Annotated in this window: 54 protein-coding genes, 2 tRNA genes, 3 other RNA genes and 1 pseudogene (2 of these 60 running past the window's edge); 44 read left to right on the top strand and 16 right to left on the bottom strand. The window is 58.5% G+C overall.

Going from position 1 to position 57,316, the window contains the following annotated elements; translation table 11 throughout:
- The 6 genes from pxpB to pcp form a co-directional block, all read left to right on the top strand.
- A protein-coding gene (gene pxpB / locus ACL2XN_RS10440) for a 5-oxoprolinase subunit PxpB (protein WP_413730754.1) crosses the window boundary here: on the top strand, positions 1–499 show its 3' portion. Its footprint begins 158 nt before the window's first position; 499 of the gene's 657 nt are visible here — the last part of the coding sequence; its start codon lies beyond the left edge, outside the window; its stop codon occupies positions 497–499.
- Positions 493–1,476 (top strand): 5-oxoprolinase subunit PxpC, encoded by a 984-nt coding sequence (pxpC, locus tag ACL2XN_RS10435; RefSeq protein ID WP_413730753.1) that lies wholly within the window; start codon positions 493–495, stop codon positions 1,474–1,476. The genes pxpB and pxpC overlap by 7 nt, the downstream gene beginning before the upstream one ends.
- A complete protein-coding gene (pxpA, locus tag ACL2XN_RS10430; RefSeq protein WP_413722308.1) occupies positions 1,476–2,207 on the top strand; it encodes a 5-oxoprolinase subunit PxpA in 732 nt (243 codons plus the stop codon). Before pxpC ends, pxpA begins: the two co-directional genes overlap by 1 nt.
- 174 nt (positions 2,208–2,381) lie before the next feature.
- Positions 2,382–3,113: a DUF969 domain-containing protein gene (locus tag ACL2XN_RS10425; protein ID WP_413730752.1), complete on the top strand. Its 732-nt coding sequence runs from the start codon at positions 2,382–2,384 to the stop codon at positions 3,111–3,113.
- Complete coding sequence (locus ACL2XN_RS10420; RefSeq protein WP_413730751.1) at positions 3,110–4,123, top strand: DUF979 domain-containing protein; 1,014 nt, start codon at positions 3,110–3,112, stop codon at positions 4,121–4,123. Before ACL2XN_RS10425 ends, ACL2XN_RS10420 begins: the two co-directional genes overlap by 4 nt.
- 108 nt (positions 4,124–4,231) lie before the next feature.
- Positions 4,232–4,879 carry a pyroglutamyl-peptidase I gene (pcp, locus tag ACL2XN_RS10415; protein ID WP_413722311.1) on the top strand — a complete coding sequence of 216 codons (648 nt, stop codon included), beginning with the start codon at positions 4,232–4,234 and terminating at the stop codon, positions 4,877–4,879.
- Positions 4,880–5,668: 789 nt separating this feature from the next.
- Here the strand turns inward: pcp and ACL2XN_RS10410 are convergent.
- Complete coding sequence (locus ACL2XN_RS10410) at positions 5,669–6,949, bottom strand: citrate synthase (protein ID WP_413730750.1); 1,281 nt, start codon at positions 6,947–6,949, stop codon at positions 5,669–5,671.
- Positions 6,950–7,585: 636 nt separating this feature from the next.
- Here ACL2XN_RS10410 and sdhC point away from each other — a divergent pair.
- From sdhC to nadA, 26 genes and pseudogenes are all read left to right on the top strand, one after another.
- Entirely contained in the window at positions 7,586–7,975 is a 390-nt protein-coding gene (sdhC, locus tag ACL2XN_RS10405) for a succinate dehydrogenase cytochrome b556 subunit (protein ID WP_413722312.1), read from the top strand.
- Positions 7,969–8,316 (top strand): succinate dehydrogenase membrane anchor subunit, encoded by a 348-nt coding sequence (gene sdhD / locus ACL2XN_RS10400; RefSeq protein ID WP_410016048.1) that lies wholly within the window; start codon positions 7,969–7,971, stop codon positions 8,314–8,316. Before sdhC ends, sdhD begins: the two co-directional genes overlap by 7 nt.
- A complete protein-coding gene (gene sdhA, locus ACL2XN_RS10395; protein WP_410016047.1) occupies positions 8,317–10,083 on the top strand; it encodes a succinate dehydrogenase flavoprotein subunit in 1,767 nt (588 codons plus the stop codon).
- Positions 10,084–10,101: 18 nt separating this feature from the next.
- A complete protein-coding gene (locus ACL2XN_RS10390; RefSeq protein WP_410016046.1) occupies positions 10,102–10,818 on the top strand; it encodes a succinate dehydrogenase iron-sulfur subunit in 717 nt (238 codons plus the stop codon).
- A 68-nt stretch (positions 10,819–10,886) separates the two neighbouring features.
- A complete protein-coding gene (gene sucA / locus ACL2XN_RS10385; RefSeq protein ID WP_410016045.1) occupies positions 10,887–13,694 on the top strand; it encodes a 2-oxoglutarate dehydrogenase E1 component in 2,808 nt (935 codons plus the stop codon).
- Positions 13,695–13,709: 15 nt separating this feature from the next.
- Entirely contained in the window at positions 13,710–14,945 is a 1,236-nt protein-coding gene (gene odhB, locus ACL2XN_RS10380) for a 2-oxoglutarate dehydrogenase complex dihydrolipoyllysine-residue succinyltransferase (protein ID WP_410016044.1), read from the top strand.
- Positions 14,946–15,094: 149 nt separating this feature from the next.
- On the top strand, positions 15,095–16,261 hold the full coding sequence (gene sucC / locus ACL2XN_RS10375; RefSeq protein ID WP_410016043.1) for an ADP-forming succinate--CoA ligase subunit beta: 1,167 nt from the start codon (positions 15,095–15,097) through the stop codon (positions 16,259–16,261).
- Positions 16,261–17,130, top strand: a complete 870-nt coding sequence (gene sucD / locus ACL2XN_RS10370; RefSeq protein WP_410016042.1) for a succinate--CoA ligase subunit alpha — start codon at positions 16,261–16,263, stop codon at positions 17,128–17,130. The genes sucC and sucD overlap by 1 nt, the downstream gene beginning before the upstream one ends.
- Before the next feature lie 1,483 nt (positions 17,131–18,613).
- Complete coding sequence (locus ACL2XN_RS10365) at positions 18,614–19,183, top strand: TetR/AcrR family transcriptional regulator (protein WP_413727045.1); 570 nt, start codon at positions 18,614–18,616, stop codon at positions 19,181–19,183.
- Positions 19,184–19,928: 745 nt separating this feature from the next.
- Positions 19,929–21,497, top strand: a complete 1,569-nt coding sequence (cydA, locus tag ACL2XN_RS10360; RefSeq protein WP_413722317.1) for a cytochrome ubiquinol oxidase subunit I — start codon at positions 19,929–19,931, stop codon at positions 21,495–21,497.
- A 14-nt stretch (positions 21,498–21,511) separates the two neighbouring features.
- Positions 21,512–22,651, top strand: coding sequence for a cytochrome d ubiquinol oxidase subunit II (gene cydB, locus ACL2XN_RS10355; protein ID WP_410016039.1), 1,140 nt, complete (start codon positions 21,512–21,514; stop codon positions 22,649–22,651).
- Between the two features lie 15 nt (positions 22,652–22,666).
- A pseudogene (gene cydX, locus ACL2XN_RS10350) lies at positions 22,667–22,765 on the top strand (cytochrome bd-I oxidase subunit CydX); the annotation flags it as partial.
- 44 nt (positions 22,766–22,809) lie between these two features.
- Positions 22,810–23,103 (top strand): cyd operon protein YbgE, encoded by a 294-nt coding sequence (gene ybgE / locus ACL2XN_RS10345; RefSeq protein ID WP_410016598.1) that lies wholly within the window; start codon positions 22,810–22,812, stop codon positions 23,101–23,103.
- Positions 23,104–23,411: 308 nt separating this feature from the next.
- Positions 23,412–23,816, top strand: a complete 405-nt coding sequence (ybgC, locus tag ACL2XN_RS10340; RefSeq protein ID WP_410016038.1) for a tol-pal system-associated acyl-CoA thioesterase — start codon at positions 23,412–23,414, stop codon at positions 23,814–23,816.
- Entirely contained in the window at positions 23,813–24,502 is a 690-nt protein-coding gene (gene tolQ, locus ACL2XN_RS10335) for a Tol-Pal system protein TolQ (RefSeq protein WP_331121173.1), read from the top strand. Before ybgC ends, tolQ begins: the two co-directional genes overlap by 4 nt.
- Before the next feature lie 14 nt (positions 24,503–24,516).
- Entirely contained in the window at positions 24,517–24,939 is a 423-nt protein-coding gene (gene tolR / locus ACL2XN_RS10330) for a colicin uptake protein TolR (protein ID WP_410016037.1), read from the top strand.
- Positions 24,940–24,993: 54 nt separating this feature from the next.
- The gene (tolA, locus tag ACL2XN_RS10325; RefSeq protein WP_410016036.1) at positions 24,994–26,340 is read left to right on the top strand and encodes a cell envelope integrity protein TolA; all 1,347 of its coding nucleotides are present in this window, start codon (positions 24,994–24,996) and stop codon (positions 26,338–26,340) included.
- A 141-nt stretch (positions 26,341–26,481) separates the two neighbouring features.
- Entirely contained in the window at positions 26,482–27,774 is a 1,293-nt protein-coding gene (gene tolB / locus ACL2XN_RS10320; protein ID WP_410016035.1) for a Tol-Pal system beta propeller repeat protein TolB, read from the top strand.
- Between the two features lie 43 nt (positions 27,775–27,817).
- Positions 27,818–28,333, top strand: coding sequence for a peptidoglycan-associated lipoprotein Pal (pal, locus tag ACL2XN_RS10315; RefSeq protein ID WP_410016034.1), 516 nt, complete (start codon positions 27,818–27,820; stop codon positions 28,331–28,333).
- 9 nt (positions 28,334–28,342) lie between these two features.
- Entirely contained in the window at positions 28,343–29,155 is an 813-nt protein-coding gene (cpoB, locus tag ACL2XN_RS10310) for a cell division protein CpoB (RefSeq protein WP_413722320.1), read from the top strand.
- Positions 29,156–29,332: 177 nt separating this feature from the next.
- Positions 29,333–29,408: transfer RNA gene (locus tag ACL2XN_RS10305), tRNA-Lys, on the top strand.
- Between the two features lie 23 nt (positions 29,409–29,431).
- Positions 29,432–29,563, top strand: a non-coding RNA gene (locus ACL2XN_RS10300) — RtT sRNA.
- A 33-nt stretch (positions 29,564–29,596) separates the two neighbouring features.
- Positions 29,597–29,672: transfer RNA gene (locus ACL2XN_RS10295), tRNA-Lys, on the top strand.
- Positions 29,673–29,716: 44 nt separating this feature from the next.
- Positions 29,717–29,843: non-coding RNA, RtT sRNA (locus tag ACL2XN_RS10290), on the top strand.
- Between the two features lie 44 nt (positions 29,844–29,887).
- Positions 29,888–30,014: non-coding RNA, RtT sRNA (locus tag ACL2XN_RS10285), on the top strand.
- Positions 30,015–30,393: 379 nt separating this feature from the next.
- Positions 30,394–31,455, top strand: a complete 1,062-nt coding sequence (nadA, locus tag ACL2XN_RS10280; RefSeq protein WP_413727042.1) for a quinolinate synthase NadA — start codon at positions 30,394–30,396, stop codon at positions 31,453–31,455.
- Here the strand turns inward: nadA and zitB are convergent.
- Positions 31,452–32,411 (bottom strand): CDF family zinc transporter ZitB, encoded by a 960-nt coding sequence (gene zitB / locus ACL2XN_RS10275; RefSeq protein WP_413722322.1) that lies wholly within the window; start codon positions 32,409–32,411, stop codon positions 31,452–31,454. The two genes, nadA and zitB, sit on opposite strands and share 4 nt — an antisense overlap.
- 286 nt (positions 32,412–32,697) lie before the next feature.
- Positions 32,698–33,075: a protein YbgS gene (locus ACL2XN_RS10270; protein ID WP_410016030.1), complete on the bottom strand. Its 378-nt coding sequence runs from the start codon at positions 33,073–33,075 to the stop codon at positions 32,698–32,700.
- 324 nt (positions 33,076–33,399) lie between these two features.
- Here ACL2XN_RS10270 and aroG point away from each other — a divergent pair, with 324 nt between their 5' ends.
- Positions 33,400–34,482 carry a 3-deoxy-7-phosphoheptulonate synthase AroG gene (aroG, locus tag ACL2XN_RS10265; RefSeq protein WP_413722323.1) on the top strand — a complete coding sequence of 361 codons (1,083 nt, stop codon included), beginning with the start codon at positions 33,400–33,402 and terminating at the stop codon, positions 34,480–34,482.
- 90 nt (positions 34,483–34,572) lie between these two features.
- On the opposite strand, the gene gpmA is transcribed toward aroG, so the two are convergent.
- The 7 genes from gpmA to modE form a co-directional block, all read right to left on the bottom strand.
- Positions 34,573–35,325 (bottom strand): 2,3-diphosphoglycerate-dependent phosphoglycerate mutase, encoded by a 753-nt coding sequence (gene gpmA, locus ACL2XN_RS10260; RefSeq protein ID WP_410016028.1) that lies wholly within the window; start codon positions 35,323–35,325, stop codon positions 34,573–34,575.
- Between the two features lie 121 nt (positions 35,326–35,446).
- Positions 35,447–36,493: a galactose-1-epimerase gene (gene galM / locus ACL2XN_RS10255; RefSeq protein ID WP_410016027.1), complete on the bottom strand. Its 1,047-nt coding sequence runs from the start codon at positions 36,491–36,493 to the stop codon at positions 35,447–35,449.
- Complete coding sequence (gene galK / locus ACL2XN_RS10250; RefSeq protein WP_413730748.1) at positions 36,487–37,635, bottom strand: galactokinase; 1,149 nt, start codon at positions 37,633–37,635, stop codon at positions 36,487–36,489. Before galK ends, galM begins: the two co-directional genes overlap by 7 nt.
- Entirely contained in the window at positions 37,632–38,684 is a 1,053-nt protein-coding gene (gene galT / locus ACL2XN_RS10245; protein WP_410016025.1) for a galactose-1-phosphate uridylyltransferase, read from the bottom strand. Before galT ends, galK begins: the two co-directional genes overlap by 4 nt.
- Before the next feature lie 15 nt (positions 38,685–38,699).
- A complete protein-coding gene (gene galE / locus ACL2XN_RS10240; RefSeq protein ID WP_413730746.1) occupies positions 38,700–39,716 on the bottom strand; it encodes a UDP-glucose 4-epimerase GalE in 1,017 nt (338 codons plus the stop codon).
- A gap of 266 nt (positions 39,717–39,982) precedes the next feature.
- Positions 39,983–41,455 carry a molybdate ABC transporter ATP-binding protein ModF gene (modF, locus tag ACL2XN_RS10235; protein WP_413730744.1) on the bottom strand — a complete coding sequence of 491 codons (1,473 nt, stop codon included), beginning with the start codon at positions 41,453–41,455 and terminating at the stop codon, positions 39,983–39,985.
- Positions 41,456–41,531: 76 nt separating this feature from the next.
- The gene (modE, locus tag ACL2XN_RS10230; protein WP_410016022.1) at positions 41,532–42,323 is read right to left on the bottom strand and encodes a molybdenum-dependent transcriptional regulator; all 792 of its coding nucleotides are present in this window, start codon (positions 42,321–42,323) and stop codon (positions 41,532–41,534) included.
- Between the two features lie 221 nt (positions 42,324–42,544).
- Here modE and ACL2XN_RS10225 point away from each other — a divergent pair, with 221 nt between their 5' ends.
- A complete protein-coding gene (locus tag ACL2XN_RS10225) occupies positions 42,545–42,724 on the top strand; it encodes an AcrZ family multidrug efflux pump-associated protein (protein ID WP_410016021.1) in 180 nt (59 codons plus the stop codon).
- A gap of 31 nt (positions 42,725–42,755) precedes the next feature.
- On the opposite strand, the gene ACL2XN_RS10220 is transcribed toward ACL2XN_RS10225, so the two are convergent.
- Positions 42,756–43,106 (bottom strand): hypothetical protein, encoded by a 351-nt coding sequence (locus tag ACL2XN_RS10220; RefSeq protein WP_413727039.1) that lies wholly within the window; start codon positions 43,104–43,106, stop codon positions 42,756–42,758.
- A gap of 361 nt (positions 43,107–43,467) precedes the next feature.
- Here ACL2XN_RS10220 and ACL2XN_RS10215 point away from each other — a divergent pair, with 361 nt between their 5' ends.
- The 5 genes from ACL2XN_RS10215 (at position 43,468) to modC (ending at position 47,790) form a co-directional block, all read left to right on the top strand.
- Positions 43,468–43,749, top strand: a complete 282-nt coding sequence (locus ACL2XN_RS10215; protein WP_413730743.1) for a hypothetical protein — start codon at positions 43,468–43,470, stop codon at positions 43,747–43,749.
- A 241-nt stretch (positions 43,750–43,990) separates the two neighbouring features.
- Positions 43,991–45,100 (top strand): D-alanine--D-alanine ligase, encoded by a 1,110-nt coding sequence (gene ddlA / locus ACL2XN_RS10210; protein WP_413730742.1) that lies wholly within the window; start codon positions 43,991–43,993, stop codon positions 45,098–45,100.
- A gap of 148 nt (positions 45,101–45,248) precedes the next feature.
- Complete coding sequence (modA, locus tag ACL2XN_RS10205; protein WP_410016017.1) at positions 45,249–46,043, top strand: molybdate ABC transporter substrate-binding protein; 795 nt, start codon at positions 45,249–45,251, stop codon at positions 46,041–46,043.
- On the top strand, positions 46,043–46,732 hold the full coding sequence (modB, locus tag ACL2XN_RS10200) for a molybdate ABC transporter permease subunit (protein WP_413722329.1): 690 nt from the start codon (positions 46,043–46,045) through the stop codon (positions 46,730–46,732). The genes modA and modB overlap by 1 nt, the downstream gene beginning before the upstream one ends.
- Complete coding sequence (gene modC / locus ACL2XN_RS10195; protein ID WP_410016015.1) at positions 46,732–47,790, top strand: molybdenum ABC transporter ATP-binding protein ModC; 1,059 nt, start codon at positions 46,732–46,734, stop codon at positions 47,788–47,790. The genes modB and modC overlap by 1 nt, the downstream gene beginning before the upstream one ends.
- A 96-nt stretch (positions 47,791–47,886) precedes the next feature.
- On the opposite strand, the gene ACL2XN_RS10190 is transcribed toward modC, so the two are convergent.
- Complete coding sequence (locus ACL2XN_RS10190) at positions 47,887–48,708, bottom strand: pyridoxal phosphatase (RefSeq protein ID WP_413722330.1); 822 nt, start codon at positions 48,706–48,708, stop codon at positions 47,887–47,889.
- A 177-nt stretch (positions 48,709–48,885) separates the two neighbouring features.
- On the opposite strand from ACL2XN_RS10190, the gene pgl reads away from it, so the two are divergent.
- Entirely contained in the window at positions 48,886–49,881 is a 996-nt protein-coding gene (gene pgl, locus ACL2XN_RS10185) for a 6-phosphogluconolactonase (RefSeq protein ID WP_413730741.1), read from the top strand.
- Positions 49,882–50,491: 610 nt separating this feature from the next.
- Here pgl and ACL2XN_RS10180 read toward each other — a convergent pair.
- The 4 genes from ACL2XN_RS10180 to bioA form a co-directional block, all read right to left on the bottom strand.
- Complete coding sequence (locus ACL2XN_RS10180) at positions 50,492–50,974, bottom strand: kinase inhibitor (protein WP_410016012.1); 483 nt, start codon at positions 50,972–50,974, stop codon at positions 50,492–50,494.
- A 12-nt stretch (positions 50,975–50,986) separates the two neighbouring features.
- Positions 50,987–51,667 carry a type 1 glutamine amidotransferase domain-containing protein gene (locus tag ACL2XN_RS10175; RefSeq protein ID WP_410016011.1) on the bottom strand — a complete coding sequence of 227 codons (681 nt, stop codon included), beginning with the start codon at positions 51,665–51,667 and terminating at the stop codon, positions 50,987–50,989.
- A 55-nt stretch (positions 51,668–51,722) separates the two neighbouring features.
- Entirely contained in the window at positions 51,723–52,766 is a 1,044-nt protein-coding gene (locus tag ACL2XN_RS10170; RefSeq protein ID WP_413730740.1) for an NADP-dependent oxidoreductase, read from the bottom strand.
- 102 nt (positions 52,767–52,868) lie between these two features.
- Positions 52,869–54,155 (bottom strand): adenosylmethionine--8-amino-7-oxononanoate transaminase, encoded by a 1,287-nt coding sequence (bioA, locus tag ACL2XN_RS10165; protein ID WP_413730739.1) that lies wholly within the window; start codon positions 54,153–54,155, stop codon positions 52,869–52,871.
- 103 nt (positions 54,156–54,258) lie between these two features.
- Between bioA and bioB the strand changes: the two genes are divergently transcribed.
- The 4 genes in view from bioB to bioD are tightly spaced (at most 5 nt apart) and all read left to right on the top strand, a layout consistent with a single transcriptional unit that may run on beyond the window.
- Positions 54,259–55,296 (top strand): biotin synthase BioB, encoded by a 1,038-nt coding sequence (gene bioB / locus ACL2XN_RS10160; protein WP_413722332.1) that lies wholly within the window; start codon positions 54,259–54,261, stop codon positions 55,294–55,296.
- The gene (gene bioF, locus ACL2XN_RS10155; protein ID WP_413722333.1) at positions 55,296–56,453 is read left to right on the top strand and encodes an 8-amino-7-oxononanoate synthase; all 1,158 of its coding nucleotides are present in this window, start codon (positions 55,296–55,298) and stop codon (positions 56,451–56,453) included. The genes bioB and bioF overlap by 1 nt, the downstream gene beginning before the upstream one ends.
- On the top strand, positions 56,434–57,192 hold the full coding sequence (bioC, locus tag ACL2XN_RS10150) for a malonyl-ACP O-methyltransferase BioC (RefSeq protein WP_410016006.1): 759 nt from the start codon (positions 56,434–56,436) through the stop codon (positions 57,190–57,192). Before bioF ends, bioC begins: the two co-directional genes overlap by 20 nt.
- A gap of 5 nt (positions 57,193–57,197) precedes the next feature.
- A protein-coding gene (gene bioD / locus ACL2XN_RS10145; RefSeq protein WP_413730738.1) for a dethiobiotin synthase crosses the window boundary here: on the top strand, positions 57,198–57,316 show its 5' portion. The gene runs 619 nt beyond the window's last position; 119 of the gene's 738 nt are visible here — the first part of the coding sequence; its start codon is at positions 57,198–57,200; its stop codon lies beyond the right edge, outside the window.

Here is a 57,316-nt window from a genome sequence, read left to right as displayed (position 1 = left end):
CACCGTGCTGCTGACCCATCCCCAGCAGTCGGCGCTGGATGCCATCGAGCGTTTGCAAATGTGGTGGGAAGAGAGCGATGCCATCACCCCCGAGGCGCGCGAGGTGGAGATTCCGGTGGTTTACGGTGGCGAAAGCGGCCCGGATTTAGCCTGGGTGGCGGAGCAAACCGGCCTGTCGCCGCGGCAGGTGGTGGCGCGCCATGCGGGCGCGGCGTATATCGTCTATTTTCTGGGTTTCCAGCCGGGATTTCCCTATCTGGGCGAATTGCCGGAGATCCTGGCCGTCCCTCGCCGCGCCGAGCCGCGCCTGTCCGTACCGGCGGGGTCGGTCGGCATCGGTGGTAAACAGACCGGGGTTTATCCGCTGGCCACGCCCGGCGGCTGGCAAATTATCGGCCGCACGCCGCTTAAGCTGTTTGACCCGCTGAACACATCGCCGACGCTGCTGCTGCCCGGTGATAATGTGCGCTTCGTGCCGCAAAAGGAGGGCGTATGTTGAAGGTTATACACGCCGGCATGATGACCGCCGTCCAGGACGGGGGGCGCACCGGCTACCGTAACCTTGGCATCAGCCAGGGCGGGGTGCTTGATCTGCCGGCCATGCAAATGGCCAATCTGCTGGTGGGCAATGACGCGCAGGCCGCCGTGCTGGAAATTACCCTTGGCCAATTCAGCGCCGATATTACCGCCGCGGGCTGGGTGGCCCTGACCGGCGCGGATTGCCATGCGCAATTGGATGGCCAACCGGTCTGGACCGGCTGGCGCTTCAAGGTCCAACCTGGCCAGACATTGAAGCTGGGAACGCCGAAACACGGCATGCGCAGCTATCTGGCGGTGTCCGGCGGCTTCGACGTGCCGGTGGTGCTTAACTCACGCAGCACCGATCTGAAAGCGGGATTTGGCGGCCACCAGGGCCGGATGATTGGCGACGGCGATGTACTGCGCGCCGGCCAGCCGCGATATCAGCCGACCCGGCAAATGGGTATCAGGCAACTGCTGTTCGGCAACCGGGTGCGCGCGTTGCCCGGCCCTGAATACCGTGAATTCAGCGCTGATTCCCAGGATGCCTTCTGGCGTTCCAGCTGGCAGCTCAGCCCCCAAAGCAATCGCATGGGGTATCGCCTGCAGGGCCCGACGCTTATCCGCAATACCGATCGCGAGCTGTTTTCGCATGGTTTGCTGCCGGGAGTAGTGCAGGTACCGCACGGCGGCCAGCCTATCGTGCTGATGGCTGACGCCCAGACGACCGGCGGCTACCCCCGTATTGCCTGCGTTATTGCCGCCGATCTGTTCCATCTGGCGCAGATCCGCCTGGGCGAGCCGATCCATTTTATCCAGTGTACGCTGGAAGAGGCCCAGGGGGCCTGGCTCGATCAGCAGCGTTACCTGGAGCAGATCGCCTGGCAGCTTGAACTTACCCGGCAGCAGGAGGTACCGTCTACGCCGCCGGCCGGAACACGCGCAAAGGTGAACTAATGGATCTCAACGCCGATTTGGGTGAAGGCGGCGCGCACGATGAAGCGTTGCTGCAGCTGATAAGCTCGGCCAATATTGCCTGTGGATTTCATGCCGGCGATGCGGACACCATGCGCCAGTCGGTAACCTGGGCGCTGCGCTATGGCGTCGCCATCGGCGCCCACCCAAGCTTTGCGGATCGCGAAAACTTCGGCCGCAGCGCGATGGCGCTGCCGGCGGAAACCGTTTATGCCCAGGTGGTGTATCAACTGGGCGCGCTTGCGGCTATCACCCGTGCGCAGGGAGGGCGTATGGTCCATGTCAAACCGCATGGCATGCTCTATAACCAGGCCGCGCGCGATCCGGCCCTGGCGCAGGCCATCGCCCGCGCGGTCAAAGACGTCGACCCGTCCCTGCGCCTGGTGGGCCTGGCGGGGAGCGAACTGATCAAGGCCGGCGAGCGCCTGGGGCTTACCGTCAGGCACGAGGTCTTCGCCGATCGCCATTACCGCCGGGATGGCAGCCTGGTGCCCCGCGGCGAGCCGGACGCGCTGATTACCGACGCGGACCAGGCCCTGGCGCGTACGCTGGAGATGGTACGCCAGAACCGGGTCCGCACGCCTGCGGGCGAGTGGATCAGGCTGCGGGCGGATACCGTCTGCCTGCATGGCGACGGCCCCCACGCGCTGGCGTTTGCCCGGCGCATACACGCCTGTTTTCTCGACCAGGGCATCCCCATCGCCGCGTCATGACCGCGCGCTTGCCCCGCTGACCAGGCATGGCCGCCGGATCAGCGGCGTCGCGTTATTACCCTCTTGTCTTCTATAGGTATTCCCTATCTCCCGCGCCGCTGATTTATTGGTAATCTGACGCCCATGGGCCCGTTGTGCCACTCATTCTTTTTATTCGTCTTCGAGGATCTCATCATGCAACAGGCGGTAAACCTTTGGCCTTTATTGGGCATCCTGGCGATTATCATAGGATTTTTGCTGCGCGTGAACGCTGTGCTGGTGGTCATTATCGCCGGCGTCATCACCGGCCTTGCGGCGCATATGCCCATCACCCTCATCCTGGAAAAACTCGGTTCGGGATTTTTAGCCACCCGTAACCTGGCGTTTATTTTATTGATCCCCCTGGCGGTAATCGGTTTGCTGGAGCGCCATGGCTTAAAGGAGCATGCGCAGCACTGGATCGCCAAAATCAAGCGCGCCACCGCCGGGCGGCTGCTGATCGTGTATTTACTGGCGCGCGAACTGACGGCGGCCATGGGCCTGACCAGCCTGGGCGGTCATCCGCAAATGGTGCGCCCGCTGCTGGCGCCGATGGCCGAAGGCGCCTGCGAAAACCGCTATGGCGATTTGCCGCAGGACGTACGCTACCGCCTGCGCGCCATGGCGGCCGCCACCGATAACGTCGGGTTATTTTTTGGCGAGGATATTTTTGTCGCCTTCGGCGCCATTATTTTCATGCACAATTTTATGCTGGAATCGGCCGGCATCCAGACCGAACCCTTGTATATCGCCCTGTATGGCATTCCCACCGCCATCTTCGCCTTCCTGATCCACGCGTTTCGCCTCAGGCGCATGGACCAGCGCCTGGCGGCACAGCTCACGGCGCTCAACCAGGCCGCATTACAGTCGGCGGGGAGCGAAAAATGACGTTTCAACAAAACTATCTCTATTGGCTGGCGGGCGTAGTGCTGCTGATTGTCGCGGTGATGTCGCTGCGCGACAAAGCCAACCCCCGGCGCTGGCTGACGGGCGTTTTCTGGGGGCTTTACGGGCTAGTGTTCCTGGTTGGCGACTGGAGCTATGCGCTGACGGCGCGGTTTCTTGGGCCGGGAGCCGATGCGCAGCGCGCGCTGCATATCGGCGTCGGCGTGCTGGTGATCCTGATGGCGCTGATTGCCGGTTTCGGCGGGGTACGGCTGGGCGGCTATCATCGGCGCAGCGCGCAAGAGCGTGAAGAAAGCGCCCGCCGCCTGGGCAATCGCCTGTTTATTCCGGCGCTGGCCATCCCGGTGGTGACGGTGGCTGGCGTACTGTTGTTCAATAACCTTCCCGCGCTACAGCACGGGCTGTTCGGCACCGGCAATAACGCCACCCTGGTGACGCTGTTTTCCATGACCTGCGGCTGTATCATCGGCCTGCTTCTTGCCCTGAGGTATACCCACGACCGGCCGCTCCAGTCGGTACAGGAGGCCAGGCGTCTGCTTGATTCCATCGGCTGGGCCTTTATCCTGCCGCAGATCCTCGCCACCCTCGGGCTGCTGTTCACCAGCGCCGGCGTCGGCAGCGCGATTGCGCACCTCACCGAAACCTATCTGGCGGTAAATAACCGTTTTATCGCGGTGGCGGTATTTGCGGTGGGCATGGCGGCGCTGACCATGATCATGGGCAATGCCTTCGCGGCGTTTCCCATCGTGGCCGCCGGCATCGGTATCCCGATCCTGGTGCTTGAGCACGGCGGCAACCCGGCGGTGATGGCGGCGGTCGGCATGTTTTCCGGCTACTGCGGGTCGCTGATGACGCCTATGGCGGCCAATTTCAACCTGGTGCCGGCGGCGCTGCTGGAATTACCCGACCGCTATGCGGTGATCAGAGCGCAAATACCCACCGGCTTAACCCTACTGGCGGTCAATATTTTCCTGCTCTATTTTATGATGTAACGGGCTAAGCGCCGGCCCTGAAAAAATGACAAGATAAACAGCGATAAAAAAATACTCTGTTGAAAAATAGCGGTGCTGATAGTCGTCGACAATACGAGGGAGTGGAGTATGAAAACCGTCCTGCTGACCGGTTTTGAGCCTTTTGGGGGCGAACAGATCAATCCCTCGTGGGAAGTGGTAAAACAATTCCATCAACGTCGCCTTGGCGACGCCACCGTCATCGCCTGTCAACTGCCCTGTGTCTATGGCCGCTCGGTGCAAATGCTTAACGACCTGATTGATCGCCACCGGCCCGCGCTTATCCTGGCGGTGGGGCAGGCGGGCGGCAGGGCGCGCCTGTCGGTGGAGCGTGTGGCGATTAATATCGATGATGCGCGCATTGCCGATAACCTCGGACAGCAGCCCATCGACGAGCCGATCATTAACGGCGGACCGGCGGCCTATTTCGCCACCGTACCCATCAAAGCCATGGTCCAGGCCATGCGTGATGCGGGCGTCCCGGCCGAGGTATCGCAAAGCGCCGGCACCTATGTTTGCAACCATGTGATGTACGGCCTGCTGCATCGCCTGGCCCAACTGGACTATGGCGCCAGGGGAGGATTTATCCATACGCCCTACCTGCCGCAGCAGGCGGCGGCGCTGGCCGATGCGCCCAGCATGGCGGCGGATATCATAACGATGGGATTGGACATTGCCATCCGCACCGCGCTGCAAACCGACCATGATGTAAAGATTAGCGGCGGCGCGCTCAGCTAAACCATAAAAAAACGCCGCGTAAGCGGCGTCTGACATGCCAGGTCCGCTAACGCTGGACTCAATGCAGACGTGTTCAAGGGAGACCGTGCCAATGGGGTCGAATCGGGCGTGGTGTTCCCGCCAAACCGAACGCCCCATGGCGCGGTATGCCCGCCAACACCGAGCTCAAAGCAGACGTGTTCAAGGGAGAGCGTGCCAATGGGGTCGAATCGGGCGTGGTTTTCCCGCCCGACCGAGCGCCCCATGGCGCGGTAGGCCCGCCAACACCGGGCTCAAAGCAGACGTGTTCAAGGGAGACCGTGCCAATGGGGTCGAATCGGGCGTGGTTTTCCCGCCCGACCGATCGCCCCATGGCGCGGTAGGCCCGCCAACACCGGGCTCAAAGCAGACGTGTTCAAGGGAGACCGTGCCAATGGGGTCGAATCGGGCGTGGTGCTTCCGCCAAACCGAGCGCCCCATGGCATGGTAGGCCCGCCAACACCGGGCTCAAAGCAGACGTGTTCAAGGGAGAGCGTGCCAGTGGGGCCGAATCGGGCGTGGTGTTCCCGCACGACCGAGCGCCCCATGGCGCGGTAGGCCCGCCAACACCGGGCTTAAAGCAGACGTGTTCAGGGGAGACCGTGCCAGTGGGACCGAACCGGGCGTGGTGTTCCCGCCAAACCGAGCCCCATGGCGCGGTAGGCCCGCCAACACCGGGCTTAAAGCAGACGTGTTCAGGGGAGACCGTGCCAGTGGGACCGAACCGGGCGTAGTGTTCCCGCCCGATCCAGCGCCCATGGCTCGCCAGACTTATTTGATCTGCGATGTAAATTCGCGTTTATCATACCCGGTATACAGCTGACGCGGACGCGCAATCTTAACGCCGTCGTCATGCATTTCCTTCCAATGGGCAATCCAGCCCACGGTACGCGCCATGGCGAAAATCACGGTAAACATGGTCGACGGAATGCCCATAGCCTTCAGGATAATACCCGAATAGAAGTCCACGTTCGGATACAGCTTCTTCTCGATAAAGTACGGATCATGCAGGGCAATATGCTCCAGCTCCATGGCCACCGCCAGCAAATCGTCAGACAGCTTCAGTTCCTTAAGCACTTCATGACAGGTCTCGCGCATCACGGTGGCGCGCGGATCGTAGTTCTTGTAAACCCGGTGACCGAAGCCCATCAGACGGAAAGAGTCGTTTTTATCCTTGGCGCGTTCAATAAACGCCGGAATATGCTCGACGCTTGAAATCTCTTCCAGCATCCGCAGCGTCGCCTCGTTGGCGCCGCCATGAGCCGGGCCCCATAACGACGCGATACCCGCGGCGATACAGGCGAACGGATTGGCGCCCGACGAACCGGCGGTACGCACGGTGGAGGTGGAGGCGTTTTGCTCGTGATCCGCGTGCAGGATCAAAATACGGTCCATCGCGCGTTCCAGGACGGGATTAACCACATACTCCTCGCACGGCGTGGAGAACATCATATGCAGGAAATTACCGGCATAGGAAAGATCATTGCGCGGATACACAAACGGCTGGCCGATGGAATATTTGTAACACATCGCGGCAACCGTGGGCATCTTGGACAATAAACGGAACGCCGCTATTTCGCGGTGGCGCTCGACATTAACGTCCAGCGAATCATGATAAAAAGCCGCCAGCGCGCCGGTCACGCCGCATAATACCGCCATCGGATGCGAGTCGCGGCGAAAGCCGTTGAACAGACGGGTAATCTGCTCATGCACCATGGTGTGGCGGGTGACGATATCGCGGAATTCGTCATACTGCTCCCGGGTCGGCGCTTCGCCGTTCAGCAGGATGTAGCAGACTTCAAGAAAATTGGAGTGTAGTGCCAGTTGATCAATAGGATAGCCACGATGCAATAAAACGCCTTCGTCACCGTCAATATAGGTAATTTTAGATTCACAGGATGCGGTGGAGGTAAAGCCGGGATCAAAGGTAAAATAACCTTTGCCGCCCAGGCTGCGGATATCGATTTCTTTGGCACCCAGGGTTCCGGTCAATACGTCCAGTTCGATTGGCGCTTCACCGGGTAGGTTCAGCGTCGCTTTATTGTCTGCCATTACAATCTCCTTAGCGCTTTTATGATAAATCTCCCACCGTGGAATACCGGCATGCCCGCGGGGCCTTGCGCTTTTATTGTCAGTCCGTCGCTCCGACTTAATGCAATGCAGGGCACAGAGCGTGAGGATGATGCAAGTTATTCCCGTTCAGGATGAAAGAACGGCGGTTCCCGGTTGTTGAAGATTTACTGATATTAATTTTAGCTAGTTTAACGGAAGTCTTAACCGCGAAGTTTAAGACTCGCTTCACACTGTTGCATAATCTTTGTCGCGGCGAAAGCGTCTCGGCCATTACTTGCATCGGTTATAGCATATCCGCCGCGCCATTTGTAATTGAATTGTTGCTTTTTTGTCAATACAGTTATATAGATTTAAGGTAATTGTAAAATTCGTGACCCAGGTCACTAAACAGCCTAAATGTTACCAAACAAATTGTAGGGTAATTGTAATCATTATGTGAAAGCCATATACTTCACAAAGGTCTCCGGAAGTCCCTGTTGTAGGAGCACCCAGCGTTATTTAACGCGTCATTTAAGCACAAGGGATTTGTTTATTGAGCACATGACGTGTCATGGTTAGCCTTAACGCTGTCTGAATCCACCCAGGACCGGAGGAAGGAAAAATAATAATAGCTGTGTGGGCAAAACCGTGAAAAAACAAAGGCCTGTCAACCTGGATCTGCAAACGATCCAGTTTCCTGTTACTGCGATAGCTTCTATTCTCCACCGTGCCAGTGGCGTCATCACGTTTGTGGCCGTCGGCATTCTGCTCTGGATCCTCGGATTGTCGCTTTCCTCCGCCGAAGGTTTCGCCCAGGCCGCCGCCATCATGGATAGCTTCTTCGTCAAATTCATTATTTGGGGCATTTTAACCGCGCTGGCGTATCACGTCATCGGCGGAATTCGCCACATGCTGATGGATTTCGGCTATCTGGACGAAACATTTGCCATGGGTAAATTAACGGCAAATGTTACATTTGTGATCACAATTGTGCTGTCAATACTGGCGGGAGTACTCGTATGGTAAGCAATGCTTCGGCACTGGGACGTAACGGAGTTCATGAGTGGTTATTGGTTCGCGCTTCCGCCATCGTAATTTGCCTGTACATCATCTACCTGCTTGGGTTCGTCGTTTTCGCCGACAGCCTGACCTACGATGTCTGGCGCGGTTTTTTCGCCTTACCCATGACGAAAGTCTTTACCCTGCTGACCCTGTTCTCCGTCCTGGTGCATACCTGGATCGGCATGTGGCAGGTATTAACGGATTACATCAAAGTATTGGCGCTGCGCCTGTTGCTGCAACTGGCGATTGTGATCGTATTGTTGGTGTATTTACTTTATGGAACCGTCGTGGTGTGGGGTGCGTAAATGAGTTTGCCAGTAAGAGAATTTGACGCTGTAGTCGTCGGGGCCGGCGGAGCCGGCATGCGCGCCGCGCTGCAGATTTCCCAAATGGGCCTCTCCTGCGCCCTGGTTTCCAAAGTGTTTCCCACCCGTTCCCATACGGTGTCGGCCCAGGGCGGCATTACCGTCGCCCTCGGCAATACCCATGAGGACGACTGGCAATGGCATATGTATGATACCGTCAAGGGCTCCGACTATATCGGCGACCAGGATGCCATAGAATATATGTGCAAGACCGGCCCGGAAGCGGTGCTGGAACTGGAGCATATGGGGCTGCCGTTTTCCCGTCTGGACGACGGCCGCATCTACCAGCGCCCCTTCGGCGGCCAGTCGCTCAACTATGGCGGCGGGCAAGCGGCGCGTACCGCCGCCGCCGCCGATCGCACCGGCCACGCGCTGCTGCACACCTTGTACCAGCAGAACCTGAAAAACCATACCACCATTTTTTCCGAATGGTATGCGCTCGATCTGGTGAAAAACCAGGACGGCGCCTTCGTCGGCTGCACCGCGCTGTGCATTGAAACCGGCGAAGTGGTCTACTTCAAGGCCAAGGCCACCATTCTGGCCACCGGCGGCGCCGGACGCATCTATCAATCCACCACCAACGCCCATATCAATACCGGCGACGGTATCGGCATGGCGCTTCGCGCCGGCGTGCCGGTGCAGGATATGGAAATGTGGCAGTTCCATCCCACCGGCATCGCCGGCGCCGGGGTACTGGTCACCGAAGGCTGCCGGGGCGAGGGCGGTTACCTGCTCAACAAGGACGGCGAACGCTTTATGGAACGTTATGCGCCGAACGCCAAGGATTTGGCCGGCCGCGACGTGGTCGCCCGTTCCATTATGATCGAGATCCGCGAGGGACGCGGCTGTGACGGCCCGCTGGGGCCGCACGTCAAGCTCAAGCTCGATCATCTGGGCAAGGACGTCCTGGAGTCGCGCCTGCCGGGTATTCTGGAGTTATCCCGTACCTTTGCCCACGTCGATCCTATCAAAGAACCGATCCCGGTTATCCCCACCTGCCACTATATGATGGGCGGCATTCCCACCAAAGTCACCGGACAGGCGGTAACGGTGGACGCCCAGGGCAACGACGTGGTGATCCCCGGCCTGTTCGCGGTGGGTGAAATTGCCTGCGTATCGGTACACGGCGCCAATCGCCTGGGCGGCAATTCCCTGCTGGATCTGGTGGTGTTCGGCCGTTCGGCGGGCATGCATCTGCAGGAATCCCTGGCGGAGCAGGGGGCGTTTCGCGATGCCAGCGACGACGATATCGACGCGTCTCTTGCGCGCTACAACCGCTGGAACAACAATCGCACCGGCGAGAACCCGGTGGATATCCGCAAGGCGCTGCAGGCCTGCATGCAGAATAATTTCTCGGTGTTCCGCGAAGGCGATGCCATGGCCAAGGGCCTGGCCGAGCTGAAAACCATCCGCGAGCGGCTTAATGACGCGCGCCTGGACGATACCTCGACCGAATTCAATACCCAACGCGTGGAATGCCTTGAGCTGGACAACCTGATGGAAACCGCGTATTCCACGGCGGTGGCCGCCAATTACCGCACGGAAAGTCGTGGCGCCCACAGCCGCTTCGATTTCCCGGATCGGGATGACGAGCATTGGCTGTGCCACAGCCTGTATTTGCCGGAAAGCGACACCATGACCCGCCGCGAGGTGAATATGCAGCCGACATTACGCCCGGCGTTCCCGCCGAAAGTGCGTACCTACTAAAGGCAGAGGGCTTACGTAATGAAAGTTGAAATTTCGGTTTATCGCTATAATCCTGATGTCGACGACAAGCCGCGCATGCAGGACTACCAGCTGGATGTGGACGAAGGCCACGACATGATGGTGCTGGATGCGCTCATCCAGCTGAAGGAACAGGATCCGACCCTGGCGTTTCGCCGTTCCTGCCGCGAAGGCGTCTGCGGCTCCGACGGCGTGAACATGAACGGCAAGAACGGCCTGGCCTGCATCACCCCGCTGTCCGCCCTGCGCAAAGGCGATAAAAAAGTGATCATCCGTCCGCTGCCCGGGTTGCCGGTGGTGCGTGATTTGGTGGTGGACATGGGCCAGTTCTATGCCCAGTATGAGAAGATTAAACCTTACCTGTTGAATAACGGCAGGAATCCACCGGCCCGGGAGCATTTACAAACGCCGCAGGAGCGCGAAAAACTGGACGGATTATACGAATGTATTCTTTGTGCCTGTTGCTCGACCTCTTGTCCCTCCTACTGGTGGAACCCGGATAAATTTATCGGTCCGGCCGGCCTGCTGGCGTCCTACCGTTTCCTGATTGACAGTCGCGACACCGAAAGGGCGGCGCGGCTGGATGAATTGAACGATGCTTTCAGCGTATTCCGCTGCCACAGCATCATGAATTGTGTCAGCGTATGTCCCAAAGGACTGAACCCGACCAAAGCCATCGGGCATATCAAGAGCTTGCTGGTACAGCATAGCGCCTGATAGTAAAGGCAAATACGTTACATGTTAACCACGGCGAAAACTGAAGCTAACAAGCTTAAGGGATCATAATGCAGAACGGCGCAATGAAGGCCTGGCTGGATTCCTCCTACCTGGCGGGGGCGAACCAGTCCTACATAGAGCAGCTCTATGAAGATTTTTTAACGGATCCTGACTCCGTGGACGACAGCTGGAGTTCGATTTTTAAACAGCTGCCCACCGCCGGCGTCAGCCCCGATCAGCTTCACTCCAAAACCCGGGATTATTTCCGGCGCCTGGCTAAGGACGCAACCCGTTATGCGTCTTCGGTCAACGACCCGGACAATGACTCCAAACAGGTTAAAGTCCTGCAGCTTATCAATGCGTTCCGTTTCCGCGGCCACCAGCATGCCAACCTTGATCCGCTGGGATTATGGAAGCAGGAAACTGTGCCTGATTTAAATCCGGCTTTCCATAATCTGACGGAAGCCGATTTCCAGGAAACCTTCAACGTCGGTTCCTTTGCCATCGGCAAGGAAACCATGAAGCTGGCCGACCTGTATGACGCGCTGAAACGCACCTATTGCGGTTCCATCGGCGCCGAATATATGCATATTACCAATACCGAGGAGAAACGCTGGATCCAACAGCATATCGAATCGGTGGTGGGGCAGCCGAGTTTCGATCGCGACGAAAAGAAACGGTTCCTGAGCGAGCTGACGGCGGCCGAAGGCATCGAGCGCTATCTGGGCGCCAAATTCCCCGGCGCCAAACGTTTTTCCCTTGAGGGCGGCGACGCGCTGATCCCGATGCTGAAGGAAATGATCCGTTATGCCGGCAAGAACGGCACCCGGGAAGTGGTGCTGGGCATGGCCCATCGCGGCCGGCTGAATGTGCTGATCAACGTGCTCGGCAAAAAGCCGCAGGACCTGTTCGACGAATTCGCCGGCAAGCATAAAGAGCATTTGGGCACCGGCGACGTTAAATATCACCAGGGTTTTTCTTCCGACATGGAGACCGAGGGCGGCATCGTCCATCTGGCCCTGGCATTCAACCCGTCGCATCTGGAAATCGTCAGCCCGGTGGTGGGCGGTTCGGTGCGCGCGCGTATCGACCGGCTCGGCGAGCAAAGCAGCAAGATGGTGCTGCCGATAACCCTGCACGGGGATGCGGCCATCAGCGGGCAGGGCGTGGTGCAGGAAACCCTGAACATGTCCAAGGCGCGTGGCTATGACGTTGGCGGCACGGTGCGTATCGTGGTCAACAACCAGGTCGGCTTCACGACGTCCAATCCCCATGATGCCCGTTCCACCCAGTATTGCACCGATATCGCCAAGATGGTCCAGGCGCCGATTTTCCACGTCAACGCCGACGATCCCGAAGCGGTGGCGTTTGTGACCCGCGTGGCGCTGGATTTCCGCAATACCTTTCAGCGCGACGTGATGATTGATCTGGTGTGCTATCGCCGCCACGGCCATAACGAGGCGGACGAGCCCAGCGCCACGCAGCCGCTGATGTACCATAAGATCAAGAAACACCCGACGCCGCGCAAGATTTATGCCGATCGCCTGGAACGCGATCATGTCGCCACGCTGGAAGATGCGACCGAGATGGTGAATCTCTATCGCGACGCGCTCGACCGCGGCGAGTGCGTGGTAAAAGAGTGGCGGCCGATGAATATGCACTCCTTTACCTGGCAGCGCTTCCTCAATCACGACTGGGACGAAGCCTATCCCAGCGAAGTCGAGCCCAAACGCCTGCAGGAGCTGGCCCGCCGAATCAGTGAAGTGCCGGAAGGCGTGGAAATGCAGCCGCGGGTGGCCAAAATCTATAGCGATCGAGCCCTGATGGCCGCCGGCAGCAAGCCTTTCGACTGGGGCGGCGCCGAAACCCTGGCTTACGCCACTTTGGTCGATGAGGGCGTGCCGATCCGCCTGTCCGGCGAGGATACCGCGCGTGGCACCTTCTTCCATCGCCACGCGGTGGTGCATAACCAGAAAAACGGCTCCACCTATACGCCTTTGGCGCATGTGCACAATGGCCAGGGCACCTTCCGGGTATGGGACTCCGTGCTGTCGGAGGAAGCGGTGCTGGCGTTTGAGTACGGTTATGCCACCGCCGAGCCGCGCACCCTGGTGATCTGGGAAGCGCAGTTCGGCGATTTCGCCAACGGCGCCCAGGTGGTGATCGATCAATTCATCAGCTCCGGCGAGCAGAAATGGGGACGGATGTGCGGGCTGGTGATGCTGCTGCCCCATGGCTATGAAGGGCAGGGGCCGGAGCACTCCTCGGCCCGCCTGGAGCGCTATCTGCAGCTGTGCGCCGAACAGAATATGCAGGTCTGCGTCCCCTCCACGCCGGCGCAGATTTATCATATGCTACGGCGCCAGGCCCTGCGTAATATGCGTCGGCCGCTGATTGTGATGTCGCCGAAGTCGCTGCTGCGTCATCCTCTGGCCATCTCCTCGCTGGAGGATATGGCGTACGGCAGCTTCCTGCCCGCCATCGGCGAAATCGACGACCTGGATCCCCAGGGCGTCAAGCGCGTCGTGCTCTGTTCTGGTAAAGTTTATTATGATTTATTGGAGCAACGGCGCAAGAACGGGCAGCAGGATGTGGCCATCGTGCGTATCGAGCAGCTATACCCGTTCCCGCACCAGGCGGTGCGGGATGCGCTGCAACCTTTTGCCCATGTCCAGGACTTTATTTGGTGCCAGGAAGAGCCGCTTAATCAGGGCGCCTGGTATTGCAGCCACCATCATTTCCTTGAGGTGATTACTCCGGGTGCATCGCTACGTTACGCGGGACGCCCGGCTTCCGCCTCGCCGGCGGTTGGGTATTTGTCCGTGCACCAGACACAACAAAAAAATCTGGTCAATGACGCGCTGAACGTTAATTAAATATAAGGATAGATAATGAGTAGCGTAGATATTCTGGTTCCCGATCTTCCTGAATCGGTTGCCGATGCAACCGTCGCCACCTGGCATAAAAAGCCCGGCGATAGCGTCCAGCGTGACGAAGTGCTGGTGGAAATCGAAACCGACAAAGTGGTGCTGGAAGTTCCCGCGCCCGAGGCGGGCGTGCTGGATGCCCTGCTCGAGGATGAAGGCGCTACCGTCACCTCCCGCCAGGTGCTCGGACGCCTGCGTCCCGGCGACAGTTCCGGCCAGGAAACTTCGGAAAAAGCGCAGAGCAAGGAATCCACCCCGGCGCAGCGCTACACCGCCGGCCTGGAGGAAGAAAATAACGAAGCGCTGAGTCCGGCCATTCGCCGCCTGATCGCCGAACATGATTTGAAAGCCGATGAGATTAAAGGCAGCGGCGTCGGCGGGCGCATCACCCGCGAGGATGTGGACAAACACCTGGTCGCCAAAAAAGCCGAACCGGCTCCCGCCGCGGCGCCGGTTGCCAAGGCGCCGGCACCGGAGCCTGCTGTTGCCGGATTGGGCAACCGCAGCGAAAAACGCGTGCCGATGACCCGTTTGCGCAAACGGGTCGCCGAGCGGCTGCTGGAAGCCAAAAACAGCACCGCCATGTTGACTACCTTTAATGAGGTCAACATGAAGCCGATTATGGATCTGCGCAAGCAGTACGGCGATGGCTTTGAAAAACGCCACGGCATCCGCCTCGGGTTTATGTCCTTCTATATTAAAGCGGTGGTGGAAGCCCTGAAGCGCTTCCCGGAAGTTAACGCGTCCATCGACGGCGAAGACGTGGTCTACCATAACTACTTTGACGTCAGCATCGCGGTATCCACTCCGCGCGGGCTGGTCACGCCGGTATTGCGCGACGTGGACGCGCTGGGCATGGGCGATATTGAAAAAGCCATAAAGGAACTGGCGGTTAAGGGGCGCGACGGCAAGCTGAAAGTGGAAGAGCTGACCGGCGGCAACTTTACCATTACCAACGGCGGCGTATTCGGTTCGCTGATGTCCACGCCCATTATCAACCCGCCGCAAAGCGCCATCCTCGGCATGCATGCCATCAAGGATCGGCCGATGGCGGTGGGCGGCCAGGTGGTTATCCTGCCGATGATGTACCTGGCGCTGTCCTACGATCACCGTCTGATCGACGGCAAGGAATCGGTAAGTTTCCTGGTCACGGTCAAAGAGATGCTGGAAGACCCGACGCGCTTATTGCTTGATGTATAGCAATCGTCGGCCGCGGGCCGGGAAACCCCGGGCCGCGGCCGGCAGGTTGCCTGCGGGACGTAGCGCCAAGGCGCCTACGGAAAGCACCACTCGAGGGCGGCTGAAGTGCGCCGCCGCCGACACTCCCAGACGAAGATGGAAACAACATCATGAACTTACATGAATATCAGGCAAAACAGCTGTTTGCTCGGTATGGTCTGCCTGCCCCCACGGGTTTTGCGTGCACCACGCCACGGGAAGCGGAAGAATCCGCCTCCAAGATCGGCGCCGGTCCCTGGGTGGTAAAATGCCAGGTTCACGCCGGCGGCCGCGGCAAGTCCGGCGGCGTCAAGGTCGTTAACAGCAAGGAAGAAATCCGCGCTTTTGCCGAACACTGGCTGGGCAAACGCCTGGTGACCTATCAAACGGACGCCCTGGGCCAGCCGGTCCACCAAATCCTGGTGGAAGCGGCAACCGATATCGATAAGGAACTTTACCTGGGCGCGGTGGTTGATCGCGGTTCCCGGCGCGTGGTCTTTATGGCCTCCACCGAAGGCGGCGTGGAAATTGAAAAAGTCGCGGAAGAGACGCCGCACCTGATTCATAAGGTTTCCCTCGATCCCCTGACCGGCCCCCAGCCGTTCCAAGGCCGCGAGCTGGCGTTTAAGCTGGGCTTGTCGGGCAAGCAGGTCGGGCAGTTCACCAAAATCTTCATGGGCCTGGCCGCGCTGTTCCTGGAGCGGGACCTGGCGCTGGTGGAAATTAATCCGCTGGTTATCACCAAGGAAGGCAATCTGGTCTGCCTGGACGGCAAGCTGAGCGCCGACGGCAATGCCCTGTTCCGCCAGCCGGAGCTGCGGGAAATGCGCGATAAGAGCCAGGAAGACGCCCGCGAGGCCCAGGCGGCGCAGTGGGAACTGAACTACGTGGCGCTCGACGGCAATATCGGCTGTATGGTGAACGGGGCCGGCCTGGCCATGGGCACCATGGATATTGTTAAACTGCACGGCGGTTCGCCGGCCAACTTCCTGGATGTGGGCGGCGGCGCCACCAAGGAACGCGTTACCGAGGCTTTTAAGATCATTTTGTCGGATGAAAACGTCAAAGCGGTGCTGGTGAATATTTTCGGCGGCATCGTGCGCTGCGATCTGATTGCCGAAGGCATTATCGGCGCGGTGGCGGATGTGGGCGTCAACGTGCCGGTGGTGGTGCGTCTGGAAGGCAACAACGCCGAGCTGGGTGCTAAAATCCTGGCCGAGAGCGGCCTGAATATCATTGCCGCCACCAGTCTGACCGACGCGGCACAACAAGCGGTTGCCGCGGTGGAGGGAAAATAATGTCCATTTTAATCGATAAAAATACCAAGGTTATCTGCCAGGGATTTACCGGCAGCCAGGGCACGTTTCACTCCGAGCAGGCGCTGGCCTACGGCACCAAGATGGTTGGCGGCGTCACGCCGGGCAAGGGCGGCACGGAGCATTTGGGCCTGCCGGTGTTCAATACCGTGCGTGAGGCCGTGGAAAAAACCGGCGCTACCGCCTCGGTTATCTATGTGCCCGCGCCGTTTTGTAAAGATTCCATTCTCGAGGCGGTGGACGCCGGCATTGAGCTGATTATCTGCATTACCGAGGGTATTCCGACCCTGGATATGCTGGTGGTGAAAGCCAAGCTGGAACAGAGCGGCTCACGGATGATTGGGCCGAACTGCCCGGGCGTTATCACCCCCGGCGCATGCAAGATTGGTATTATGCCCGGCCATATCCATAAACCGGGCCGGGTCGGTATTGTGTCGCGTTCCGGCACCCTGACGTATGAAGCGGTGAAACAGACCACCGATACCGGGCTGGGGCAGTCCAGCTGCGTGGGTATCGGCGGCGATCCGATCCCCGGCTCGAGCTTTATCGATATCCTGAAATTGTTCGAACAGGATCCGCAGACCGAGGCGATTGTGATGATCGGGGAAATCGGCGGCAGCGCGGAAGAAGAAGCCGCCGCCTATATCAAGGATCATGTCACTAAACCGGTGGTGGGGTATATTGCGGGCGTTACCGCGCCCAAAGGCAAGCGTATGGGGCATGCCGGGGCGATTATCGCCGGCGGCAAGGGCACGGCGGACGAGAAATTCGCCGCGCTGGAAGCGGCCGGGGTAAAAACCGTGCGCAGCCTGGCGGAGATTGGTACCGCGCTGAAAACCCTGCTGTCATAAGTGCGCCGCGCCCGTTGACACTTTTGTTTGGGATCGGTGTTGGCGGGCCTGGCATGCCATGGGGCGCCCGGTCGGGCGGGAAAAGCACGCCCGATTCGACCCCATTGGCACGTTCTCCCTTTAACACGCCGCGTTGAGATCGATGTTGGCGGGCATACCGTGCCATGGGGTGCTCGGTCGGGCGGAAACACCACGCCCGATTCGACCCCATTGTCACGCTCTCCCTTTAACACGCCGCGTTGAGATCGATGTTGGCGGGCATACCGTGCCATGGGGTGCTCGGTCGGGCGGAAACACCACGCCCGATTCGACCCCATTGGCACGCTCTCCCTTTAACACGCCGCGTTGAGATCGATGTTGGCGGGCATACCGTGCCATGGGGCGCTCGGTCGGGCGGAAACACCACGCCCGATTCGACCCCATTGGCACGCTCTCCCTTTAACACGCCGCGTTGAGATCGATGTTGGCGGGCATACCGTGCCATGGGGCACTCGGTCGGGCGGGAAAAGCACGCCCGATTCGACCCCATTGGCACGCTCTCCCTTTAACACGCCGCGTTGAGATCGATGTTGGCGGGCATACCCTGCCATGGGGCGCTCGGTCGGGCGGAAACACCACGCCCGATTCGACCCCATTGGCACGCTCTCCCTTTAACACGCCGCGTTGAGATCGATGTTGGCGGGCATACCGTGCCATGGGGTGCTCGGTCGGGCGGAAACACCACGCCCGATTCGACCCCATTGGCACGCTCTCCCTTTAACACGCCGCGTTGAGATCGATGTTGGCGGGCATACCGTGCCATGGGGCGCTCGGTCGGGCGGAAACACCACGCCCGATTCGACCCCATTGGCACGCTCTCCCTTTAACACGCCGCGTTGAGATCGATGTTGGCGGGCATACCGTGCCATGGGGCACTCGGTCGGGCGGGAAAAGCACGCCCGATTCGACCCCATTGGCACGCTCTCCCTTTAACACGCCGCGTTGAGATCGATGTTGGCGGGCATACCCTGCCATGGGGCGCTCGGTCGGGCGGAAACACTACGCCCGATTCGACCCCATTGGCACGCTCTCCCTTTAACACGCCGCGTTGAGATCGATGTTGGCGGGCATACCGTGCCATGGGGCGCTCGGTCGGGCGGGAAAAGCACGCCCGATTCGACCCCATTGGCACGCTCTCCCTTTAACACGCCGCGTTGAGATCGATGTTGGCGGGCATACCGTGCCATGGGGCGCCCGGTCGGGCGGGAAAAGCACGCCCGATTCGACCCCATTGGCACGTTCTCCCTTTAACATGCCGCGTTGAGATCGGTGTTGGCGGGCATACCGTGCCATGGGGCGCCCGGTCGGGCGGGAAAAGCACGCTCGATTCGACCCCATTGGCACGCTCTCCCTTGAACACGTCTGCTTTAGGCGCGGCGTTGCCGGGCCTGGCGCGCTATGGAACTAATTGAACTGGTCGGTTCAGTTAGGCATAATGGGCGCCATGGGCAGACAAAAAAAATTCAGTCGTGAGGGTGTGCTGGAGAAGGTGATCCCCGTCTTCTGGCGGCACGGCTTCGCCGGTACCACCCTGGCGCATCTCGAAAAGGCGAGCGGGGTGAATAAATCCGGCCTTTACGCCGAGTTCAGGGATAAGGACGACCTGTTCCTGGCGTGTCTGCGCCACTATATCGATCGGCGCGCCGTGCATGCGGCCTTAAGCGCCCGCCCCCAGGGCTGGGGCAATATCGAGGCGTTTTTGCGATTGTCCTGCGGCTCCCCGGAGCCTCAGGATAGCGTTTGCCCGCAAGGTTGTCTGGCGGTTAACTCCATGCGTGAATTCGCGCTGTTGCCGGCCGGCGCCATCGACATCATTACGCAACTGCGTGAAACGATACGCCCGCTGCTGGTGGAGAATATCAGGGCGGAGGAGACGCGCACCGACGCGGAGATCCTGGCGGAAATGGTGTCGGTATTTTTTTCGGGTCTGTGCATTGAGCAGAACCTGCAACGGGGGTTTGCCGATACCGACTGTAAAATAAGGCGGTTTATGCAGGCGCTGCGTACATTGTAGGCGGCTTTTATGCCCGATCGCCGGATCGAGGTGCACACCCTCCTCGCCGTTTCCCGCCGCCCGCCGTGCAGCATGATGCATTAGCCGTATCATCGTATTGGCGCCCTCGCCCGAAGCATCTGTCACTTCCTTTTTTTATTCGTCGCCTCATCACATTTATTGCAAATTAAATTCATCATTATCATAGCGCGCTTCTATTGCATGATTAGGCCATCCAATAATGCTAACGTAACAAATAAAAAATATCCCTTGGGTTTTATTTTCTTTTAACTTAATTTCGCGATCTTATTAATTACAGTTTTTTAACATTAACGCTTTTATAGAATAAATAAATAACAATATTTAACATACGTGGTGAAAAATTGCGATAAATCAATGATTTTTGATGGCGTTTTATGTTCAAATCAGGATAACTTGCGCTGGCGCAATTTTACTGCCGATGTCGGGTAAGGCCGGATTTGATCGAGAGGTGATTTCCTAACCTGCATCACGAAAAAAGGTATTTATCCTGAGTAAGTAGAGGGGTACTATATGGTTGGTTTAAATCCGGTTAGTGCGTTTCATTAAAATCCGTCGTCGGTTTACCGCTTAGACGCCTGGGCGTTGTTTTTTGGCCGGCCGAACCGATTGTCGGGAACAATTATAAACTCTTTATTATTCACCGCGGGTTGTTGCGTCGCTTTGTTTCGCCAGGGCGCCAGATTACCGCACGTGGGAACCATCCTGCGAGGAGCAAGGAGTCAACATGTTTGATGTCGTCGAACTGTCACGGTTACAGTTTGCCCTAACGGCGATGTACCATTTCCTGTTTGTCCCACTCACCCTGGGGCTGGCGTTTTTATTAGCCATCATGGAAACGGTGTACGTCCTGTCCGGCAAAAAAATCTATAAAGATATGACTAAATTCTGGGGCAAGTTGTTTGGTATCAACTTTGCCTTGGGGGTAGCCACCGGGCTGACCATGGAGTTCCAGTTCGGAACCAACTGGTCGTATTTTTCCCACTACGTCGGCGACATTTTTGGTGCTCCGCTGGCCATCGAAGGATTAATGGCCTTCTTCCTGGAGTCCACCTTTGTCGGCCTGTTCTTCTTCGGCTGGGATCGCCTGAGCAAAACGCAGCATCTGACGGTTACCTGGATGGTGGCGTTAGGTTCCAACCTGTCCGCACTGTGGATACTGGTGGCCAACGGCTGGATGCAAAACCCTATCGCGTCGGATTTCAACTATGAAACCATGCGTATGGAAATGGTCAGCTTCGCCGATCTGGTGCTCAATCCGGTGGCGCAGGTGAAATTCGTGCATACCGTGGCCGCGGGCTACTGTACCGGCGCCATGTTTGTCCTCGGCATCAGTTCCTATTACCTGCTTAAAGGCCGGGATATCGCCTTCGCCAAACGGTCTTACGCCATCGCGGCGGCGTTCGGCATGGCGGCGGTGTTGTCGGTTATCGTGCTGGGTGATGAATCCGGTTATGAAATGGGCGACGTGCAAAAAACCAAACTGGCGGCCATCGAGGCGGAATGGGAAACACAGCCGGCACCGGCCGCGTTTACCCTGTTTGGCATTCCCGATCAGACCATCCAGCGCAATAACTTCTCCATCCAGATCCCTTTTGCCCTGGGCATTATCGCGACCCGTTCGACGGATCGCCAGGTGACCGGCATCAAGGATCTGATGGTGCAGCATCAGATCCGTATCCGCAACGGCATGAAAGCCTATGAGCTGTTGCAGCAGCTGCGCGGCGGCCATGCCGATCCGGCGGCGCGCGCCCAGTTCAACGCGATAAAACAGGATCTGGGCTATGGCCTGCTGCTGAAACGCTATACGGATGACATCCCCAACGCGACCGAAGAGCAGATCCAGAGCGCCACCAACGACTCTATCCCGCGCGTGGCGCCGCTGTACTTCTCCTTCCGCATCATGGTGCTGGGCGGCGTGCTGATGCTTATTATCATCACCATGTCCTTCTGGAGCGTGGTGCGTAACCGTATCGGTCAACGGCCGTGGCTGCACCGCGCCGCGCTGTACGGCATTCCCATTCCCTGGATCGCCATCGAAGCCGGCTGGTTTGTCGCGGAGTACGGCCGCCAGCCCTGGGCCATCGGCGAAATACTGCCGACCGCGGTGGCCAATTCCAGCCTGACCGCCGGCGATATCCTGTTCTCCATGGGGCTTATCTGCGGACTCTATACCCTGTTCCTGGTGGCCGAAATGTATTTGATGTTCAAATATGCGCGCCTGGGGCCTAGCAGCCTGCATACCGGCCGCTATCATTTCGAGCAGCCGACGCTCGCCACGCAGAAAGTCTATTAACAGGAGCCTACGCCATGTTTGACTATGAAGTATTACGCTTAATCTGGTGGGCGCTCATCGGTGTCCTGCTGATAGGCTTTGCCGTAACCGACGGTTTCGATATGGGCGTCGGCATGCTGATGCCCCTCCTTGGCCGAACAGATAACGAACGCCGGGTGATGATCAATACCATCGCCCCGCACTGGGAAGGCAACCAGGTCTGGCTGGTCACCGCCGGGGGGGCGCTGTTCGCCGCCTGGCCGATGGTGTACGCCGCGGCGTTTTCCGGCTTTTATATCGCCATGATCCTGGTGCTGGCTTCGCTGTTTTTCCGCCCGGTGGGTTTTGATTACCGTTCCAAGATAGAAGATCCGCGCTGGCGCGGCATGTGGGACTGGGGCATCTTTATCGGCAGTTTCGTGCCGCCGGTGGTGATCGGCGTCGCCTTCGGCAACCTGCTGCAGGGCGTACCTTTCCACGTGGATGAATACCTGCGCCTGTTTTATACCGGCAATTTCTTTCAATTGCTGAACCCCTTCGGTTTGCTGGCGGGCATTGTCAGCCTGGCGATGTTTATCGGCATGGGGGCGACCTATCTGCAAATGCGCGTCAGCGGCGATCTGCTGGTGCGGGTGCGTACCGTCGCGCAAATCAGCAGCCTGGTATCCATGGTGGCATTCCTGCTGGGCGGCGTGTGGCTGGTTAACGGCATCGACGGTTTTACCATCACTTCGGTCATCGATACCAACGCCGTGTCCAATCCGCTGAATAAAACCGTCGCGCACCAAGCCGGCGCGTGGCTGGCGAATTATCACAGCTTCCCGCTACTCTGGGCGATTCCCGCGCTGGGCGTATTATTGCCGCTGCTGACCTTGCTGTGTTCCCGGCTCGGCAAAGGCGCATGGGCGTTTATTTTCTCATCGCTGACCGTGGCGTGCATCATCCTGACGGCGGGGGTTACCCTGTTTCCGTTTATCATGCCGTCGAGCACCATGCCGGAAGCCAGCCTGACGGTATGGGACGCCACCTCGAGCCTGCTAACGCTGAAGGTCATGACCATCGTCGCCGTTATCTTTGTGCCGATTGTGCTGCTGTATACCATCTGGTGTTATTACAAGATGTATGGCCGCATTACCAAAGAGCATATCGAACAAAACGCGCATACGCTGTACTGAGGAAGGAGCTGAAAAATGTGGTATTTTGCCTGGATATTAGGAACGCTGCTTGCCTGCGCCTTCGGTATTATTACGGCCCTCGCGCTGGAGCATCATGAAGATAGCCAGCCGGGCGTCGTCGGGTCCGACGGTGAGCGGGTAGAGAACGACCTGAAGTGATCAGGTCCGTTACCGATTTCCTCTACCGCCTGACCGACAGCAGCCCGTTGCGGCTGCTGTCGCTTATCATGGCGCTGGCGCTTGCCGGCTGCGTCTTCTGGATGCCGGCGCGTTTTGCCTCCACCACCAGTTCGCTCACCGCCTGGCATAATCTGTTGATTGTCTGGGCGGTATGCGCAGGCGTTATCCACGGCGTGGGTTTTCGCGCGCGCCGATGGGGATGGCGGCTGGCGTTTTTGCCGCTGGCGGCGATAGTGGTGCTGGCCATCGCGCTGGGTTATTTATTTCTCTAAACAGCCAAGCGAAACAACGCTGTTTTATGAGCGTTGTTTCAGCGACCGCATTTCACCGCACAGCCTTTGCGAATAAAGCCCGTCGCCGCAATAGGTTATTTCACTATTCCCGCATTTCATTAACACAACGGGTATAATGCCGGGTCCTTTTGTCAGCACTTGCGCTATATTCTTTACATTGCCCGCCCCACGCGGCGCCGGTGCCCGCTTTATCCATAATTATTTTCATTCATCCGAGGTAATCCATTCCAAACGGGGTTGCTCTTGCGTATAGTAAGCACCGTTGTTTTGCGTTGCTGGGATGTACAGTGAGTAATACGTTATTCCGATGGCCGGTACGCGTCTATTATGAAGATACGGACGCCGGGGGTGTGGTTTATCACGCACGCTACGTGGTTTTTTACGAAAGGGCCCGTACCGAAATGCTGCGCCAGCATAATTTCCATCAGCATGCCTTCCTCAGCGAAAATATCGCGTTTGTGGTAAGGCGCATCACGGTGGACTATCTCGCCTCAGCGCGTCTGGACGATTTGCTGCAAGTAGAAAGTGAAATCGTCTCAATGCGCGGTGCCTCTCTGACTTTTGCGCAACGCATCCTGAACGCTGAAGGGCAACTTCTCAGCCAGGCGGATGTTTTGATAGCCTGTATTGATCTACACCAAATGAAGCCTGTCGCGCTTCCTAAGTCTATTGTCGCGGAGTTCAAGCAGTGACTGACATGAACATTTTTGATCTGTTCCTGAAAGCAAGCTTTCTGGTTAAACTGATCATGTTGATTTTAATGTGCTTTTCCATTGCATCCTGGGCGATCATCATCCAGCGCACCCGTATTTTAAACACGGCCACCCGCGAGGCGGAAGCCTTTGAGGACAAATTCTGGTCCGGTATTGAATTGTCCCGCTTGTATCAGGAAAGCCAGACCCGCCGCGACGTGCTGACGGGATCCGAGCAGATTTTTTATTCCGGCTTTAAAGAATTCGCCCGTTTGCACCGCGCCAACAGCCATGCGCCTGAAGCGGTGGTGGAAGGCGCCTCGCGCGCCATGCGGATTTCCATGAACCGCGAGCTGGAAGCGCTGGAAACCCATATTCCTTTCCTCGGCACCGTGGGCTCCATCAGCCCGTATATCGGCTTGTTCGGCACCGTCTGGGGCATCATGCATGCCTTTATCGGCCTGGGCGCGGTTAAGCAGGCCACCCTGCAAATGGTCGCTCCCGGTATCGCCGAAGCGCTGATCGCCACGGCCATCGGCCTGTTCGCCGCTATTCCGGCGGTGATGGCCTATAACCGCCTTAGCCAGCGCGTGAACAAGCTGGACCAGAACTACGACAACTTTACCGAAGAGTTCATCGCCATCCTGCATCGCCAGGCCTTCGCCAGCAGCGATAGCGCTAAGTAGAAGGAGGGGAGAACATGGCCCGCAGACGTGGTCGGAATCAAATTAAGTCGGAAATTAACATTGTTCCACTGCTTGACGTGCTGCTGGTGCTGGTGTTGATTTTCATGGCGACGGCGCCCATTATCACCCAGAGCGTCGAGGTGGATTTGCCCGACGCGACGGATTCAAAAGCGGTCAGCAGCGATGATAATCCGCCGGTGATCGTCGAAGTATCGGGCGTTGGCCAGTACAGCCTGGTGGTGGATCACAACCGTATGGAACAGTTGCCGCCGGAGCAGGTGGTGGCCGAGGCGCGCTCGCGCATTACGGCCAATCCCAAAGCGGTATTCCTTATCGGCGGCGCGAAAGACGTGCCTTATGATGAGATTATCAAGGCGCTGAATTTGCTGCATCAGGCCGGCGTGAAGTCGGTGGGCCTGATGACCCAGCCCATTTAACGGCATGCTGATCATGCGCGATTTAACTGGCAAATCTGTTTGTGGGAATCGATTGTGGTAAAGGCAACCGAACAGAACGATAAGCTCAAACGCGCCATTATTATTTCGATTGTTCTGCATATTCTCCTGATCGGGTTACTGGTCTGGAGTTCCTACACGCAGACTCTCGAATCCAGTGGCGGCGGCGGAGGCGGCTCGTCCATCGACGCGGTTATGGTCGATCCCGGTGCCGTGGTGCAGCAGTATAACCGTCAACAGCAGCAGCAGACGGACGCTCAGCGCGCGTCGCAGCTGCGGGAAAAACAGGCGCAACAGCAGGCGGAAGAGCTGCAGCAAAAGCAGGCCGCCGAGCAGCAGCGCCTGAAAGAATTGGAAAAAGATCGGCTGGCGGCGCAGGAAGCGGCGCAGCAGCAGAAAGAACAGCAGGCGGAGCAGCAAAAACAGGCCGCGGAAGCCGCTAAACAGGCGGCGGAACAAAAGCAGCAGGCGGAAGCCGCCACCCAGCAGGCCAAGGAACAGCAGAAACAGGCGGAAGCCGCGGCAGCCCAGGCCAAGGCCGAGGCGGCGCAGCAGGCCAAAGCCGCCGCCGAAGCGAAAAAACAGGCGGAAGCCGAGGCCAGTAAACAGGCCGCGGCGGCTGCTGCGGCGGCGAAAAAGCAGGCTGACGCGGCAGCGCAGGCCAAGGCCGAGCAGGCCGCCAAGGCGAAAGCCGTAGAAGACGCGAAAAAAGAAGCGGCCGCGGAAGCGGCGGCCGCCAAGGCGGAAGCCGCCAAAGCCGCCGCCGCCGAAAAAGCGGCGGCCACCGCCAAGGCCGACGCGGCCAAAGCGGCCGCCGCCAAAGCCGAAGCGGCCAAGGAAAAAGCGGACGCCGCCGCGGCGGCCAAGGCCGAACAGGCCGCCAAGGATAAAGCCGCCGCCGCGGCTGAAGCCAAGGCCGCCGCCGCCGCCGCTAAAAAAGCGGCCGGGGATGCGAAAAAAGCCGCCGCCGCCGCCGCTGCCAAAGAGTCTAATGAAGTCGATGATTTACTGGGTGGTTTGACCGATTCGAAAAACGCGCCCAAAGCCGGCGGCGGGCCAACCGGGGGCAGTAAGCCGAAAGGCACGGGTGCGAGCAAGGAGAGCGGGGCGTCGGGCGCGGAAATAAATAGTTACGCCGGTCAGGTTAAAGCGGCCATCGAAGCGAAGTTTTACAGCGATCCTTCATTCGCCGGCAAGACATGTGTGTTGCGCCTGAAGCTGGCTCCTGATGGCATGGTCATCTCGGTCTCTTCCGAAGGGGGCGACCCGGCCTTATGCCAGGCGGCTGTCTCGGCGGCGAAACTGGCTAAAATACCGAAACCGCCAAGCCAGGCCGTTTATGAAGTATTCAAAAATGCGCCAATTGATTTTAAACCGCAATAATGGGTAAAGAAGTCAAAATATACCGGTGATGGTTTAAGATTTAGACTATGTTGTCTACCTGATGTATATGGTTTTGTTTACGTGGTTTAGTTAAAATTCTGCTAATTTATCGTGGCGTATCGCCTCGGTATGGGAGATGAAATGAAGCAGGCATTTCGAGTAGCGCTAGGTTTAATGATTTTATGGGCATCCGTGCTGCATGCGGAAGTGCGAATTGAGATCACGCAAGGGGTTGACTCGGCGCGGCCGATTGGCGTGATTCCGTTTAAATGGGCGGGACCGGGCGCCGCGCCCGAGGACATCGGCGGCATTGTCGGCGCGGATTTGCGCAACAGCGGTAAATTTAACCCGATCGATGTGGCGCGTATGCCGCAGCAGCCCGGTACGGCCGCCGAAGTCACACCGGCGGCATGGACCGCCCTGGGTATCGACGCGGTTGTCGTGGGGCAGATCCAACCCAGCGCCGACGGTAATTTTGTCATCTCCTACCAACTGGTTGATACCTCCGGCAACCCCGGCGCGGTATTGGAGCAAAACCAGTTTAAAGTGAAAAAATCCGATCTGCGTTACGGTGCCCATGCCGCCAGCGACGGCGTTTTTGAAAAATTGACCGGGATCAAGGGCGCGTTTCGCACCCGTATCGCTTATGTGGTGCAAACCAACGGCGGGCAGTATCCTTATGAGCTGCGCATAGCCGACTATGACGGGTTCAACCAGTTTGTGGTCCACCGGTCTCCCCAGCCGCTGATGTCGCCGGCCTGGTCGCCTGACGGCAGCAAGGTGGCCTATGTGACGTTTGAAAGCGGACGCTCGGCGCTGGTGGTGCAGGATGTCTATAAACAAACGGTAAGGCAGATTGCCAGCTTCCCGCAGCATAACGGCGCGCCGGCCTTTTCGCCGGACGGCTCCAAGCTGGCTTTCGCCCTGTCGAAATCCGGTAGTTTAAATATTTATGTGATGAATTTAGGCTCCGGCCAAATAACGCAAGTGACCGACGGTCGCAGCAACAACACGGAGCCGACCTGGTTCCCGGATAACCAGACCCTGGCGTATACCTCGGACCAGGGCGGCCGTCCGCAAGTGTATAAAGTGGGTATCAACGGCGGTAGCCCGCAGCGCCTGACCTGGGAAGGTTCCCAGAACCAGGACGCCGACGTGAGCGCGGACGGTAAGTTCCTGGTCATGGTCAGCAGCAACGGCGGCGCTCAGCATATCGCTAAACAAGATCTGGCGACGGGAGCCGTGCAAGTTTTAACGGCCACGTTCCTGGATGAAACACCTAGCCTCGCACCCAATGGCACCATGGTTATCTACAGCTCTACACAAGGGATGGGTTCCGTGCTACAGCTGGTTTCGATTGATGGGCGTTTCAAAGCGCGTCTTCCGGCGACTGATGGACAGGTCAAATTTCCTGCCTGGTCTCCGAATCTGTGATGCATGTGTAAATATGTATGGCAAACTATAAAAGGAAAATGAGATGCAACTGAACAAAGTGCTAAAAGGGCTGATGCTGGCCGTGCCTGTACTGGCTATCGCCGCGTGTAGTTCCCACAAAAGCGCTAACAATGGCGCAGATTCTGCCATGGGCGCTGGCACTGGTATGGACAATGCGAGCGGTGCCAATTCTTCTTCCGAAGAACAAGCGCGTCTGCAGATGCAAGAACTGCAACGGAACAATATCGTTTACTTCGATCTTGATAAGTACGATATCCGTTCTGATTTCGCCCAGATGCTGGACGCACATGCTAACTTCCTGCGCAGCAACCCATCCTATAAAGTGACCGTAGAAGGTCATGCGGATGAACGCGGTACGCCGGAATATAACATCGCCCTGGGCGAACGTCGCGCCAATGCCGTGAAGATGTATCTTCAGGGTAAAGGCGTCTCTGTCGACCAGATCTCTATCGTATCTTACGGTAAAGAGAAGCCGGCTGTGCTGGGACATGACGAATCGGCTTATGCCAAAAACCGTCGTGCCGTACTGGTATACTAAGAGAATTGCATGAGCGGTAACTTCAGACATTACCTGTTAAGTCTGTCGTTGCTGGTTGGCGTAGCGGCCCCTTGGGCCGCTACCGCCCAAGCGCCAATCAGTAATGTCGGCTCCGGCTCGGTGGAAGATCGGGTCACTCAACTTGAGCGTATTTCCAACGCTCACGGTCAGCTATTAACTCAACTTCAGCAACAACTCTCCGACACTCAGCGCGATATCGATTCCTTGCGGGGTCAAATCCAGGAAAGCCAGTACCAGCTTTCGCAAGTGGTGGAGCGCCAGAAACAAATCTATCAGCAAATGGACAGCCTGAGCAGCAAAGGCGGCCAGGATGCGGCTGCGGCCACGCCTGACAGCGGTGCGGACAACAGCGGCGCGGCAACCCCGTCCACTGGCGCCAGCGCCGATGCGGCGGCTCCTGCGGCCTCTTCGGCCGGCGGCAGCACCGGTGACGCCAATACCGATTACAACGCGGCGGTGGCTTTGGTACTGGAGAAAAAACAGTACGATCAGGGCATCACGGCATTCCAGAATTTTGTTAAACGTTATCCGGATTCAACCTACCAGCCCAATGCCAACTACTGGTTGGGTCAGTTGAATTACAACAAAGGTAAAAAGGACGATGCGGCGTATTATTTTGCCCTGGTCGTTAAAAATTACCCCAAATCACCCAAAAGCTCCGAAGCCCTGTTTAAAGTTGGGGTAATCATGCAGGAAAAAGGCCAGACCGACAAAGCCAAGGCCGTTTACCAGCAGGTTATCAAACTTTATCCCAACACGGATTCTGCCAAACAAGCGCAAAAACGCCTGTCCAGTCTTTGAACCATTCAGGCCTCTTGCGGGTATTACCCGCCGGATTCAGGCCTGGATGCTCGAAGATCAAGCAGTTGAACGCTATTGTGCAAATTTAGGTTGCGCAGAAAATTTTAGAAAGTAATATATGCCGCCGTTGCCACGGGAAAGCGTGACATCCCGGGCGCCAGCAAAATACGGATATCAGGGTCGTTAGCTCAGTTGGTAGAGCAGTTGACTTTTAATCAATTGGTCGCAGGTTCGAATCCTGCACGACCCACCAATTTTGCAGATATCAAGCTTTATGAACACCGTCGCTAGTGTGGTATAGCGCAGGAGTTGTGCCAGGTTCGAGCCGAGCGCAGCGAGACAGCGTTGCCGGTACGGCAACGACCCGGAGGGCGAGGCCAAGGCCGAGTCATCCTGCACGACCCACCACTATCCGGTCGCCACACAGTAAATCCCGCCAAGGGGTCGTTAGCTCAGTTGGTAGAGCAGTTGACTTTTAATCAATTGGTCGCAGGTTCGAATCCTGCACGACCCACCATTGTTATAAAATTCCCCAGGTTTGCCTCCACTATACGTATTTACATAGCGCACTCGTCGTGCGGATGAGAACCTGCGCAGGTTCGAGCTGAGCGCAGCGAGACAGCGTTGCCGGTACGGCAACGACCCGCAGGGCGAGGCCAACGGCCGAGTCATCCTGCACGACCCACCATTGTTATAAAATTCCCCAGGTTTGCCTCCACTATACGTATTTACATAGCGCACTCGTCGTGCGGATGAGATCCTGCGCAAGTTCGAGCCGAGCGCAGCGAGACAGCGTTGCCGGTACGGCAACGACCCGCAGGGCGAGGCCAACGGCCGAGTCATCCTGCACGACCCACCATTGTTATAAAATTCCCCAGGTTTGACTCCACTATACGTATTTACATAGCGCACTCGTCGTGCGGATGAGAACCTGCGCAGGTTCGAGCCGAGCGCAGCGAGACAGCGTTATCCACAAGAATTTTGCGACACTGCGCCCTGTATCGCACATATCGACTGGTGCGGCGCCGTAAAATCCATTAATGTTTTGCCTTCAGCGCCTGCCTGCATACCAAAGTCATATTAACTAAACAAAAACACAAAAAAATACAAAATTAACAGGACATTTGGTTAAAAATTGATTATTTTGTTTAGTATATAAAACACACGCGCTGCATAGACTGTGCAAACGCCTTTAACGGCGCCCAGCCCATGCGCGGGAACACAGCAGGATATAAGCAATGAGCGAAGTGTTGGATGTCAATGCGGCCATCTATCCTTTCCCACCCAAACCGCGCGCCCTGAACGCGGATGAAAAAGAATTCTATTACGCCAAGATCGCGCGCTTGCTGAAACAGCGCAACGCCGTGATGGTCGCCCATTATTATACCGACCCGGAAATCCAGGCGCTGGCGGAGGCGACCGGCGGCTGCGTGGCCGATTCGCTTGAAATGGCGCGGTTTGGCAGCACGCATCCCGCCACCACGCTCCTGGTGGCCGGCGTGCGGTTTATGGGGGAAACGGCGAAAATCCTCAGCCCCGAGAAAACGGTGCTGATGCCGACCCTGAAGGCCGAATGTTCGCTGGACCTGGGATGCCCGGTGGACGAGTTCAGCGCGTTTTGCGCCGCCCATCCGGACCGTACCGTGGTGGTCTACGCCAATACCTCGGCGGCGGTTAAAGCGCGCGCCGACTGGGTTGTCACCTCCAGCATCGCCGTTGATCTTATCGAGCATCTTGATAGCCTGGGGGAAAAAATCATCTGGGCGCCGGACCGGCATCTCGGAAGGTATGTACAAAGCCAGACCGGCGCGGATATTTTATGCTGGCAGAGCGCCTGCATCGTCCATGACGAGTTCAAGACCCAGGCATTGCTCAATATGAAACGGCTTTATCCGGACGCGGCGGTACTGGTACACCCTGAATCGCCCCAGGCCATCGTCGCCATGGCCGATGCGGTCGGGTCGACCAGCCAGCTGATCCAGGCGGCAAAAACCCTGCCGCAGCAGCAAATGATCGTCGCGACCGATCGCGGCATATTTTATAAAATGCAGCAGGCCTGTCCGGATAAAACCCTGCTTGAGGCGCCCACCGCCGGTGATGGCGCCACCTGCCGCAGCTGCGCCCATTGCCCCTGGATGGCCATGAACGGCCTGAAAGCCGTCGCTGACGGCCTTGAACAGGGCGGGGCTGCCCATGAGGTCCATGTGCCGGATGAATTGCGTGTCAAGGCGCTGGTGCCGTTAAACCGCATGCTGGCTTTTGCCGCCGAGCTTAAGGTACGGGTTACCGGCAACGCTTAATGATGATGGTGGGCATGGGCCAGCCCGCCGCCGTCGTTGATACCGCAATCGTCCTCGGGGCAGTTGCGGTATTCCATCTGCACGGTGGCATGGCTGATGTGATAATGGTCCAGCAGAAAATGCTGGATTTGATGCAGCAGCGCATCATGATCATAGGGCGGAATCACCTGCGCATGCAGGGTCATCACCGGTTTTTCGCCCACTTGCCAGATATGGACATGATGGATATTGCGCACCTCGGGAATATTCAGCGACAGATCCCGTTTCAGTTTCTCGATATCTATGCGGCTGGGCGTGCCCTCGAGCAGCTCATGGAGGCTTTCGCGCATCAGCCGCCAACCGCTGCGCAGCACCAGGCACGAGACCAGGATGGATAAGATCGGATCGATGGGCATCCAGCCGGTCATCAATATCACCACCGCCGCGATAATCGCCCCGACCGATCCCAATAAATCCCCCAGCACATGCAGCGCGGCGGCGCGCAGGTTGATGTTTTTTTCACCTTCTCCCCCATGCAGCAGCACGAAAGACAGCAGGTTGGCCAACAGGCCGGCAACGGCGATAATCATCATGGTCCAGCCGGCCACCGGATGGGGTTGGTAAAAACGCCGTATCGCCTCCCAGACAATCAGCGCGGTAATCAACAGCAGAGCCAGCGCGTTCACGAAGGCCGCCAGGGTGGTCAATCTCAGGTAGCCGAAGGTATGGCTGCTGCTGGGTTTACGTTGGGCGAACCGTACCGCCAGCAAGGCCATCAACAACGCGGCGGCGTCGGTCAGCATATGCCCCGCATCGGCCAGCAGCGCCAGCGATCCCGACAGCAGCCCGCCCGCCACTTCCACGGCCATAAAAACAGCCGTTACGGCAAAGGCCGCCATCAGGCGTTTATTATTGTTGTTCGCCTGCGTCCCATGCTCCTGGGCATGGGATGGCGAAGGGTTATGTGTCGATGCCATGCATTTTCCTGTAAAAGCGCAACCTGTCTACCAAGATAGTAGCCGAGAAACGAAGGGTTGCCGTAGGGATTTCTCAGGTTATTATGGTAACGGCGGCGGTAATAATAAATGCCGCGGGCGGCGGAACGTTGCGCCGGTTTGGCGCCTTGATGCTATTCTTTATAACAAACGCGCTGGATAATGCCGCTCAGCAGCCATAATACATAAAAAAAGAAACCAGGCTGTAACCTGATTTCTCTTGAAAAAGCTGAATAATAAAGCAGGGGGAAGCCTGCCGGTTCAGTTTTTAATTGGTGGTGCCGTCGGTTTTAGTGGCCTCGGTAGTGCCGCTTTGGCCGGTTTCAACTTTGGAATTGGTGTCCGGGCAACGGCCGTCTTTACACATGGTATTTTTGTGTACCTCGGAGGCGTTTAAATCAGAGGTGGCGTCGGTGCTGCCGGTCTTGGAGGTATCGGTGCCGCCGGTATTGATTTTGTCGTTGCTGACGCCATTTGGCGCGGTATTCTCTTTAGAACCGGCACCGCCAGATTGGTTTTGCTGGCCATTATTGGAATTGGTGCTGCCGGCTGCTGTAGAATCTGCAGCCATGGCCGCACCGCTGCCCAGGGTCATTACAGCGGTAATAAACAACATTGCCATTTTCTTCGTGGTAGTGGTTTGCATATTATTTTCCCTCTTTCGTGCCAGGGGTGATTATCAAACCCGCATTTTGACATGTTTAGCGGGCGCAAAACCTCACCGAGGCGCACCCAATGGCCTCGCAAGGAAATGGTAAGCCGAAAGAGCGGGGCTTTTAAGTTCCCGTTATCGTTGGCTTATCACTATTTAAGGATAGCCAAGAATCGGGAGTTATCAAATTTCAAGGCAATTTACTGGCGAAAGGCTTGAAAGCATGTGTACAGTATCAATCCCGCCAGTGAGATTAAACGGCAAAAATTCAAGATGTTATGAATAAGCGCAGCCGCGTGGAGAGAAAACGGACCCCCTATGAATTACCTTAACGACGATCTAAGAATTAAAGATATTAAAGAGTTACTGCCGCCGGTGGCGCTGCTGGAAAAATTCCCCGCCACCGAGCGCGCCGCCAGGACGGTATCAAGCGCCCGCGCCGCAATTCACAAGATCCTCAAGGGCAACGACGACCGCCTGCTGGTGGTTATCGGTCCCTGCTCGATTCATGATACCGCGGCGGCCACAGAATATGCCGCGCGTTTGCTTGCTTTGCGCCAGCAGCTGAGCGGCGATCTGGAAATAGTGATGCGGGTATATTTTGAGAAACCGCGCACCACCGTAGGCTGGAAAGGGCTTATCAATGACCCGCTAATGGATAACAGCTTCCAGATTAACCAGGGCCTGCGCATTGCCCGTAAACTCCTGCTGGACATTAACGATACCGGCCTGCCGGCGGCCGGCGAGTTCCTGGATATGATCACCCCGCAGTACGTCGCGGATCTGATGAGCTGGGGCGCCATCGGCGCGCGCACCACCGAATCACAGGTGCATCGCGAGCTGGCCTCAGGCCTCTCCTGTCCGGTGGGTTTTAAAAACGGCACCGACGGCACCATCAAGGTCGCCATTGACGCTATCAATGCCGCCGGCGCCGCCCATTGTTTTTTGTCGGTGACCAAGTGGGGCCATTCCGCCATCGTCAACACCAGCGGCAATAGCGACTGCCATATTATCTTGCGCGGCGGCAGGGAGCCGAATTACAGCGCTCACCATGTTAACGCGGTAAAAGTGGGGCTGGCCAAGGCCAACCTGCCCGCCCAGGTGATGATAGATTGCAGCCACGCTAACAGCAGCAAGCAGTACAAAAAACAAATGGAGGTCGCGCAGGATGTCTGCACGCAGCTGACGGCGGGCGAAAAGGGCATTATCGGCGTCATGGTGGAAAGCCACCTGGTGGAGGGTAACCAGAGCCTTGAGAGCGGTGAACCCCTGGTTTATGGCAAAAGCATTACCGATGCCTGCATAGGCTGGCCGGATACCGAAGCGATGTTAAACCAATTGGCCCAGGCGGTACGGGCACGGCGTCTGGCGGCGGGCCGGGACGTTAACCCTGCTGCCTGAAAGGATATTGCCGGATGATGCTTATCCGGCAAATAACGCGGATTTGCGGCGTTTATTCTCCCGGCGCGGGCGCCGGGAGGATTTACAGGGTTATTTCGCTTTACCCTGGTTGGCTACTGCGGCGGCCTTGGCGGCGATTTCCGCGGCGTTGCCCAGATAGTAATGCTTCACAGGTTTCATGTTTTCGTCGAACTCATACACCAGCGGTACGCCGGTCGGGATATTCAGCTCAAGAATCTCTTCTTCGCTCATATTATCCAGAAATTTCACCAAGGCGCGGATCGAGTTGCCGTGCGCGGCGATAATGACGCGCTCGCCTTTTTTCATGCGCGGTAAAATTGTATCGTTCCAGTAGGGGGTGACGCGCTCAATGGTCAGCGCCAGGCTTTCGGTGGTCGGCAGCTCTTCCGCGGTCAGTTTAGCGTAGCGGGGATCATGGCCGGGGAAACGTTCGTCATCGCGGCTCAATTCCGGCGGTGTGACGGCAAAACCACGACGCCATTGCTTTACCTGTTCGTCGCCGTATTTTTCAGCGGTTTCCGATTTGTTCAGACCCTGCAACGCGCCGTAATGGCGTTCATTCAGGCGCCAGGATTTTTCCACCGGCAGCCAGGCCTGATCCAGTTCGTCCAGAATGTTCCACAGAGTATGGATGGCGCGCTTTAAAACGGAAGTATAAGCAAAATCGAAGATAAAACCTTCTTCCTTCAGCTGCTTACCCGCTTGTTTCGCTTCAGTACGGCCTTTGTCGGACAGATCGACGTCCGTCCAGCCGGTGAAACGATTTTCATTGTTCCACTGGCTTTCACCGTGTCGTACCAGAACCAGTTTCGTTACAGCCATCGCTTGACTCCTTAAAGTCTAAAGATTTTTATGAATACTATTAGCATTATATTGCCTGGCCGGGTGGGGCGGCAACCGCATAAGGTCAAACATAGCGAAATAAATGGTTCAGCGATAGCAGTCAGAGCGCGACAAACTGATAACGGGTTGATGAATGATAAGTTTCACCGGGTTTTAGCCAACAATCCGGCTGTGGCCATTCCGGATGGTTAGGGCTGTCCGGCAGGAATTCGCTTTCCAGCGCCACGCCGCTGTAGTTCTGATAATCGCCGCCCTGGCGCGCCGGCGTGCCGGCCAGGAAATTGCCGGTATAAAGCTGTAGCGCCGGCGCGGTGGTATACACTTTCAGCAAGACCTGATTATCCGCCGACCACAACTGGGCGGCCGGCGTCTCGCCGTCAGTGCAAGCGGGGTAGAGCAGATAGGCGTGATCATAGCCTTTCATGCGCTGCTGATCGCGATCGCGCAGGAAATCCCTGGCGATGGTCTTGGGCTGGCGAAAATCCATGCCGGTATTTTCCACATCGGTTAACGGCGCGCAGGGAATGCCTTCGCTGTCCACCGGCAGGTATTGCGTGGCGTAAATCTGCAGTTTTTGCTGGCGCACATCGCTATTGGCGCCGTCCAGATGGAAATAAGCATGGTTGGTCAGGTTTACCGGGCACGCTTTATCCACCGTCGCCCGATAGTCAATGGCCACCTGGCCGTCGTCGTTAACGGTATAGCGCACTTCGGCGACCAGATTACCCGGAAACCCCTGATCGCCGTCGGCGGATTGCAGCCGGAACAGCACTGAGGTCTGGGTATGTTCGACGCATAACCAGCGGCGGGCGTGGAATCCCTGCGGACCGCCGTGCAGCTGATGGGCGCCCTGATTGGCGCTGAGCGGCCAGGTGCCGCCGCTACGGGTCAGGGTGGCATTGGCGATACGGTTGGCATAGCGGCCGACGGTGGCACCCAGGTAGGCCGTCTGGCGGGTATATTCCTCCGGCGACGGACAGCCCAGGAGCACCTCGCGCTTATTGCCGGATTTCAGCGGCAGCTGGCACGAAAGCCAGGTGGCGCCCCAATCCATCAGCGTAATCTGCATCCCCTGTTCGGTTCCCAGGGTGACGCATTGGAATGGCTGGCCGTCAGGGGCGATACCTGATTCATACTCTTTTAGCATATGGCTGTTCCTTCACTCGCGTGACATACATAAAACGCCTCTTTCAGGCCGGTTTTTTGCTGATACTGGCTGGCGACCGCCTGGCGCACCGCGTCAACGAGGTCCGTCGGCATCAGCGCCACCACGCATCCGCCAAAACCACCGCCGGTCATACGCACGCCGCCCCGATCGCCGATTTCTCGCTTCACGATGTCCACCAGGGTATCGATGGGCGGCACGGTAATCTCAAAGTCGTCGCGCATCGAGGCATGGGACTGCGCCATCAGGGTGCCCATCAGGGTCAAATCGCCCGCGGCCAGGGCATCCGCCGCCGCCAGCGTGCGCGCGTTTTCCGTCAGGACATGGCGCACGCGCTTAGCGACAACTGGATCCAATTCATGCTCAACGGCGGCGAACTGGCTTAATTCCACATCGCGCAGCTTATCGGCGGTAAAAAAACGCGCGCCGGTTTCGCATTGTTCGCGGCGGGCATTGTATTCACTGTCCACCAGACCGCGTTTGACGTTGGAATTGATAATCACCACCGCCACGTTATCCGGCATCGGCACCGCGCGTGTGCCCAGGGTGCGGCAATCGATCAGCAGCGCGTGGTTATCCTTGCCCAGCGCGGAGATCAGCTGATCCATAATGCCGCAGTTACAGCCGACAAACTGGTTCTCCGCTTCCTGGCCGTTCAGCGCCAGGGCGACGTTATCCAGCGCCAGGTGATAAAGCGTTTGTATCGCCTTGCCCACCGCCACTTCCAGCGAGGCCGACGAGCTTAAGCCCGCGCCCTGCGGGACGTTGCCGCTCAGCACCAGATCGGCGCCGCCGAAGTGCGGGTCGCGTTGCTGTAAATGTTTGATCACGCCGCGCACATAATTGGACCATTGCTGGGTCGGATGAGACAAAATTGGCTCATCCAGGGAAAAAATGTCTTGCTCGCCGTCACAATCCACGGCAATAACCCGGATTTGACGATCATCACGTTTTGCCGCGCTTACAACCGTGGCGTAGTCAATGGCGCACGGCAGTACAAAACCGTCATTATAGTCGGTGTGTTCGCCAATCAGATTAACGCGCCCGGGAGCCTGTACCGTGAGGGTGGCGTCATAGCCGTAGGTCTGGCGGAAAACAGCTTCGGTGGTGTTTTTTAAGGTCATTGTGCTACTCCGGATTCCCGAAAATGAATATCGCTGACCGCGCGCAGGCGATCGCTGGCTTGTTCAGCGGTCAGGTCACGCTGGGTTTCCGCCAGCATTTCATAACCAACCATAAATTTCCGCACCGTTGCCGAACGTAACAGGGGCGGATAAAAGTGTGCGTGCAGCTGCCAGTGGCTATTGTCCTGCTCAAGATAGGGCGCGCCGTGCCAGCCCATCGAATAAGGAAAGGAGCAGTTGAACAAATTATCGTAACGGCTGGTCAGCTTTTTAATGGCCACGGCCAGATCGGCGCTTTGCGCGGGGTCCAGGTCGTCCAGACGCAACACATGGGCCTTGGGCAGCAGCAGGGTTTCAAACGGCCAGGCCGCCCAGTAGGGCACCACCGCCAGCCAGTGTTCGGTTTCCACCACCGTGCGCGCGCCGTCCGCCAGTTCCAGCTTCAGGTAATCCATCAGCAGCGGGGAATGCTGCTGCAAGAAGTAGTCGCGCTGCAGCCGGTCTTCGCGCTCGGCCTCGTTGGGCAAAAAGCTGTTGGCCCAGATCTGGCCGTGCGGATGGGGGTTGGAGCATCCCATGGCCGCGCCTTTATTTTCAAATACCTGCACCCAGGGATAGCGCTGTCCCAGATCGGCGCTTTGTTCCTGCCAGGTCTTGATCACGGCTTCCAGCGCCGGCAAAGATAACTCCGGCAGGGTTTTGCTGTGATCGGGGGAAAAACAGATAACGCGACTGGTGCCGCGCGCGCTTTCACAGCGCATCAGGGGATTATCGCCGGCCGGGGCGTCCGGGGTATCCGTCATCAGCGCGGCAAAATCATTGGTAAATACGTAGGTGGTGGTGTAGTCGGGGTTTTTATCGCCCGATACGCGGGTATTGCCCGGACAGAGAAAACAGTCGGGGTCGTGCCGGGGCAACGTTTGCACCGACGGCGTTTCCTGCTGGCCCTGCCACGGGCGCTTGGCGCGGTGCGGCGAGACCAGAACCCATTGTCCGCTGAGCGGATTGTACCGCCGATGGGGATGATCGACGGGGTTAAAATGTTGCATACTTTCTCCTGAAACTCAATCCGGATAACCGTTCGGGTGGCGCGACTGCCAGCGCCAGGTATCGGCGGCCATCTCTTCCAGCGAGCGGCTGACCCGCCAGTGCAAATCACGCGCGGCTTTATCCGGCGCGGCCCAATAGGCGGCCAGATCGCCTTCGCGGCGCGGCGCGAAATGATATGGCACCGGTTTGCCGCAGGCGTTGCTAAAGGCTTTCACCACGTCCAGCACGCTGTACCCGACGCCGGCGCCAAGATTATAAATATGGGTGCCGGGTTTATCCCGCAGCGCCTTCAGCGCCGCGACATGGCCGTCCGCCAGATCCATGACATGAATATAGTCGCGTACGCCGGTGCCGTCATGGGTGGGGAAATCATTACCGAAGATGGCCAGTGATGGACGGCGCCCCACCGCAACCTGGGCGATAAACGGCATCAGGTTGTTGGGAATGCCCTGCGGGTCTTCGCCCATATCGCCGGAGGGATGGGCGCCGGCCGGATTGAAATAGCGTAATAATGTCATGCTCCACTCCGGCTGCGCGCGCTGCGCGTCCGCCAGGATCTGCTCGACCATCAGCTTGCTGCGGCCATAGGGGCTGGAAGGCTGGCCGGTGGGAAGGCTTTCGTCATAGGGGACCACGGGCTGATCGCCGTATACGGTGGCCGAAGAGCTGAAGATCAGGTTCCTGACGCCCGCCTCGCGCATGGCGGCCACCAGCGTCAGGGTGCCGCAGACATTGTTATCATAGTAGTCGATGGGTTTTTGCACCGATTCGCCCACCGCTTTCAAACCGGCGAAATGGATCACGGCATCGATGGCATGCTCGGCAAAAATGCGTGCCAATAACGCCTTATCTCGGACATCGCCGTGGTAAAACGCGGGTGTTATCTTGCTGAGGCGCGCCATTGTTTCAAGCACGCTGCGTTTGCTATTGCTCAGGTTATCCAAAATGACCGGGCTGAAACCGGCAGCGCTCAACTGCAGGCAGGTATGACTACCAATGTAACCGCTACCACCCGTGACTAATATAGACATTTATGACTCCTGTAACCTTTCATCGCGGTAAATTAGCATGGCTAAAACCGAAAAAAGGTGATCGTACCGATAAAAAATGAAATCGATTACACTCAATATTAGCGCATTTTCGCGCGCCATGCCTCAGGCAAAATCAGAGGTTGGCCAGGATAATCACGAAGGAATGAGGAAGGCCGGCCGGAAAAGGGGAGAGCGTTCCCACCGGCCTATCATCCGCATCGCCGCCAGGCAGGGCGGCGATGCGGGGTTAACGTCGCGCCGGAGCGCTAACGGCGCAGGTCATCGATCTGATAGCGATAGGCATCATCCTGGGGGACGAACGTCAGCCGGTGCGTAATACAGTGCGGGGCATCTTCCGCGTGATGGGAAACAAACAGCAGCTGCGTTTCGCCTTCGCCGATCAGCACGTCGATCCAACGGCGCACCAACTGCCGGTTAAGGGGGTCCAGCCCTTGCAGCGGCTCGTCAAGAATCAGCAGGGCGGGGTGCTTGACCAGGGCGCGGGCGATAAGCGTCAGGCGCTGCTGTCCCCAGGATAAGCCGTGAAACGGCGCATCCGCCGTCGCCTCCAGCCCCAGCAGTCGCAGCCATTGGCCGGTCAGCTGCTGCTGGCGGTCGGACACCGCCTGGTAGACGCCGATGGAATCAAAAAAGCCGGATAAAATCACGCTGCGCGCGCTGGCGCTGACCCGGTAATCCAGATGCAGGCTGCTGCTGACATAGCCGATATGCCGTTTAATATCCCAAATCGTTTCGCCGCTGCCGCGGCGGCGGCCGAACAGCGTCAGGTCATTGCTGTAACCCTGGGGATGATCGCCGGTTACCAGGCTGAGCAGGGTTGATTTGCCGGCGCCGTTCGGCCCGACAATTTGCCAGTGCTGGCCGGGCAATACCTCCCAGTCAAGATGATGCAGGATCGGCCGATCCTGGTAGGAGACCACGCCGTTGCGCAGGGTAATCAGCGGCCGGTCGGCGGGCAGGGCGACGTTTAGCCTGGGCGCTTCGGTTTCCGGCAGGCGCATGCCGGAAAGGGATTCCGCGTGCGCCAGCTGCGCCACCAGCGCCTCGGCCAAAAGCGTGGCGCGATCGCCGGTACAGGTTAAGGCGCAATCCACCAGGATGCCGACGTTATCGATATAGTCGGGGATATCGTCAAACCGGTTAAGCACCAGCACCAGGGTCATGGACCTGTCCGCCAGGACGCGCAGCATATCGCCGAGCTGCGCCCGGGAGGCGACATCCAATCCGTCGAAGGGCTCATCCAGGATCAACAGGTCCGGCCGGGCCATCAGCGCCTGGCACAGCAGGGTTTTACGCGTTTCACCCGTCGACAGGTATTTAAAGCGGCGCGATAGCAAATGCGTTATGCCAAACCGCCCGGCCAGTTCATGGCATAACGCCGCGTCACTGATATCCTGCTGAATGATTTCTGCGGTGGTACGCCCGGTGTCCTCCTCGCCATCGCTCAGCAGATCGGTATTGTTGCGTTGCCATTCCTGCTCGACCAGTTTTTGCAACTGCTCCAGTGAAAGCCGGGAGATGCGTTGATAATCGCTTTGCCTCAGGCCGGACAACACCGCCAAATTACCGGCCAGGGCGCGGGCCAGGGCGGACTTGCCGCTGCCGTTGGCGCCGACAAAGGCCCAGCGCTCTGCGCTGCGCAGCGTCAATTCTCCGATAGTTAACCGGCGTGTATCGCTAAGACGAAACGACCCTTGCGAAATATGCAATGACGACATTGATTGTTCCTTTTTATGCAACTTATGTCGTCAGCATCTTTTTTTTACCGCCTAAAGTCAATGCGCGGGCGCGCTTTCAGCACAGCGTGGCGATGATGACCTGGTCGGCGTTAAAATATGCTGTGATTGGCAGTCCCGCCGACAAATGTTGTTCGGCCGCCGCATTTTTTGGCAAGGTGGCGCAGACGATTTCCCCGCCGGCAAGCTTCAGCAGCGCCTCGTCGTTCTCCTCGCCTTCTTCCAGATGGGCCAGGGTGCCGTGCAAGACATTATCGGCGCCGGGGACGGCGACATGGCCCGCGCGCACCGACACCCAGGGCGCTTTGATAAGCAGCAGCACTTCCTTCCCCGGCGCCAGCTGCAACCGGTCGGCGCTTTGCTGCGTCAGGGCCACCGCCAGCCGTGTGCGCCCATCCGCCAGCAGGATATCGACGTGTTGCTGCACCTGCTGATGGCTGCGCGTGAGCACGGTGCCGAAAAATTGGTTGCGGGCGCTGGTCTGCAGCGAAAAGCGCGAAATGGCCGCCAACAGGCTATCAAGCGGTAACGGGTCGTCCTGCAGCACGTCAAAGGCCTTTTGCTGGATTTGCCCCAACAGGTCGTAAAGCTGCAGCAGCCGCTCCGCATACCGCGTCAGGGTGGCGCCGCCGCCGCCTTTGCCGCCGGTGGCGCGTTCCACCAGGGTCTGCTCCGCCAGTTCGTTCATGGCGCTGATGGCGTCCCAGGCGCTTTTATAGCTGATGCCCGCCAGTTTTGCGCCCTGGCTGATGGAGCCGGTGTGTTTGATCTGCTTGAGCAGGGCGATGCGCCGCGGATCGGCAAAAAGGCGTTGCTGGAGTTTCAGGGTTAAAAGAATTTCGGCCTGCATGCCTGTGCGCCTTGTATGAGATTAAACGTTGCGCTGGGTGACGCGCGTTGATGGCTACGAATTGTCGCCGATCTTACGCCGGCGGGCAAATGACCTGTCGCCGCGCGTGCGCTTTCTGCGGGGTATAACATAAAAAGCCTAAGTTGCCGCGCCATAAACTGGTATAAAGGGGGATAAGCATAGCAACATCGCCGGCGGCAGCGGCATGATACGAGGTGAAGATGTTAGAATTACTGGAAAGTTTGCTAATGGTAGTGCTGATGGTGCCCATCGTGATGGTGATCATTCTTGGATCAATCTATGGCCTGGGTGAGCTGTTTAACATTATCTCGAAAATCGGCCAGCCTAAACAGAAGCGTGATCCCCATGCCGATGATAAGCGCGGTGCCGATGCGCATTAATGGTGACGGGCCTGTGCCGCTTTGGTGGTAATCATTCGCGCGGTGAGCCTGTTTTGCCAATAAAGCCCCGTTTCGGGGCTTTTTCATGCCGGTTTATCAATGAAGTTATTATCGGTAACCCGAAAGCATCTACGTATCTGTTGTTCTTTATGTATTGTGCGGGATTGCCTGGAAGAGAGTTAAGGATATTTTCTTTTAGGTGTATGCCGCCGGTGGCGCCTGTATCAATAAGTAAGTGATGGATGACTTCACCGTTTATATTTAATGTAGTTAATGGCTCACAAATATTACTGAATATGATATTGCTTTTTACAGCATAACACGCAGGCGCAGTTAACATTATTACCATGAGTAAGGATGATCTTAAAGCGGTATTCATCATTTTCTATTCCTAAATGCGTTGCCAGTACTTCAATACTAATGCCCATTTCATTCAGTGTTCGCCGGGACCATGCGCCATTTTTTCTATGCTTTAGTCTAGGCGCTCGGTAGATTTTCTTTTTCGTTAAACATTCATTTAAGATTCAGTGATAGTATCATTTTTGAACGAAGCATGATTTTAGCGTATGCAATAGCGACGTTAACGAAACAGAAATAAAATATTCTTAATCATTCGTTGACCAGTTTCGTTAATTGTATGGTGTGAAATTCTTTGATTAGCAATATATCTGGGAAACATAATAATGGTTAGCCAGCACTCTTTCGAGGAAATAAAGAACGCGATTTTTTCAATTTCCGGACATATGGGAATCGATCAGACTGAGCTGCTTAATTCCCGGGACGATCAACATGCCGATGAGATCTTTAATGAACGCCTGACGCGCCTTCTCGCCAGCTATGCCGATGCCAGGCTTGCCGCGCGGCGCAATGATCGCGCGATGCTCAAAACATCGCTATTGCAGGCCAAGCTGCGCACTATGTCGTTAACCACCTTCTTTACCGCCCTGGAAGACGACTGCATCACCCTGTTGTCCTTATGCGATGCCGCCGTCATGCCCGCCGGTCAGGATGCCGACGCGGTATAAGGTTACAACCGCCATAAACGCGGCGAAATAAGTTGTTTCCGGCGAGAAATAACACGGTGAGATTCATATTGAACAGACCGGCCATCAGCCATTGACAATGCGGGGTTCGCGCCTAATTCGCGTCGAAAATGGTATCGCGGCACCTGTTTACCCTTCAAGTCCATCCCAGGCTTTACTTGCACACTTTCGGCTAATACTCTGTTGGCGTTGAAGTGATGTTTTAACGATCAAAGAGGATGTGATGGAACAAGCGGAAAAGGGCAAACAACGGCTGGCGGTGCTATTCGGCGGGCAATCCACCGAACACGAAGTCTCGTTACGGTCGTCCATTAACGTGATTAATGCGGTCGACAGGCACAAATTTGATCTGACATTAATCGGTGTCGATAAGCGTGGCCGGTGGACCCTGTGCAATGAAGCCGATTACCTGCTTTATCCCGACGACCCGGCGCGGATAAAACTGGCTCCCTCGGCCCGTTATCTGGCGGTGGTGCCGGGGCAAAACGCCGTGCAGCTGATTGATATCACCAGCGGCGAAGCGCTGCCCGCCATTGATGTGGCTTTTTCCGTGCTGCACGGCGGCGGCGGCGAGGATGGATCCATCCAGGGATTGCTGCGGGTTCTGGGCGTGCCCTTTGTCGGGCCGGATGTTCTGGGTTCCGCGGTCTGCATGGATAAAGACATGACCAAACGCGTGCTGCGCGACGCGGGCCTGCCGGTGACCCCGTCGGTCACGCTCCACCGCACCGATTCCGCCACGGCGGACTTTGATGCTATTGTGGGACAGCTGGGGCTGCCGCTGTTTATCAAGCCGGCCAGCCAGGGATCCTCGGTTGGCGTCAGCAAGGTCGTGGATGCCGCCGGATTCCGGCAAGCGCTGATTATGGCCTTTGCCTTTGATCACAAGGTCCTGGTTGAAACGGCTATCGATGGGCGTGAAATCGAGACGGCGGTATTGGGCAACGACACCCCCGCCGTCAGCGTCTGCGGCGAGATTGTCGCCAATGACGAATTTTATGCCTACGATACTAAATACCTCAAGGGCGGACAGGCGGAACTGGAGATACCGGCGCAGCTGGATAGCGCCGTTAGCGATGAAATACGCCTGATCGCCCAGGCCGCCTTCCGGGTGCTGGGCTGCGCGGTCATGGCGCGGGTGGATTTTTTCCTGACGCGGGAGCAGGAGATCATCATCAATGAAGTGAATACCATCCCCGGTTTTACCTCCATCAGCATGTATCCAAAATTATGGGAAGCCAGCGGGCTGGGTTATCCGCAACTGGTGGATAAATTGATTACCCTGGCGCTGGATCGCGCCCGGGACGCGGCCGCTATCAAAACCGACCGATAGTCACTTCTTCCCGCGGTGTTCCGGGCCAGGGCACCGCGGCGCGTTTTTTTTCGCCTGCCGTAACCTTTCATTAATCCCTACAATAACTAATGACAAAAGTGATCGTGCGTTATATTATTTTTTGCATAACGATCATTCAAGGTGAGCTATGACTACTTTACGTTCTAAATGGATTGCCGGCGCGGCATTTACCGCGGCGCTGAGTGTGCAGTTGCTGGGCTTTCAGGCGCTGGCCGCGCCGGCGGCGGATAAAGTCACGGTATTTGCCGCCGCGTCGCTGACCAATGCCTTGCAGGATATCGCCAAAAATTATCAACGGGATCATAAAGTCGAGATCGTTTCGTCTTTTGCCTCTTCCTCTACGCTGGCGCGCCAGATAGAGCAGGGCGCGCCGGCCAACATGTTTATCTCCGCCGACCAGCAGTGGATGGACTACGCGCAGAATAAACAACAGATTGTCACCGATACCCGCTATACCCTGCTGGGTAACGAACTGGTGCTGGTGGCGCCGACATCAAGCGCCCTCAAGCCGTTCACCATCGATAAAAAGACCGACTGGACATCGTTGCTGAAGGGACAGAAACTGGCGGTTGGCGATCCGGATCATGTGCCGGCGGGCATTTATGCCAAGGAAGCCTTGCAGAACCTGGGCGCCTGGGATCAGCTGTCGCCGGTGATGGCCCGCGCCAGCGACGTACGCGGCGCATTAGCGCTGGTTGAACGTGGGGAAGCGCCGTTGGGTATCGTCTATGGCTCGGATGCGCTTTCCAGTAAAGGGGTTAAAGTCGTGGCCACGTTCCCGAAAGACAGCCATAAACCGGTGGAATATCCCATGGCGCTGATCAAGGATAACGCCACGCCGGCGGCCAAGGCCTTTTATGACTACCTGAAAACCCCGGCGGCATCGGCGGTGTTTAAACAGAACGGCTTTACCCCGAGATAATGCCGCTGACCGAGTACGAGTGGCAGGCGGTTGCCTTAAGTCTGCAAGTATCGCTCCTGGCGGTTGCCTGCAGCTTGCCTTTTGGCATTCTGATGGCGTGGATACTGGTGCGCTGGCGCTTTCCCGGCAAGGCGTTGCTGGACGGTATTATCCATTTGCCGTTGGTGCTGCCGCCGGTGGTGATCGGTTATCTGTTGCTTATCGCGCTCGGGCGCCGGGGTTTTATCGGCGCATGGCTGTATCAGCTTACGGGTTTCAGTTTTAGTTTCAGCTGGCGCGGCGCGGCCCTGGCCTCGGCGGTGGTGGCGTTCCCTTTGATGGTGCGTGCCATCCGCATGTCGCTCGAGGCCATCGATCTGCGGCTGGAGCAGGCGGCCCGCACCTTGGGCGCCGGCCCTTGGCGGGTGTTTTTCACTATTACGCTGCCGCTATCCTTTCCCGGTATCGTCGTCGGGACGGTACTGGCTTTTGCCCGATCGCTCGGTGAGTTTGGCGCCACCATCACCTTTGTTTCCAATATTCCCGGGGAAACCCGCACCATTCCGCTGGCCATGTATACGCTTATTGAAACGCCCGGCGCGGAAGCGGCGGCGGGACGTCTGTGCGTATTGGCCATTATTCTGTCGCTGGCGTCGCTGCTTGTCGCCGATTGGCTGGCCAAATGGGGCCGCAGGCGGCTGGGGGGCTGATGCTCGAGATCGATATTAGCCAACGGCTCGGCGAGGCTACCCTCGCGGTCAAGGCCGACGTACCCGCCAGCGGCATTACCGCTGTGTTTGGCGTTTCCGGCGCCGGCAAGACCTCGCTGATCAATGCCGTGGCGGGCCTGACGCGCCCGCAGCGCGGGCATATCATCCTTAACGGACGCACCCTGTTTTCCTCCGAACGGCGCATTGCCCTGCCGCCGGAGAAGCGGCGGATCGGCTATGTTTTCCAGGACGGCCGGCTATTTCCCCACTATCGGGTGCGCGGCAATTTGTTTTACGGCATGGCGGCTTCGATGCGCCCGGAGTTCGACGCCATTATTTCATTGCTGGGCATCGGTCATCTGCTGGGACGTTTTCCCCTCACGCTTTCCGGCGGCGAAAAACAGCGGGTCGCCATCGGCCGCGCGCTGCTGAGCGCGCCGGAAATACTGTTGATGGATGAGCCGCTGGCGTCGCTGGATTTGCCGCGTAAGCGCGAGCTGTTGCCTTACCTGGAGCGTTTGGCCGTCAAGGTGAAAATCCCGATCCTGTATGTGACCCACAGCATGGAGGAAATTTTGCAATTGGCGGAACGCGTGCTGATCCTGGATAACGGCCAGTTGAAAGCCTTCGGCAGCCTGGAGACGGTATGGGCCAGCAGCGCGCTGCGGCCCTGGCTGCCGCGCGAAGAGCAAAGCAGCGTGCTGGAGGTCAGGGTGGATGAGCAGCATCCGGACTACGCCATGACCGCCCTGTCGCTCGGCCGGGAGCGGCTGTGGGTGGGCAGGGTGGCGTTGCCGCCAGGCAGCGCGCTGCGCATTCGTGTCGCCGCCACCGATATTTCCCTGGTGATGGCGCCGCCCGCGCGCAGCAGTATCCGCAACATCCTGCCCGCCACCGTGCGCGAATGCCTGACGGTGGGAGACCAAATTGAGGTACGCCTGGAAATCGACGGCCATACGCTTTGGGCGCGGATCAGTCCCTGGGCCAGGGACGAACTGGCGCTGGCACCGGGCATGGCGCTTTATGCGCAGATCAAAAGCGTATCGATCAACGCGTAAATACGGCCGCGCCCGTTTCCTGCCCGGCCCATGGCCCCCGGACGGGAATGACCCGGCGTCGCGTGATTACGCTGTCCGGTTTAACCGTCCGCTGCGTTAACCCAGTACCCGCTGGTAGATGAAATCGGCGATGGCCGTGGATTCATTATCGCCGATAGTGACGTCGGCCCGCGCCTTGATGGCGTCATCGCTGTTGCCCATCGCCACGCCCAGGCCCGCGGCTTCCAACATGCTCAGATCGTTATAATTGTCGCCAAACGCAATGACCTGATCCATGCTCCATCCTTGGGATTCCACCCACTGCTGCAATAGCTTGCCTTTGCTATTGCCCGTTTGGGCGATATCCACCTGATCGTGCCAGGACCATTCGCAGGCCAGCCCCATTTCCTGCTCCACCACTCCGGCGAAGGCGCGAAGCTTTACCGTATCCGGATAGGAGGTGGCGAATTTCCAGATGGCGTTTGCCTCTTCAGCCGCCGCGAACAGGCTGTCCACCTGCAGCAGGTTCGGCCGTTGCGCCTCCGGCAGGGTAGCGGCCCAGGCCTGCGAACGGATCACGTGATCGCTGGGTTGTTCGTAGATCATCGCGTCATCCACGTAAATCAAGCCATGGATATCATATTGCTTCAGCAGTTCCAGCACCCGCCGGGCCTGAGCTTTCTCAAGGGGGTTGGCGGTGATGACTTTTTTTTGCTGGTAATCATAGAGATAGGTGCCGTTACAGCATATGGCGGGAGTGCTAATCTTCAGCGCCTGGTAGAAAGGATGGATTGCCACGTGATGGCGGCCGGTCACCACCACCACCTCCATCCCCGCCGCACGGGCATCATTCAGGGCCTTAAGCGATTGCGGCAGAATTCTTTTTTGTCGATCCAGCAAGGTACCGTCAAGATCCAGGGCTATTACGCGATAGGTCATAGTTTTCTCATTATGCGGATAAGTAAAGTCATGCCAGATGGTACACCGTAAGCCAGGTGACGAAAACCGTGAAAAATGTCGGTGGATAACAAACAACAACAGTGAGATGCTAACCGGAGAGCCCATTATTCACCTATTATCAATGCTCAAGGCGCTAATGCGAATAAAGGAGAACCCATGAAGCAGATCGTCTATGTTGCCAGTCCCGAAAGTCAGCAGCTGCATGTCTGGCAAATGGATCAGGAGGGCCAGTTGAGCCTGCTGCAGGTGGTTGACACCCCGGGGCAGGGACAGCCGATGGCGATAAACCCGGCTAAAACCCATCTCTACCTCGGCGTGCGTCCTGATTTTGGTGTCGTCAGTTACCACATCGATGAACAGGGCCTGTTGACCGAGGCCGCTATGGCGCCGCTGCCCGGAAGCCCCACCCATCTGAGCACCGATCGCCAGGGGCGTTTTCTGTTCTGCGCCTCCTACAGCAAAAGCTGCGTCAGCGTCAGCCCCATCGATCAAAACGGCATCGCCGGCGCGCCGCTGCAGGTATTGGACGACCTGGTTAATTGCCATTCCGCCAATGTCGATCCGACCAACCGGATTTTATGGGTGCCTTGCCTGAAGGAAGATCGCATCCGCCTGTTTGATATCGCGGCCTCGGGCCAGCTGCAGCCGCGCCGGCCAGAGGCGGTGAACACGGTCAGCGGCGCCGGACCGCGCCACATGGTGTTCCATCCCCACCGCCCCTATGCCTACTGCCTCAATGAGCTGAACAGCTCGGTCAACGTCTATGCCCTGGATGATGCGGGAAACACGCCGCGTATTATCCAGACGCTGGATCTGATGCCGCCGGGATTCGCCGATACCCGCTGGGCGGCGGATATCCATATCACCCCGGACGGACGTTACCTGTTCGGCTGCGATCGCACCGCCAGCGTCATCACCCGTTTTGCGGTATCGGAAGACGGCAGCACCCTGGATGTGCTGGGCTACCAGCCCACCGAAACCCAGCCGCGCGGCTTTAATATCGATGCCGCAGGCCGCTTCCTGGTCGCCGCTGGGCAGAAATCGGGGCATATCGGAGTCTATCGCATCGAAGGCGATACCGGCGGGTTAACGCCGCTGGCGCGCTACCCGGTGGGGCAGGGACCGATGTGGGTGTCGATCCTCGAACGCTAATCCCAGCGTGTTGAAGACAGCGTGCCCCATGGCGCGGCAGTCCCGTTAACACCGCACCTAAGGCCGACGTGTTCAAGGGAGAGCGCGCCAATGGGGTGGAATCGGGCGTGGTTTTCCCGCCCGACCGAGGCCCCATGGCGCGGTAGGCCCGTTAACACCGCTACCTAAGGCCGACGTGTTCAAGGGAGAGCGCGCCAATGGGGTGGAATCGGGCGTGGTTTTTCGCCCGACCGAGGCCCCATGGCGCGGCAGGCCCGTTAACACCGCACCTAAGGCCGACGTGTTCAAGGGAGAGCGCGCCAATGGGGTGGAATCGGGCGTGGTTTTTCGCCCGACCGAGGCCCCATGGCGCGGCAGGCCCGTTAACACCGCTACCTAAGGCCGACGTGTTCAAGGGAGAGCGCGCCAATGGGGTTGAATCGGGCGTGGTTTTCCCGCCCGACCGAGGCCCCATGGCGCGGTAGGCCCGTTAACACCGCTACCTAAGGCCGACGTGTTCAAGGGAGAGCGTGCCAATGGGGTTGAATCGGGCGTGGTTTTTCGCCCGACCGCGCGGTAGGCCCGCCAGCCCTGAACCCAAAGCAGGCCTGTTCAAGGGAGCACGCGCCCGCTAATTATATGTGACGGTCAGCGACGCCTTGCCCAATGAATGGAAATGCACGTTAAACCCCACCACTGCGCCGCTGGCGTGCTCATCCACCTCAATGCTCTCAACGTCCAGCGCGTGTACGCTAAACTGATAACGATGGGTATCGCCCTGCGGCGGCGCCGCGCCGCCATAACCCGCTTTACCGAAATCGGTACGACACTGTACCGCCCCGGCCGGCAGGTTCACCAGCCCGGACCCGGCCCCCTGCGGCAGCGCCCGGGTATCGGCCGGCAGATTGGCCACCAGCCAATGCCACCAGCCGGAGCCGGTAGGCGCATCGGGATCGTAAACGGTAATCACAAAACTCTTGGTTCCCTCGGGCGCGCCGTCCCAGGCCAGATGAGGCGAGATATTCTCGCCGCTATAGCCCATGCCGTTAAACACATGGCGCTCAGGCATCTTTTCGCCATCCCGCAGATCGTTACTGCGTAACGTAAAAGCCATATCCGCTCCTTATCAGCAATTTAGCAATTTTAATACATTCTGCGCAGTGGCCGCCGACGAGCCGGGATTCTGGCCGGTGACCAGATGGCCGTCTATAACCGACAATGACTGCCAATCGTCGACCTTCTGGTAATCGCCGCCCAGCCGTTTAAGCTCATCCTCCACCAGGAACGGCACCACCTTGGTTAACTGCACCGCTTCTTCCTCGCTATTGCTAAAACCGGTTACCCGTTTCCCCGCCACCAGCGGGGTGCCGTCCGGCTTTTTAACATGGCGCAAGACGCCGGGCGCATGGCAGACAGCGCCTACCGGTTTACCGGCGGCAAAGGTATTTTCAATCAGGGCAATCGAATGCCGATCTTCCGCCAGATCCCACAGCGGGCCATGGCCGCCGGGATAAAATACCGCGTCAAAATCCGCCGCGTCCAACGTATCGAGTTTCACCGTATTCGCCAAGGCCTGCTGGGCCGCGCGATCGGTACGGAAACGCTCGGTATCCTGGGTCTGGGCGTCGGCGTCGTCACTTTTGGGATCAAGCGGCGGCTGTCCGCCCTTGGGCGAGGCCAGGGTAATCTCGATACCTGCGTCGTGGAAAATATAATACGGTGCCACCAGCTCTTCGAGCCAGAAACCGGTGGGCTTGCCGGTATCGCCCAATTTATCGTGCGAAGTCAGGACTATTGCAACTTTCATCGATTATCTCCGTCGTTGGGTCATCGTAATAAGAAGGGGCGTTCAAGTAAAAACGCTATGGCCGATCGCTACCCACCCGCACCACCAGCTTGCCGAAGTTCTTGCCCTCCAACAAGCCGATAAAGGCCTGCGGCGCTTGCTCCAGCCCATCGACGATGTCCTCGCGCATCCGCACCTTGCCTTCTCTCACCCAAGGCCCCATCGCCTGGATAAATTCGTCGTAACGGTGGCCGTAGTCCAGGGTAATGATATACCCCTGCATCCGTATGCGTTTGCGCAACAGCAGCGCCTGTAAATAGGGCAGGCGATCCTTGCCGTCGGGCAAGTTTTGCATATTGTAGTTGGCAATCAGCCCGCACAATGGGATACGGGCGGAGGTATTGAGCAGTGGCAGCACCGCATCGAACACCGCGCCGCCGACGTTCTCGAAATAAATATCGATGCCGTCCGGGCAGGCCCGCGCCAGCTGGCCGGCGAAATCCGCGTCGCGGCGATCGAGGCAGACGTCAAATCCCAGCGTCTCCACCGCGTAGCGGCATTTATCCTTGCCGCCGGCGATACCCACCGTGCGGCAGCCCTTCAGCCGCGCCACCTGGCCGACCACCGAGCCTACCGCGCCGCTGGCGGCGGCCACCACCAGTGTTTCGCCGGCTTTAGGCTGGCCGATATCCATCAGGCCCATATAGGCGGTAAAACCGGGCATACCCAGCACGCCCAGCGCCCATGAGGGATGCTCCAGAAGATCGCCCTGAAGCTTTTTTACGTCGCTGCCGTCGGTCAGGGCATAATCCTGCCAGCCGCTGTAGCTCAGCACCCACTCACCGGGCACAAAATCAGGATGGTTGCTGGCCTCGACGCGCGCCACCGTACCGGCGCCCATCACCGCGTCCAGCGCCACCGGCGCCGAGTAGGATTCGGCGTCGTTCATCCGCCCGCGCATATAGGGATCGAGCGACAAATAAACGGTGCGCAGCAGCACTTGACCCGCGCCCGGCTGCGGTACCGCGGCGGTTTCCAGACGGAAATTATCCGGCACCGGCGCGCCCGCCGGACGGGAGGCCAGGACAATGCGCCGGTTGATGTGTTTATTCTGGTTCATCTGATTTCCCTGTTTTCTTGTTTAAAGACATCAGGCCAAGTGTTGATCATAGTGCATGGTCCCTTAGCCTGCTCAGCCGGCCGCCCTTATCATCAGGGGCACTCAGGCGGAAAAATGGGCCGGTTCGTCCAGCGACGCGGCAAGCGCGCTTATCAGCTGGGACAGCTGTCGTGCTGGCATAATATAGGGCGGCATCAGATAAATTAAGCGGCCAAACGGGCGGATCCACACGCCGCGGTCGACAAAAAAGCGCTGCAGCGCCGCCATATTAACCGGCGAACGCGTTTCAACCACGCCGATGGCGCCCAGCACCCGCGCATCGACCACCTGCGGATGGTCACGCAACGGCAGCAGCCCCGCCTGCAGTTGCCGTTCAATCGCCGCCACCTGCGCCGGCCAATCGCCTTGTTCCAGCAGCGCCAGGCTGGCGTTGGCGGCGGCGCAGGCCAGCGGATTGGCCATAAAAGTCGGGCCATGCATAAAACAGCCCGCCTCGCCGTTGCTGATGGTATCGGCTACCGCGCGGGTGGCCAGGGTGGCGGACAGGGTCAGGTAACCGCCGGTCAACGCTTTGCCCAGGCACATGATATCCGGCGTGACGCCGGCATGCTCACAGGCGAACAGCTTGCCGGTGCGGCCGAAACCGGTGGCAATCTCATCGGCGATCAGCAGCGTATCGTAGCGATCGCACAGTTCACGCACCCGCCGCAGGTAGGTGGGATGATAAAATCGCATGCCCCCGGCGCCCTGCACTATGGGTTCCAGGATCACCGCCGCCGGCCGTTCCCCGCCGGCCAGCAGGGCGGCAAGCTCATCGGCATCCTCTTCCCGCCACGCTTCGCCAAAACGGCACTGCGGCGCCGCGACAAAAGCATGTTGCGGCAGGTAACCCTGGTATAGCCGGTGCATGGACGTCTGCGGATCGCACACCGACATGGCGCCGAAGGTATCGCCATGATAGCCCCGGCGCAGGGTCACCAGGTGTTTGCGGCGCTCGCCCCGCGCCTGCCAGTATTGCAGCGCCATCTTAATCGCCACCTCCACCGCCACCGAGCCGGAATCCGCCAGGAATACACATTCCAGCGGCGCGGGCGTCATGGCGACCAGGCGACGGCAAAGCGCCACGGCCTGCGGGTGGGTAACGCCGCCGAACATCACGTGGGACATCTCCTGCAGCTGTGCGGCTACCGCCTGGTTGATGGCCGGATGGTTATAGCCATGGATCGCCGCCCACCAGGAGGACATGCCGTCCACCAGCCGGCGGCCGTCGGCAAGCTCCAGCTCGCAGCCCGCGGCGGCGACGACCGGATACACCGGAAGCGGGTGGGTCATGGAGGTATAGGGATGCCAGATATGGCGTTGGTCGAAAATCAGATCGTCTGCAATCATCAATGAGTTGTAAACCGGAATAGAGAATATTTGGTTGACAGTATAACGGCTTGACTTACACTAGCGAAACTATTTTAAGCCGGTAACGCGAGACGATAACCCCATGCAACATAACCCGCGCTGGACATTGCAGCAGGCCCAGGCTTTGTTTGCCAAACCCTTTATGGATCTTATGTTTGAAGCGCAGACCGTTCACCGCCAGCACTTCGATCCCCATCAAATCCAGGTCAGCACGCTGCTGTCGATCAAAACCGGCGCCTGTCCGGAGGATTGCAAATACTGCCCGCAAAGCGCCCGGTATAATACCGGCCTGGCGGCGGAGCAGCTGATGCAGGTGGAACAGGTGCTGACGTCGGCGCAAAAGGCCAAGGCCGCCGGCTCCACCCGGTTTTGCATGGGCGCGGCCTGGAAAAACCCCCGCGATCGCGATATGCCCTATCTGGAGCAAATGGTGCAGGGCGTCAAGGCCATGGGCATGGAAACCTGCATGACCCTGGGCATGCTCAGCGAAACGCAGGCGCAACGGCTGGCGGCCGCCGGCCTGGATTTCTACAATCATAACCTGGATACGTCGCCGGAATTCTACGGTTCGATCATCACCACCCGTACCTACCAGGATCGCTTGGATACCCTGGATAAAGTGCGCGGCGCGGGCATCAAGGTCTGCTCGGGCGGCATCGTCGGCCTGGGTGAAACCATCGCCGATCGCGCCGGCCTGCTGGTGCAGCTGGCCAACCTGCCGGAGCCGCCGGAAAGCGTGCCGATCAATATGCTGGTTAAGGTCAAGGGAACGCCGCTGGCGGAAAATGATGAAGTCGACGCGTTCGATTTTATCCGTACCATCGCGGTGGCGCGGATCATGATGCCCCGCTCCCATGTACGCCTGTCCGCCGGGCGCGAGCAGATGAGCGAGCAGACCCAGGCGATGTGCTTTATGGCGGGCGCCAATTCCATTTTTTACGGCTGCAAGCTGCTGACCACGCCCAATCCCGGGGAGGATCAGGATCTGGCGCTGTTTCGCAAACTCGGCCTTAATCCGCAGCACCACCACACCGACGCGGGAGATAACCGGCGCCAGCAGCAGCTGGCAGCACAGCTGCTGGCGGCCGATACGCCGCAATTTTACAACGCGGCGCGCTGATGGACTGGGCTGACAAAATCGATCGGGGCCTGCGCGAGCGGCAACAGGCCGATGCCTACCGCAAGCGCCGGGCCGTCGCCGACGGCAATCACCGGCTGCTGGAATACCAGGGGCGCCGCTATCTGAATTTTTCCAGCAACGACTACCTGGGCCTGGCCCGCGATGCGCGCCTGGTCGCCGCCTGGCGCCACGGCGCGGCGCGCCACGGCGTAGGCAGCGGCGGCTCCGGCCATGTCACCGGCCACAGCGCGTGCCACGAGGCGCTGGAGCAACGGCTGGCCGCCTGGCTGGGCTACGAGCGCGCGCTGTTGTTTACCTCCGGCTATGCCGCCAACCAAGGGGCGATCTGCGCGCTGGCGGGCAAGGACGATCAGATCCTGGCGGATAAACTCAGCCATGCCTCCCTGCTGGAAGCCGCGTCGCATGCGCCGGCACAGCTGCGCCGTTTCCAGCATAATGACGCCGGTTCCCTGGCGCGGCTGGCGCAAACCTCGTGCCCGGGCGTGCGGCTGGCCGTCACCGAGGGCGTATTCAGCATGGACGGCGACGGCGCGCCGCTGGCCGCCTTGCACCAGGTTATGGGCGACGCCGGCGGCTGGCTGCTGGTTGACGATGCCCATGGCTTCGGCGTCCTCGGCGAGCAGGGCAGGGGCAGCGCCTGGGCGCAGGGGTGCCATCCGGAACTGCTGGTGGTGACCTTCGGTAAAGCCGCCGGCGTGGGCGGCGCGGCGATATTATGCGCGCAGCCGGTGGCGGAATATCTGCTGCAGTTTGCCCGCCATCTTATCTACAGCACCGCCTTGCCCCCGGCCCAGGTGTGCGCTATCGACGCGTCCCTGGACGCCATCATCGCCGGTGATGCGCTTCGCGCCCGCCTGCAACGCAATATCGACCGGTTCCGCCAGGGCGCCGCCGGGCTGGGTTACCCGCTCGGCCGATCGGACACCGCTATCCAGCCGCTGCTGGTGGGGGATAATCAGTTGGCGCTGCGCCTCAGCGCCAGCCTGCGCGAACAAGGCTGCTGGCTTACCGCCATCCGGCCGCCAACGGTGCCGCCGGGCGGCGCCCGGCTGCGCATCACCCTCACCGCCGCGCATCAGGATGCGGATATCGATAAATTACTGGAGGCCCTGGATCATGCACACCGATGCGCATAAAGCGGGCATCGCCCGCGCCTTTAGCCGCGCAGCGGTGGGGTACGAACGCCATGCCGCCCTGCAGCGGGACAGCGGCGAACGTTTGATGGCGCTGCTGGGCGAACAGCCGGGGCGCCGCCTGCTGGATGCCGGCTGCGGCACCGGCTGGTTCAGCCGCCGCTGGCAGGAGGCCGGCAGCCGGGTGGTGGCGCTGGATCTCTCGCCCGCCATGCTCGCCGAGGCGCGGCGTAACCTATCGGCCGCGGCCTACCTGGCCGGCGATATCGAACGTTTGCCGCTGGCCGACGCCTGTGTGGACATCTGCTTTTCCAACCTGGCGGTACAGTGGTGTGACGACCTGCCCCGGGTACTGGCGGAGTTTTATCGGGTCACCCGCCCTGGCGGCCTGATTGCCCTTTCCACGCTGGCCGAGGGATCGCTTGGGGAATTGCAGCAGGCCTGGTCGCAGGTGGACCAGGCGGTCCATATCAACCGCTTCCTGACGGCCGGGGCGATCGAGCGGGCGTTTTCGCCGTACCGCCACCGGCTGAGCGCGGCGCGCCATACCCTGCATTATCCGCATCTGTCGGCGCTGCTGCACGGCCTGAAAGGCGTGGGCGCAGGTTACCTGCGTGACGGACGCACCCCCGGGCTGACCGGGCGGCAGCGTCTTGTACGTCTGGACGCGGCATGGCAACGGCAATCGGCGGGTTTGCCGCTGAGTTATCAGCTGATCTACGGCCTGATCTATCGGGACTGATTATCATGACGAAACGTTTTTTTATTACCGGCACCGATACCGATATCGGTAAAACCCTGGCTACCTGCGCCTTGCTACAGGCGGCGAAACGGGCCGGATGGCGCGCCGCGGGCTATAAGCCGGT

It is taken from the genome of Sodalis sp. RH22, from assembly GCF_047324165.1.
Lineage (GTDB): Bacteria > Pseudomonadota > Gammaproteobacteria > Enterobacterales > Enterobacteriaceae > Acerihabitans.
The sequence above is the reverse complement of the archived record's forward strand: the minus strand, read 5'-3'. Positions and strand labels throughout refer to the sequence as shown.

Coding starts and splice junctions, on each gene's coding strand:
- pxpC (WP_413730753.1), top strand. CDS start 493: ATGTTGAAGGTTATACACGCCGGCATGATGACCGCCGTCCAGGACGGG.
- pxpA (WP_413722308.1), top strand. CDS start 1,476: ATGGATCTCAACGCCGATTTGGGTGAAGGCGGCGCGCACGATGAAGCG.
- ACL2XN_RS10425 (WP_413730752.1), top strand. CDS start 2,382: ATGCAACAGGCGGTAAACCTTTGGCCTTTATTGGGCATCCTGGCGATT.
- ACL2XN_RS10420 (WP_413730751.1), top strand. CDS start 3,110: ATGACGTTTCAACAAAACTATCTCTATTGGCTGGCGGGCGTAGTGCTG.
- pcp (WP_413722311.1), top strand. CDS start 4,232: ATGAAAACCGTCCTGCTGACCGGTTTTGAGCCTTTTGGGGGCGAACAG.
- ACL2XN_RS10410 (WP_413730750.1), bottom strand. CDS start 6,949: ATGGCAGACAATAAAGCGACGCTGAACCTACCCGGTGAAGCGCCAATC.
- sdhD (WP_410016048.1), top strand. CDS start 7,969: ATGGTAAGCAATGCTTCGGCACTGGGACGTAACGGAGTTCATGAGTGG.
- sdhA (WP_410016047.1), top strand. CDS start 8,317: ATGAGTTTGCCAGTAAGAGAATTTGACGCTGTAGTCGTCGGGGCCGGC.
- ACL2XN_RS10390 (WP_410016046.1), top strand. CDS start 10,102: ATGAAAGTTGAAATTTCGGTTTATCGCTATAATCCTGATGTCGACGAC.
- sucA (WP_410016045.1), top strand. CDS start 10,887: ATGCAGAACGGCGCAATGAAGGCCTGGCTGGATTCCTCCTACCTGGCG.
- odhB (WP_410016044.1), top strand. CDS start 13,710: ATGAGTAGCGTAGATATTCTGGTTCCCGATCTTCCTGAATCGGTTGCC.
- sucC (WP_410016043.1), top strand. CDS start 15,095: ATGAACTTACATGAATATCAGGCAAAACAGCTGTTTGCTCGGTATGGT.
- sucD (WP_410016042.1), top strand. CDS start 16,261: ATGTCCATTTTAATCGATAAAAATACCAAGGTTATCTGCCAGGGATTT.
- ACL2XN_RS10365 (WP_413727045.1), top strand. CDS start 18,614: ATGGGCAGACAAAAAAAATTCAGTCGTGAGGGTGTGCTGGAGAAGGTG.
- cydA (WP_413722317.1), top strand. CDS start 19,929: ATGTTTGATGTCGTCGAACTGTCACGGTTACAGTTTGCCCTAACGGCG.
- cydB (WP_410016039.1), top strand. CDS start 21,512: ATGTTTGACTATGAAGTATTACGCTTAATCTGGTGGGCGCTCATCGGT.
- tolR (WP_410016037.1), top strand. CDS start 24,517: ATGGCCCGCAGACGTGGTCGGAATCAAATTAAGTCGGAAATTAACATT.
- tolB (WP_410016035.1), top strand. CDS start 26,482: ATGAAGCAGGCATTTCGAGTAGCGCTAGGTTTAATGATTTTATGGGCA.
- pal (WP_410016034.1), top strand. CDS start 27,818: ATGCAACTGAACAAAGTGCTAAAAGGGCTGATGCTGGCCGTGCCTGTA.
- cpoB (WP_413722320.1), top strand. CDS start 28,343: ATGAGCGGTAACTTCAGACATTACCTGTTAAGTCTGTCGTTGCTGGTT.
- nadA (WP_413727042.1), top strand. CDS start 30,394: ATGAGCGAAGTGTTGGATGTCAATGCGGCCATCTATCCTTTCCCACCC.
- zitB (WP_413722322.1), bottom strand. CDS start 32,411: ATGGCATCGACACATAACCCTTCGCCATCCCATGCCCAGGAGCATGGG.
- ACL2XN_RS10270 (WP_410016030.1), bottom strand. CDS start 33,075: ATGCAAACCACTACCACGAAGAAAATGGCAATGTTGTTTATTACCGCT.
- aroG (WP_413722323.1), top strand. CDS start 33,400: ATGAATTACCTTAACGACGATCTAAGAATTAAAGATATTAAAGAGTTA.
- gpmA (WP_410016028.1), bottom strand. CDS start 35,325: ATGGCTGTAACGAAACTGGTTCTGGTACGACACGGTGAAAGCCAGTGG.
- galM (WP_410016027.1), bottom strand. CDS start 36,493: ATGCTAAAAGAGTATGAATCAGGTATCGCCCCTGACGGCCAGCCATTC.
- galK (WP_413730748.1), bottom strand. CDS start 37,635: ATGACCTTAAAAAACACCACCGAAGCTGTTTTCCGCCAGACCTACGGC.
- galT (WP_410016025.1), bottom strand. CDS start 38,684: ATGCAACATTTTAACCCCGTCGATCATCCCCATCGGCGGTACAATCCG.
- galE (WP_413730746.1), bottom strand. CDS start 39,716: ATGTCTATATTAGTCACGGGTGGTAGCGGTTACATTGGTAGTCATACC.
- modF (WP_413730744.1), bottom strand. CDS start 41,455: ATGTCGTCATTGCATATTTCGCAAGGGTCGTTTCGTCTTAGCGATACA.
- modE (WP_410016022.1), bottom strand. CDS start 42,323: ATGCAGGCCGAAATTCTTTTAACCCTGAAACTCCAGCAACGCCTTTTT.
- ACL2XN_RS10225 (WP_410016021.1), top strand. CDS start 42,545: ATGTTAGAATTACTGGAAAGTTTGCTAATGGTAGTGCTGATGGTGCCC.
- ACL2XN_RS10220 (WP_413727039.1), bottom strand. CDS start 43,106: ATGATGAATACCGCTTTAAGATCATCCTTACTCATGGTAATAATGTTA.
- ACL2XN_RS10215 (WP_413730743.1), top strand. CDS start 43,468: ATGGGAATCGATCAGACTGAGCTGCTTAATTCCCGGGACGATCAACAT.
- ddlA (WP_413730742.1), top strand. CDS start 43,991: ATGGAACAAGCGGAAAAGGGCAAACAACGGCTGGCGGTGCTATTCGGC.
- modA (WP_410016017.1), top strand. CDS start 45,249: ATGACTACTTTACGTTCTAAATGGATTGCCGGCGCGGCATTTACCGCG.
- modB (WP_413722329.1), top strand. CDS start 46,043: ATGCCGCTGACCGAGTACGAGTGGCAGGCGGTTGCCTTAAGTCTGCAA.
- modC (WP_410016015.1), top strand. CDS start 46,732: ATGCTCGAGATCGATATTAGCCAACGGCTCGGCGAGGCTACCCTCGCG.
- ACL2XN_RS10190 (WP_413722330.1), bottom strand. CDS start 48,708: ATGACCTATCGCGTAATAGCCCTGGATCTTGACGGTACCTTGCTGGAT.
- pgl (WP_413730741.1), top strand. CDS start 48,886: ATGAAGCAGATCGTCTATGTTGCCAGTCCCGAAAGTCAGCAGCTGCAT.
- ACL2XN_RS10180 (WP_410016012.1), bottom strand. CDS start 50,974: ATGGCTTTTACGTTACGCAGTAACGATCTGCGGGATGGCGAAAAGATG.
- ACL2XN_RS10175 (WP_410016011.1), bottom strand. CDS start 51,667: ATGAAAGTTGCAATAGTCCTGACTTCGCACGATAAATTGGGCGATACC.
- ACL2XN_RS10170 (WP_413730740.1), bottom strand. CDS start 52,766: ATGAACCAGAATAAACACATCAACCGGCGCATTGTCCTGGCCTCCCGT.
- bioA (WP_413730739.1), bottom strand. CDS start 54,155: ATGATTGCAGACGATCTGATTTTCGACCAACGCCATATCTGGCATCCC.
- bioB (WP_413722332.1), top strand. CDS start 54,259: ATGCAACATAACCCGCGCTGGACATTGCAGCAGGCCCAGGCTTTGTTT.
- bioF (WP_413722333.1), top strand. CDS start 55,296: ATGGACTGGGCTGACAAAATCGATCGGGGCCTGCGCGAGCGGCAACAG.
- bioC (WP_410016006.1), top strand. CDS start 56,434: ATGCACACCGATGCGCATAAAGCGGGCATCGCCCGCGCCTTTAGCCGC.